The sequence below is a fragment of the Ammoniphilus soli genome (genome assembly GCF_040813775.1).
The window spans coordinates 285,599-343,269 of the sequence record NZ_JBEGDL010000004.1; the positions used below are offsets into that span (position 1 = coordinate 285,599).

At 46.0% G+C, this 57,671-nt stretch carries 49 protein-coding genes and 1 other RNA gene (2 of these 50 running past the window's edge); 5 read left to right on the top strand and 45 right to left on the bottom strand.

The annotated features are described in order from the left end of the window. The 9 genes from hprK to ftsE form a co-directional block, all read right to left on the bottom strand. Positions 1-444 carry the start of an HPr(Ser) kinase/phosphatase gene (hprK, locus tag ABLT31_RS11665; protein WP_367751684.1) on the bottom strand. Its footprint begins 489 nt before the window's first position, so the window shows 444 of its 933 coding nt (coding positions 1-444); the start codon lies at positions 442-444; the stop codon falls past the left edge of the window. 89 nt (positions 445-533) lie between these two features. Further along, positions 534-3,413: an excinuclease ABC subunit UvrA gene (gene uvrA, locus ABLT31_RS11670; protein WP_367751685.1), complete on the bottom strand. Its 2,880-nt coding sequence runs from the start codon at positions 3,411-3,413 to the stop codon at positions 534-536. 7 nt (positions 3,414-3,420) lie between these two features. Continuing rightward, positions 3,421-5,397, bottom strand: a complete 1,977-nt coding sequence (gene uvrB / locus ABLT31_RS11675; protein ID WP_367751686.1) for an excinuclease ABC subunit UvrB — start codon at positions 5,395-5,397, stop codon at positions 3,421-3,423. A gap of 73 nt (positions 5,398-5,470) precedes the next feature. Then, entirely contained in the window at positions 5,471-5,713 is a 243-nt protein-coding gene (locus tag ABLT31_RS11680) for a DUF2198 family protein (RefSeq protein ID WP_367751687.1), read from the bottom strand. 19 nt (positions 5,714-5,732) lie between these two features. Next, on the bottom strand, positions 5,733-7,034 hold the full coding sequence (locus ABLT31_RS11685) for a PDZ domain-containing protein (RefSeq protein WP_367751688.1): 1,302 nt from the start codon (positions 7,032-7,034) through the stop codon (positions 5,733-5,735). 46 nt (positions 7,035-7,080) lie between these two features. After that, on the bottom strand, positions 7,081-8,637 hold the full coding sequence (locus ABLT31_RS11690) for a S41 family peptidase (protein ID WP_462976486.1): 1,557 nt from the start codon (positions 8,635-8,637) through the stop codon (positions 7,081-7,083). 100 nt (positions 8,638-8,737) lie between these two features. Continuing rightward, positions 8,738-9,913: a murein hydrolase activator EnvC family protein gene (locus ABLT31_RS11695; protein WP_367751690.1), complete on the bottom strand. Its 1,176-nt coding sequence runs from the start codon at positions 9,911-9,913 to the stop codon at positions 8,738-8,740. 25 nt (positions 9,914-9,938) lie between these two features. Beyond that, positions 9,939-10,832 (bottom strand): permease-like cell division protein FtsX, encoded by an 894-nt coding sequence (ftsX, locus tag ABLT31_RS11700; protein ID WP_367751691.1) that lies wholly within the window; start codon positions 10,830-10,832, stop codon positions 9,939-9,941. After that, positions 10,822-11,508 carry a cell division ATP-binding protein FtsE gene (gene ftsE / locus ABLT31_RS11705; RefSeq protein ID WP_367751692.1) on the bottom strand — a complete coding sequence of 229 codons (687 nt, stop codon included), beginning with the start codon at positions 11,506-11,508 and terminating at the stop codon, positions 10,822-10,824. Before ftsE ends, ftsX begins: the two co-directional genes overlap by 11 nt. A 335-nt stretch (positions 11,509-11,843) precedes the next feature. Between ftsE and ABLT31_RS11710 the strand changes: the two genes are divergently transcribed. After that, the gene (locus ABLT31_RS11710) at positions 11,844-13,193 is read left to right on the top strand and encodes a VanW family protein (protein WP_367751693.1); all 1,350 of its coding nucleotides are present in this window, start codon (positions 11,844-11,846) and stop codon (positions 13,191-13,193) included. Positions 13,194-13,516: 323 nt separating this feature from the next. On the opposite strand, the gene ABLT31_RS11715 is transcribed toward ABLT31_RS11710, so the two are convergent. From ABLT31_RS11715 to argC, 13 genes are all read right to left on the bottom strand, one after another. Next, positions 13,517-13,690 (bottom strand): Spo0E family sporulation regulatory protein-aspartic acid phosphatase, encoded by a 174-nt coding sequence (locus tag ABLT31_RS11715; RefSeq protein WP_367751694.1) that lies wholly within the window; start codon positions 13,688-13,690, stop codon positions 13,517-13,519. 487 nt (positions 13,691-14,177) lie between these two features. Continuing rightward, positions 14,178-15,599, bottom strand: coding sequence for an argininosuccinate lyase (gene argH, locus ABLT31_RS11720; protein ID WP_367751695.1), 1,422 nt, complete (start codon positions 15,597-15,599; stop codon positions 14,178-14,180). Then, a complete protein-coding gene (locus tag ABLT31_RS11725) occupies positions 15,596-16,852 on the bottom strand; it encodes an argininosuccinate synthase (RefSeq protein WP_367751696.1) in 1,257 nt (418 codons plus the stop codon). The genes argH and ABLT31_RS11725 overlap by 4 nt, the downstream gene beginning before the upstream one ends. A 255-nt stretch (positions 16,853-17,107) precedes the next feature. Further along, positions 17,108-17,437, bottom strand: coding sequence for a cyclic-di-AMP receptor (locus ABLT31_RS11730; protein WP_367751697.1), 330 nt, complete (start codon positions 17,435-17,437; stop codon positions 17,108-17,110). Between the two features lie 600 nt (positions 17,438-18,037). After that, positions 18,038-18,425: RNase P RNA component class B (rnpB, locus tag ABLT31_RS11735), an RNA gene on the bottom strand. Positions 18,426-18,618: 193 nt separating this feature from the next. Next, positions 18,619-21,000: a Lon protease family protein gene (locus tag ABLT31_RS11740; RefSeq protein WP_367751698.1), complete on the bottom strand. Its 2,382-nt coding sequence runs from the start codon at positions 20,998-21,000 to the stop codon at positions 18,619-18,621. A 155-nt stretch (positions 21,001-21,155) separates the two neighbouring features. Next, a complete protein-coding gene (locus ABLT31_RS11745) occupies positions 21,156-21,818 on the bottom strand; it encodes a flagellar hook capping FlgD N-terminal domain-containing protein (RefSeq protein ID WP_367751699.1) in 663 nt (220 codons plus the stop codon). A 93-nt stretch (positions 21,819-21,911) separates the two neighbouring features. Then, positions 21,912-22,880, bottom strand: coding sequence for an ornithine carbamoyltransferase (gene argF, locus ABLT31_RS11750; protein WP_367751700.1), 969 nt, complete (start codon positions 22,878-22,880; stop codon positions 21,912-21,914). Next, the gene (gene carB, locus ABLT31_RS11755; protein ID WP_367751701.1) at positions 22,877-26,068 is read right to left on the bottom strand and encodes a carbamoyl-phosphate synthase (glutamine-hydrolyzing) large subunit; all 3,192 of its coding nucleotides are present in this window, start codon (positions 26,066-26,068) and stop codon (positions 22,877-22,879) included. The genes argF and carB overlap by 4 nt, the downstream gene beginning before the upstream one ends. After that, the gene (locus ABLT31_RS11760) at positions 26,061-27,125 is read right to left on the bottom strand and encodes a carbamoyl phosphate synthase small subunit (protein ID WP_367751702.1); all 1,065 of its coding nucleotides are present in this window, start codon (positions 27,123-27,125) and stop codon (positions 26,061-26,063) included. The genes carB and ABLT31_RS11760 overlap by 8 nt, the downstream gene beginning before the upstream one ends. Further along, on the bottom strand, positions 27,122-28,252 hold the full coding sequence (locus tag ABLT31_RS11765; protein ID WP_367751703.1) for an acetylornithine transaminase: 1,131 nt from the start codon (positions 28,250-28,252) through the stop codon (positions 27,122-27,124). The genes ABLT31_RS11760 and ABLT31_RS11765 overlap by 4 nt, the downstream gene beginning before the upstream one ends. Positions 28,253-28,255: 3 nt before the next feature. Continuing rightward, positions 28,256-29,002: an acetylglutamate kinase gene (gene argB, locus ABLT31_RS11770; protein ID WP_367751704.1), complete on the bottom strand. Its 747-nt coding sequence runs from the start codon at positions 29,000-29,002 to the stop codon at positions 28,256-28,258. Positions 29,003-29,027: 25 nt separating this feature from the next. Further along, the gene (gene argC / locus ABLT31_RS11775; protein WP_367751705.1) at positions 29,028-30,038 is read right to left on the bottom strand and encodes an N-acetyl-gamma-glutamyl-phosphate reductase; all 1,011 of its coding nucleotides are present in this window, start codon (positions 30,036-30,038) and stop codon (positions 29,028-29,030) included. A gap of 229 nt (positions 30,039-30,267) precedes the next feature. On the opposite strand from argC, the gene ABLT31_RS11780 reads away from it, so the two are divergent. Then, positions 30,268-30,633 carry a cytochrome-c oxidase gene (locus tag ABLT31_RS11780; RefSeq protein WP_367751706.1) on the top strand — a complete coding sequence of 122 codons (366 nt, stop codon included), beginning with the start codon at positions 30,268-30,270 and terminating at the stop codon, positions 30,631-30,633. 98 nt (positions 30,634-30,731) lie between these two features. On the opposite strand, the gene ABLT31_RS11785 is transcribed toward ABLT31_RS11780, so the two are convergent. Then, a complete protein-coding gene (locus tag ABLT31_RS11785) occupies positions 30,732-31,178 on the bottom strand; it encodes a nuclease-related domain-containing protein (RefSeq protein ID WP_367751707.1) in 447 nt (148 codons plus the stop codon). 199 nt (positions 31,179-31,377) lie between these two features. Here ABLT31_RS11785 and tkt point away from each other — a divergent pair, with 199 nt between their 5' ends. Then, positions 31,378-33,375: a transketolase gene (tkt, locus tag ABLT31_RS11790; RefSeq protein ID WP_367751708.1), complete on the top strand. Its 1,998-nt coding sequence runs from the start codon at positions 31,378-31,380 to the stop codon at positions 33,373-33,375. 66 nt (positions 33,376-33,441) lie between these two features. Here the strand turns inward: tkt and ABLT31_RS11795 are convergent, their stop codons facing one another. Continuing rightward, positions 33,442-34,287, bottom strand: coding sequence for a YitT family protein (locus ABLT31_RS11795; protein WP_367751709.1), 846 nt, complete (start codon positions 34,285-34,287; stop codon positions 33,442-33,444). A 133-nt stretch (positions 34,288-34,420) separates the two neighbouring features. Between ABLT31_RS11795 and ABLT31_RS11800 the strand changes: the two genes are divergently transcribed. Further along, a complete protein-coding gene (locus ABLT31_RS11800; protein ID WP_367751710.1) occupies positions 34,421-35,434 on the top strand; it encodes a copper amine oxidase N-terminal domain-containing protein in 1,014 nt (337 codons plus the stop codon). 2 nt (positions 35,435-35,436) lie between these two features. Here ABLT31_RS11800 and ABLT31_RS11805 read toward each other — a convergent pair whose 3' ends face one another. From ABLT31_RS11805 to cspD, 8 genes are all read right to left on the bottom strand, one after another. Continuing rightward, positions 35,437-36,078, bottom strand: coding sequence for a peptide chain release factor-like protein (locus tag ABLT31_RS11805; protein ID WP_367751711.1), 642 nt, complete (start codon positions 36,076-36,078; stop codon positions 35,437-35,439). A 48-nt stretch (positions 36,079-36,126) separates the two neighbouring features. Beyond that, positions 36,127-37,851 (bottom strand): BMQ_0737 family morphogenetic spore coat protein, encoded by a 1,725-nt coding sequence (locus tag ABLT31_RS11810; RefSeq protein ID WP_367751712.1) that lies wholly within the window; start codon positions 37,849-37,851, stop codon positions 36,127-36,129. 284 nt (positions 37,852-38,135) lie between these two features. Beyond that, complete coding sequence (pduL, locus tag ABLT31_RS11815; protein ID WP_367751713.1) at positions 38,136-38,738, bottom strand: phosphate propanoyltransferase; 603 nt, start codon at positions 38,736-38,738, stop codon at positions 38,136-38,138. After that, positions 38,728-39,951, bottom strand: a complete 1,224-nt coding sequence (locus tag ABLT31_RS11820; protein ID WP_367751714.1) for an acetate kinase — start codon at positions 39,949-39,951, stop codon at positions 38,728-38,730. Before ABLT31_RS11820 ends, pduL begins: the two co-directional genes overlap by 11 nt. Positions 39,952-40,301: 350 nt before the next feature. After that, positions 40,302-41,412, bottom strand: a protein-coding gene (prfB, locus tag ABLT31_RS11825) for a peptide chain release factor 2 (RefSeq protein WP_462976487.1) whose coding sequence is annotated in 2 segments (ribosomal slippage) — positions 40,302-41,333 and positions 41,335-41,412 — 1,110 coding nt in all. Because the reading frame shifts where the segments join, the coding sequence is not laid out codon by codon here. Continuing rightward, positions 41,412-43,919, bottom strand: coding sequence for a preprotein translocase subunit SecA (gene secA, locus ABLT31_RS11830; RefSeq protein ID WP_367751716.1), 2,508 nt, complete (start codon positions 43,917-43,919; stop codon positions 41,412-41,414). The genes prfB and secA overlap by 1 nt, the downstream gene beginning before the upstream one ends. Positions 43,920-44,115: 196 nt before the next feature. Beyond that, entirely contained in the window at positions 44,116-44,670 is a 555-nt protein-coding gene (gene hpf / locus ABLT31_RS11835) for a ribosome hibernation-promoting factor, HPF/YfiA family (protein ID WP_367751717.1), read from the bottom strand. 261 nt (positions 44,671-44,931) lie between these two features. Next, positions 44,932-45,129, bottom strand: a complete 198-nt coding sequence (gene cspD / locus ABLT31_RS11840; protein WP_134703675.1) for a cold-shock protein CspD — start codon at positions 45,127-45,129, stop codon at positions 44,932-44,934. 266 nt (positions 45,130-45,395) lie between these two features. Here cspD and ABLT31_RS11845 point away from each other — a divergent pair, with 266 nt between their 5' ends. Then, positions 45,396-46,898, top strand: coding sequence for an S-layer homology domain-containing protein (locus tag ABLT31_RS11845; RefSeq protein ID WP_367751718.1), 1,503 nt, complete (start codon positions 45,396-45,398; stop codon positions 46,896-46,898). A gap of 113 nt (positions 46,899-47,011) precedes the next feature. Here the strand turns inward: ABLT31_RS11845 and ABLT31_RS11850 are convergent, their stop codons facing one another. From ABLT31_RS11850 to ABLT31_RS11910, 13 genes are all read right to left on the bottom strand, one after another. Beyond that, positions 47,012-47,836, bottom strand: a complete 825-nt coding sequence (locus ABLT31_RS11850; RefSeq protein ID WP_367751719.1) for a flagellin N-terminal helical domain-containing protein — start codon at positions 47,834-47,836, stop codon at positions 47,012-47,014. A gap of 24 nt (positions 47,837-47,860) precedes the next feature. Further along, positions 47,861-48,334 (bottom strand): flagellar export chaperone FliS, encoded by a 474-nt coding sequence (locus tag ABLT31_RS11855; RefSeq protein ID WP_367751720.1) that lies wholly within the window; start codon positions 48,332-48,334, stop codon positions 47,861-47,863. Beyond that, complete coding sequence (locus tag ABLT31_RS11860) at positions 48,327-48,701, bottom strand: EscU/YscU/HrcU family type III secretion system export apparatus switch protein (RefSeq protein ID WP_367751721.1); 375 nt, start codon at positions 48,699-48,701, stop codon at positions 48,327-48,329. The genes ABLT31_RS11855 and ABLT31_RS11860 overlap by 8 nt, the downstream gene beginning before the upstream one ends. Then, positions 48,698-50,632 carry a hypothetical protein gene (locus ABLT31_RS11865; protein ID WP_367751722.1) on the bottom strand — a complete coding sequence of 645 codons (1,935 nt, stop codon included), beginning with the start codon at positions 50,630-50,632 and terminating at the stop codon, positions 48,698-48,700. Before ABLT31_RS11865 ends, ABLT31_RS11860 begins: the two co-directional genes overlap by 4 nt. 124 nt (positions 50,633-50,756) lie before the next feature. Beyond that, a complete protein-coding gene (locus ABLT31_RS11870) occupies positions 50,757-51,137 on the bottom strand; it encodes a flagellar protein FliT (protein WP_367751723.1) in 381 nt (126 codons plus the stop codon). 10 nt (positions 51,138-51,147) lie between these two features. Beyond that, positions 51,148-51,519 (bottom strand): flagellar export chaperone FliS, encoded by a 372-nt coding sequence (gene fliS / locus ABLT31_RS11875; protein WP_367751724.1) that lies wholly within the window; start codon positions 51,517-51,519, stop codon positions 51,148-51,150. 30 nt (positions 51,520-51,549) lie between these two features. Further along, positions 51,550-51,921, bottom strand: coding sequence for a flagellar protein FlaG (locus ABLT31_RS11880; RefSeq protein ID WP_367751725.1), 372 nt, complete (start codon positions 51,919-51,921; stop codon positions 51,550-51,552). Between the two features lie 28 nt (positions 51,922-51,949). Beyond that, positions 51,950-53,779, bottom strand: a complete 1,830-nt coding sequence (fliD, locus tag ABLT31_RS11885) for a flagellar filament capping protein FliD (protein WP_367751726.1) — start codon at positions 53,777-53,779, stop codon at positions 51,950-51,952. A gap of 495 nt (positions 53,780-54,274) precedes the next feature. Continuing rightward, positions 54,275-55,237 carry a GNAT family N-acetyltransferase gene (locus ABLT31_RS11890; RefSeq protein ID WP_367751727.1) on the bottom strand — a complete coding sequence of 321 codons (963 nt, stop codon included), beginning with the start codon at positions 55,235-55,237 and terminating at the stop codon, positions 54,275-54,277. A gap of 7 nt (positions 55,238-55,244) precedes the next feature. Beyond that, positions 55,245-55,652 carry a sugar 3,4-ketoisomerase gene (locus ABLT31_RS11895; RefSeq protein ID WP_367751728.1) on the bottom strand — a complete coding sequence of 136 codons (408 nt, stop codon included), beginning with the start codon at positions 55,650-55,652 and terminating at the stop codon, positions 55,245-55,247. A 23-nt stretch (positions 55,653-55,675) separates the two neighbouring features. Next, positions 55,676-56,767 (bottom strand): DegT/DnrJ/EryC1/StrS family aminotransferase, encoded by a 1,092-nt coding sequence (locus ABLT31_RS11900; protein WP_367751729.1) that lies wholly within the window; start codon positions 56,765-56,767, stop codon positions 55,676-55,678. 16 nt (positions 56,768-56,783) lie between these two features. Then, the gene (locus ABLT31_RS11905) at positions 56,784-57,614 is read right to left on the bottom strand and encodes a sulfotransferase (RefSeq protein WP_367751730.1); all 831 of its coding nucleotides are present in this window, start codon (positions 57,612-57,614) and stop codon (positions 56,784-56,786) included. A gap of 13 nt (positions 57,615-57,627) precedes the next feature. Beyond that, on the bottom strand, positions 57,628-57,671 hold the 3' end of the coding sequence (locus ABLT31_RS11910; protein WP_367751731.1) for a glycosyltransferase. Its footprint extends 1,582 nt past the window's final position; only the last 44 of its 1,626 coding nucleotides appear in the window; the start codon falls outside the window, past its right edge; its stop codon occupies positions 57,628-57,630.

Sequence of the window (57,671 nt, forward strand, 5' to 3'; positions counted from 1 at the left end):
GCCCACTCCGTAGACATCCACCAATACCCCGTGCATCGTCGTGACCGGAGCTAAACGGCCCTCCAAGTAGGTTGTCAGTTTACTAGAGAGCTTCGTAGTTGGAAGCGAGGAGTGAAGGACAGGAACTCCCGTTTCTTCGGAAGCCTCCAGCAGCTCCTGAGGAATCTCTAAGTCCCGTGCGACACAAATGCAAGGAGTGGTTGCCGCACAAATCTTCATTAGCCGCTCTTTTTTCTCTTCTGCCGACAGTCCCTGGATAAATCCCATCTCCGTACGGCCAATCAATTGAATACGTTCCGCGTTATCGAATGTATAATAGCCAGTAAGCTTAAGCCCTGGTCGATTGATATCGCTGGTTTGGATTTCTCTAAGCAGCCCTTCTTTTCCGCTAACCACTTTTAATTCAAACTGCTTGACAATGTCTTTGACTACAGTCCTTCTCATAGGTCCTCCCCCTTACGCGCTGTCGATGTATCAGAAAGCTATTCCTATTCTACCATCATTAGAAAAGCTAGTCCAAAAAAGGACTAGCTTTAAGGTGTTAAGGCCTTCTCTTCCAATTGCTTGATCAGCTCTTCTGTTCGCTTTCGATCTCTCTCCAGAATCGGCGCCAGATACTGTCCGGTATAAGACTCTTTCACCTTGCAGACCTGTTCTGGGGTTCCTGTGGCGACAATTTGTCCCCCTTTGTCTCCCCCTTCCGGTCCCAGGTCGATCAAATAATCGGCGGTTTTGATCACGTCCAGATTATGCTCAATCACGAGGACGGATTCCCCAGCCTCGACCAAGCGCTGCAACACCTTCAGCAAGCGGTCGATATCATGGATATGCAAGCCTGTGGTCGGCTCATCCAAAATATAAAACGTGCGCCCGGTGCTGCGGCGATGCAGCTCGGAAGCCAGCTTCACGCGCTGGGCTTCTCCCCCAGAAAGCGTGGTGGCCGGCTGCCCTAAGCGCATATAGCCTAATCCGACATCCAGCAACGTATGGAGCTTGCGGTGGATTTTCGGGATGTTCTTGAAAAACTCAACCGCATCCTCGATCGTCATATCCAATACTTCCGAGATATTCTTGCCCTTATATTTCACGTCCAGCGTCTCGCGGTTATATCGTTTTCCTTTGCAGATCTCGCAAGGAACATAGACATCCGGCAGAAAATGCATCTCGATTTTAATAATCCCGTCCCCGCGGCAGGCCTCACAGCGCCCGCCCTTCACGTTGAAGCTGAAGCGCCCTTTTTTGTAGCCGCGGACCTTCGCCTCATTGGTCTGGGCAAAGACATCGCGGATATCATCAAAGACTCCCGTATAGGTTGCCGGATTGGATCGCGGCGTCCGTCCAATCGGAGACTGGTCGATATCAATGACCTTGTCCAGCTGGTCGATCCCCTCGATCTTGCGGTGAGCTCCCGGCTTGGCTTTAGCCCGGTTCAAGTCCCTTGCCAACGCCTTATGCAAAATCTCGTTCACCAAGGTACTCTTGCCTGAACCGGAAACGCCGGTCACACAAGTAAAAATGCCGAGAGGAATCTTAACCGAAACGTTTTGCAGGTTATTTTCCTTGGCCCCTTTGATCTCCAGCCATTTGCCATTCGGCTTGCGGCGCTCGACCGGTACCCCGATAAACTTTTTCCCAGAAAGATACAATCCGGTCAAGGAGTTATCATCCTGCATGATCTCATCCGGGGTTCCTTGCGCCACCACGGTTCCGCCATGGACACCGGCGCCAGGACCGATATCGATGATATAGTCCGAGGCCATCATCGTGTCTTCGTCATGCTCGACGACGATTAAGGTGTTCCCCAAATCACGCATGTATTCTAGCGTTTTAATCAAGCGGGTGTTATCCCGCTGATGCAAGCCGATGCTCGGCTCGTCCAAAATGTAAAGAACGCCCATTAACGAGGAGCCGATTTGGGTGGCCAAGCGAATCCGCTGGGCCTCCCCGCCAGATAAAGTTCCTGCCGCCCGATTGAGAGTTAAATACTCTAATCCCACATCCCGCAAGAAACGGAGACGAGACTGGATTTCCTTGAGAATCAAGCGCGCAATGGCCAATTCCTTTTCGCTCAGCTCCAATGTTTCAAAGAATTGATAGGCTTCGATGACCGATTTGGAAGTGACAAACGAAATGTTTTCCCCGTTAATCCGCACACAAAGCACTTCGGGACGCAGCCGGTTTCCTTTACAGGAAGGACAGGCCTTCTGGCTCATGTAGTTTTCAATCATCTCGCGCACGTAATCCGAAGTCGACTCCGTATATCGGCGCTGAAGATTGTGCACGACCCCTTCAAAGAAAATCTCCGCATCCCGCTTCGTCCCGAACTCACTTTCATAGACAAAACGGAATTTCTCCGTCTTGCTGCCAAACAGCAAAATATCCACCTGTTCTTTGGACAGCTCTTCCACCGGAACATCCATATCGATATCAAAATGGCGGCACACCGAAGAGATTAGCTGTTCATAGTAATTGGAGGTCGAGCTGTTCCAAGGCTCGATGGCTCCATCAGCAATCGATTTCGTCCGATCCGGAATGACCATATCCGCGTCGACTTCCATTTTCATCCCTAAACCATCACAAGACGTACATGCGCCGTAAGGGCTGTTAAACGAAAACATCCGCGGCTCAAGCTCCGGCAGGCTAAACCCGCACTGCGGGCAAGCCAGGTTTTGGCTGAATAAGAGCTCTTCTTGATCGATGACATCGACAATGACTTTTCCATCGGCCAGCTTCAGCGCGGTTTCCAGGGAGTCCGCCACGCGGGAATGAATCCCTTCCTTGATGACGATCCGGTCAATGACCACTTCAATCGTGTGCTTCTTGTTTTTTTCCAGCTTGATTTCCTCAGACAGATCGCGAATCTCCCCATCAACCCGAACCCGCACATACCCCTGCTTGCGGATATCCTCCAGCACCTTCACATGCTCTCCCTTGCGCCCTTCAATCAAAGGCGCAAGGATTTGCATCTTGGTCCGCTCCGGAAACTCTAAAATGCGATCTACCATTTGCTCTACCGTCTGCGCGCTAATTTCAATGTTATGCTCGGGACAATAGGCTTTCCCGATCCTGGCAAACAAGAGACGCAGATAATCGTAGATTTCCGTCACCGTTCCCACGGTCGAACGCGGATTGCGGCTGGTCGTCTTCTGGTCAATCGAGATGGCGGGAGACAGACCTTCAATCGAATCGACATCCGGCTTCTCCATTTGCCCCAGGAACTGGCGCGCATAAGCCGATAACGATTCGACGTAACGGCGCTGACCCTCGGCATAAATCGTATCAAAAGCGAGCGACGATTTCCCCGAACCGGATAAACCGGTCAATACGACAAATTGGTCGCGGGGAATAGTCACATCGACGTTTTTTAAGTTATGGGCTCTCGCCCCTTTAATCACAATATTTTCAAGGCTCATCGCCAAATCATCCTTCCGCTTTCAGCTCAATCAACAGGTCGCGCAGCTCAGCCGCCCGCTCAAACTGCAAGTGTCTTGCTGCATCCTTCATTTCGGCTTCGAATTTCTCGATCAGGTTCTTGCGTTCCTTCTTCGTTAGCTTCTTGTATTCCTTTTGCGGCAAATAGTCTTCCGGCGTTTCCGCTACCTTGGTCGCTTCAATCACATCGCGGATCGCCTTCTGAATGGTTTGCGGCGTAATGCCATGCTCCTCGTTGTAGGCCTCTTGGATGCTTCTCCTGCGCTCGGTTTCGGCAATCGCTCGTTCCATCGACTGAGTCATGCGATCGGCATACATAATCACCCGGCCTTCCGCATTTCGAGCGGCACGGCCAATGGTCTGGACCAAGGAGCGCTCATCGCGAAGGAAGCCTTCTTTGTCCGCATCTAAGATCGCAACAAGGGAAACTTCCGGAATATCAAGTCCCTCGCGCAAAAGGTTGATCCCAATGAGGACGTCAAACGTACCCATGCGCAAATCCCGAATGATCTGCATCCGTTCAATCGTTTTAATATCCGAATGCAAATATTTGACTTTCAGTCCAACCTCTTTTAAATAACTGCTGAGATCCTCCGACATCTTTTTCGTCAGCGTCGTGACAAGCACCCGTTCGTTCTTGGCAATGCGTTCATTGATCTCCCCGATCAAATCATCGATTTGCCCTTTAATAGGACGCACCTCCACCTTGGGATCCAGCAGACCCGTCGGCCGGATGACCTGTTGAACGACTTCCGGACAGCGCTCCAGTTCGTATGGACCCGGGGTGGCCGAAACGAATACAATCTGTTCAATATGCTTCTCGAATTCATCAAACCGCATCGGGCGGTTGTCTGCAGCAGATGGCAGGCGGAACCCGTGGTTGATCAGCATTTCCTTGCGTGCACGGTCCCCGTTGTACATCCCGCGAACCTGAGGAAGCGTAATATGGGACTCATCTATCACGATTAACATATCATCGGGAAAATAATCAAAGAGCGTATAAGGAGTCGCTCCAGCCGGCAATCCGGTCAAATGACGGGAATAGTTTTCAATGCCTGAGCAAAAGCCCATCTCCTGCATCATTTCAATATCATAGCGGGTCCGCTGCTCCAGCCGCTGCGCCTCTAAAAGCTTCCCATTTTCACGGAAAAAGGCCAGCTGCTCCTCCAGCTCCTTTTCAATATTTTCAATCGCGATTAGCAGCTTTTCTTCCCTTGTGACATAGTGGGAGGCCGGGAAAATCGCTATATGGTCACGTTCACCGACAATTTCGCCGGTCACGACATCAATCTCGGTAATCCGCTCTATTTCATCCCCAAAGAATTCGACCCGAAGGGCCTGTTCACTGCGGGAGGCCGGGAAAATTTCCACGACATCGCCGCGCACTCGAAACGTCCCCCGGGTAAAGTTGATGTCATTGCGTTCATACTGGATATCCACCAGCTTATGGAGCACCTCATCGCGGCCTTTTTCCATCCCGGTACGCAAAGACAAAAGCAGTTCCTTATATTCGGTAGGCGATCCCAAACCGTAGATGCAAGAAACACTCGCTACGATAATGACATCCTTTCGTTCAAACAAGGAGCTTGTCGCCGAGTGGCGCAGCTTATCGATTTCATCGTTCACACTGGCATCTTTCTCAATATAGGTATCGGAATGAGGAATATAAGCTTCCGGCTGATAATAGTCATAGTAGCTCACGAAATATTCCACGGCATTTTCCGGGAAGAATTCCTTGAACTCGCTGCATAATTGAGCGGCCAAGGTTTTATTATGAGCAATCACAAGTGTCGGTTTATTGACCTGGGCGATCGTTTGGGCAATCGTAAAGGTCTTTCCGGTTCCCGTTGCCCCCAGCAGCGTTTGAAACTTTTTCCCGCCGTTCAGGCCTTCTACCAGCTTCAAGATCGCTTGGGGCTGATCCCCTTTCGGATCATACTCGGACACTAATTTGAATTGATCCATCTTTTGTCCCCTCCTTTTAACAAGCCCTATCTTAAACGCAAAGAGTCTTGCCCCTTGGCAAGACTTCATGCTGCTACTCCGTGAGTTTCTTATCTTTAAGCAATCTTCTGGCTAAAAGATATCCTGCAATCAATGAGACGGTTCCAATCGCCATAATCACCGCTCCGTGGCTATACGCTTCAAATACAGCCATCAGAATGCCGATGGTGGCAATCAGGCCCACAATCGTATTTAAGGAAAAGCGGGACAAGCCCGCCATCAGCGCAAATGGCAGAATGAAGGCCAGCAGCACCTTTCCAATCGTTAATCCTTCCATACCCCTCTTCCTTTCTCCCCTATGCACCCTTATCAATCTGCTGCCGAATCAGCTGAACCAGGCTGGTCGGCTTCATATCCACATAGAACGGAGATTGATCATCAGGTGCCATGATCAATCCCAGCTGATGATGATCCCCTTGGTAAAGCGCACGCTGCAAATATTTAATATGGCCTTCCACGTTTCTTACTTCCATTTTACAAAAGGCCGAATTCAGTTGCAATGCAGGATAGAAATCATCCGCCTGACGGATATCGACACCGTTGACTTTTAGGATGACATCTCCTGCCACTATCCCCATCTTTTCCGCTGGTGTCGCCGGCAATACCGCCAAGACCACAATTCCCTGCCCCAACTGGGTGAAAATGGGCTGCCGCTTCCCTTCCCGCCAATTTCCTAAGCGAATAATGGCTTCATAGCCCAATATCGCAAACAGGGCCGCCGCTAAACCTCCCCAAACGGTATATTTGGCTGACCAGGCTAAGGCAAGCAAAACAATGCTAAAGAAAAATAAACGTCTAGAAGACCTTCGGGCTTTTTGCTCGGGCAACTGGGCTAAAGCCACTTCGGTAAAACCCATAACGGCCGGAAAAAGCATCAGGCCAAATCCTGTTCCCGCACCTGCCAGAACCAAAGGCCACCAGACAGGGGCTGTCAAGCCTGCTTCAGGAGCCGCAGGAACGACGGCAACTAAAGGGAGCAACCAGAATTTCTGCATTTGGTAAGCCCCTAACAGCCGTCCGCGCTTCCCGTTGATAAACAAGGGCGAGCTTCCTCGCCCGCGATTGAGCTTAACTAAAAATGCCTCCACAAGATAAAGGATGGCTGCCATCCCTAAAATAGACGGAAGGTGGACCTCCTCCAAAAAGCCTCCTAACGGAGCCAGCCAGGAAATCCACTGGCCTAGCGGCCACTGCTGAGCAAGGAAGCCAAGAAGGCCATACCAGCCCGCGGAATACGCCAAGTTTAAATATTGCAGCTGAAAAAAAGCAAAGACCAGGCTTAATCCGACTATGATCCATAGATCCCACGGCCGAATGACAGCTCCTAAGGCAAACAGCAAGGCCGATGCCAAGAGGCCGCCCATGATGCCGTGAATGATAGAAAGAAACCATTGTTCCCAAGGATTATTGTAACGAACATGATAAAGCTTCCGTTCGAATTGAATCTGCCGATAATAATGCACCCAAAACAGGAGCAAAAACAGATATAGCAACGGATTCAAGAAAAAAGATGGAAGTGCCGTGAAGAATCCATCCACTTTAATGTCCTCCGATCTGATGAGCAAAATGAAAAAGGTAATGATAGTCTTATCTACCATTACCTTTTTCTACATTTTACTACAAACTTCCTGCTATCGGGGAGCTTTATTTTTTTGTCTCTTTATCCAAAACCTGGATCGCTGCCTGAAGCTGCAGGTCATGGGCCGGATCCTTCATTTTCTTCACAAGCTGCTCCTGAAGCTGGGTTGCCGTTTTTTCATCGACTTCCCCGGTAATCGGCAGGTTGTTCAGCTTTTGGAAGGCTTTGACGGCCGTCACGGTTTTTTGATCAAAGTAGCCATCGGTGCGTCCAGGCGGGAAGCCTAGTCCATCCAAGATCACTTGCAGATTATGGATCTGTTCCCCATTCTGGTCGAACTTCAACGCCCCTTCCTCCAGGCTGATCGGAGCGGCTGCATAGTATTTCGGCTGTTCGATCGCTACGGTAGGCTCTACACCTCTTTTATGGATCCAGTCTCCTGATGGGGTTAGCCATTTGGCAATCGTCATCTTGACCTGGCTCTTATCGCCAAGCTCCATCGAGTTTTGCACGGTTCCTTTTCCGAAAGAGGTTTCCCCAACGACCTTATATCCATTTTCCTTAAGTGCCCCCGCTAAAATTTCGGAGGCGCTGGCACTTCCTTTATCAATCAGAACGGTGATCGGATAAGGCTTTTTGTCAGTGAAATTGGAGGCCATGACCTCGCGCTGTCCCGAGGTATCCTCTACCTGCAGGATCACGCCCTTATTCGGAACCAGCAAATGGCCCATATCCACGACGACGTTCAGCAATCCGCCGGGGTTGCCGCGCAGGTCAATAATGAGTCCTTCCACTTGGTCTTTTTCCAGCTTATCCAGCTCTTCCTTAAAACGCGTTCCCGTATTTGTGGAGAACTGAGTCACTTCAATTTTTCCGAATTTCTTGCCATTCTTTTCGATCGTCTCGCTATAGACCGTTTCCAATGGAATGTCGTCACGAACGACGGTGACCGTTAAAGGATCCTTTAAGCCTGGCCGGATCACCTCTAGCTTGGCTTCCGTACCCTTTTCCCCCCGAATCTTCAGCACGGCTTGGTACAAATCAAGACCCTCTAGGCTTTCCCCGTTTACACTAACGACTTGGTCATTCGGACGGAGACCGGCCTTTTCTGCAGGTGAGCCTTTAAAAGGAGAAACAATCGTCACTTTTCCGCCTTCCATCGTCACTTCCGCTCCGATTCCTTGGAAGGAAGAATGAATGGACTCCGTAAACTGTTCAGCTGACTTCGGATCCATATAAACGGAATACGGGTCTTCCAGGGAATTGATCATCCCTGTAATCGCCCCATCCACCAGCTTTTGCGTATCCACTTCTTCTAAATAATTTTGCTGAATTAACCCGTACACTTCATAAATCTTCTTTAAGCTCTCCGCTTCGGTTGGAGCCGCTCGGTTCCCCATGTTGGGAACTGTCGGGGCGGGTGAAGTTAACCCAAACTTTCCTAAAAACGTGGATAAAGTTTGTCCGAGCAAACTTCTCTCCGAGTCCATCGCCACCATGGTAAATAGACTGGTAAACACCACGGTGAGGCCAAGCAGAGCTGCTAACGTGCCGCCCTTGATCCGCAATCCATCCACACCACCTTTTCCCGTGTCTTTCGGTCCCTTTTCTGGGGTACCCATCTCATAAGTTCGTCCCATTTAGTATATGATGGCACCAGACCGGATATGAACTTCAGCTTACTCTGATCTTACCTCATCCTTCTCCATTATGCTACTGGATTTAACGGAGGTAACCCATCGGGCTCACCGCCGTCCTTCCCTTATACACCCCAAAATGCAGATGTGGCCCCGTTGATCTTCCAGTAGAACCGACTTCCGCGATTTTCTGTCCTTTTTTCACGGATTGGCCTTCCTGCACCATCAGTCCGCCTTCTCGAATATGCCCGTAGAGCGTAGAAAGGTCTCCCCCATGATCAATGCTGATCATGTTTCCGTATCCGCGGACATAGCCGGAAATCAGGACCACCCCATCGGCCGCGGCCACAATGGTCGTTCCTTGAGGAGCACCGATATCTAAGCCATTATGACTCGTTGTCCTGCCGGTAAAGGGATCTGTTCGCGTTCCAAATTGCGAGGTAATGCTTGAACTATCCGGAACCGGCCAAGCAAAGCGCCCGCCCGTATACTTTTTTTGCTGCAGAAGCGTATTTTTCTCCGACAAGGCCGATTTCATCTGGCTCATCAGATCCAGCATCGCCGCTTCCTGCTCCGCCTTAATTTCTTCCAGCTCTTCTTCCTGCTGTTCCAGCTGAGCAATCGCAACGGTTCGTTCCTTTTGCTGATTTTTCAATTGAGCCTTGAGCTGGCTGGCTTCCGCGTATAAGCCCTCTAGCTTGTCAAGGATGTTATCTATTTCTTGCTTTTTGATTTCAATGGTCTCTTTATCTTTAATGTTAGCTTCTAAAATTTTCGTATCGGAATCTATGATCAGCCTGACGGCATCCAAACGATTCAGGAAGTCCCCAAAATCTTTCGCTCCCAACAGCACTTCCAGGTAGGATACATCGCCCATTTCATACATGATCTTCACTCTGGTTCTAAGCAATTCGTTTCGCTCGTCCACTCGCTCAATCGCTTCATCCAGCTGGACGGCGGCGTCTTGCGCTTTGAGCGTCGTATCCCCGATCTGCCGATCGAGCGATTGGATTCTCTCCTGGGTGGTATTCAGTTTGACCTCAATCGTAGCAAGGTCCTGCTTGACTTCGGTTTTTCTCGATTCAATCACATTAATCTGGTTGTCAATTGCTGAGATGCGGTTCTCCGTTGCTTTTTGCTGATTTTTGATTTGCGAGATCTTTTGATTAATTTTGTCCAACGAACTGGCTGCTTGTCCATAAAATGGATAAAACAGCATCAGGGATAACGCACTGGCAACGAGTAAAGGGGTTTTCCGCATAATCTCCTCCCACTGATTTTAAATCTTAAATCTTTAAGAATCGATGTATCGAAACGATACTCCCCCAAATGCCCAGAAAGGCACCTAACCCCATGAGCAGTCCAGCGACTTGCCAGGCTAGCGGGTCTAGAGGAAGCAGATCGATAAAATACAAGTTCAAATCTACTTTTACAAAATCTATTAAATACTTATAGCCAACGATAAGTAATAGAGTAGGAATGACCGCGCCCAATCCCCCCATCAGCAAGCCCTCGATAAAAAACGGCCAGCGGATAAAAGCATTCGTTGCCCCTACCAGCTTCATGATTTCAATTTCTTTTCGTCGGGCGACAATCGTTAATTTGATGGTGTTGGCGATCAAAAACATGGCCGTAAAGGCTAAGGCGACGATAAAGGCAACCCCTACGTTCCGGATCACCGTCGTAATGCTGAACAGCTTTTCAATCGTTCCCTCGCCGTACTTGACGCTCTCCACATGCGGGAAACTCTTTACTTGTCCGGCTATCATGCCCGTGTCACGAGGATTCTTTGTCTTTACCACATATTCATCAGACAAAGGATTTTCTTTATCTAACCCTTCAAACCAATAGGCTTTTTCCCCAAAGCTTTCCTTAAACTTTTCCAAGCCCTCTTCTTTCGTGACGAACGTGACGCTTTCTACCTGGGGCATGGCTTTGATCTTCTCACCCACGCTCTGTGCTTGATCTTCTTCTATGTCCGCCTTGAGGATGACTCGCATCTCTACTTGCTGTTCCACCACGTCTGCGATGTGATTGACGTTCATGGCAAGCAATAAGAAGACGCCGAGAATAAATAGGGTAATGGCTACAGAACTCATCGAGGCAAACGACATCCAGCCATTGCGGCCGACATTGCGGAAGCCCTCACGGATATGACGGAAAATCGTTCTAATCTTCATAGCCGTAATCCCCTCTCAACTCGTCGCGGGCAATCCGCCCCGCCTCAATCGCAATAACCCGCTTGCGCAGCGTATTGACAATCTCGCGGTTGTGGGTGGCCATCACAATAGTAGTTCCGCGCAGGTTCACCTCTTCAAAGATGCGCATAATCTCCCACGATGTTTCCGGGTCGAGATTCCCTGTCGGTTCATCGGCAATCATCGTTCCGGGTTGATTGACGAGCGCCCGTGCAATCGACACGCGCTGCTGCTCTCCCCCTGACAACTCCGAAGGGTAAGCCCGAAGCTTATTTTTCAATTTCACCAGCTCCAGTACTTCCTGCACGCGATGACGGATTTGCTTTTTCGGAGCTTCTACCACCTCCATCGCAAACGCGACATTTTCATAGACGGTAAGGTTTGGCAGCAATTTATAATCTTGAAACACAACCCCGATGCTGCGGCGCAGCCTGGGAATGTGCCGCTCCTTCATGCGATCCACCTGATATCCATTCAAAATGATCTTTCCCTGTGACGGCTTTTCTTCACGATACATCAGTTTAATAAACGTCGATTTACCCGCACCGCTTGGGCCGACGACATATACAAACTCACCTTTGTTGATTTTTATATTGATCCCTTTTAGGGCTTCTGTTCCGTTCGGGTACGTCTTGGTTACGTCTATCATCTCTATCATTCTCGTTTTCACCTCTTAGAAGAAAAACTACATATTTTCCTCGTCCTGTCCTCATGCATGATTTGACGAAGGGATCCGTTTTGGCAAAGCCAGCAAGCAACCCCCTCTCTTGGCTTGACTATTACGAAAAAGAACTTCGACATTTTGTTAATGGTGTCAGCAGGTTTCCCTTATATTTCCGAGGAAATGACATTTTTCGCTAAAGAAAAACCCAAATTCCATTATACCATTGGTGTTTAAAAAATTCCTGCGCATATTTTATTAAATTGCACATAAAGATTTTCATAGTGTAGACAGTGGATGAAAGAGAGGAGAGTAAGACAAAAGTGCGAACAATGCATAAGGGTTTACTAGCTTTAGTTTGTTTACTGGGACTATCTGCCGGCTTTTTCGGCTGGGTCTATTGGTATGGCAACCGTCCTGACATTCCGCATGGCACCTATCTTAATGACTGGCATGTCGGGGGAATGCTTCCTAGCCAACTAGAGGAAGAATGGAAACAAAAAGCGGAGACCATTGGGAATAAAGAAGTGACATTCCATCTTCCCGAATCCCTAAAGGATCAAGCGAATCGGTCGATCAAGTTGAAGGAGGTCGCTGATCTTCAGGAAGATCAAGTCCTGGAGCAACTCCTTTCGTATCAGCAGGAGCCGAACATTTGGAAGAGGGCCTGGAATCGCTGGAAGGCACGAAGTGGAGCAGAATACGAGCTGAGTGTCCAATGGAAGGAAGAGGAGCTATCGAAGATCTTCGCCGAAAGATGGCCGGAGCTGTTCAAGCCCCAGCCCCAAGATGCAAAACGAATCATCACGCCCGAAGATGAAGTGAAGATTGAAGAGGACCAGTCGGTCTACCATCCTGATTTAGCTGCATTAAACCAGCGAGTCAAACAGATTCCACCTGAAGATATCTGGTCTCAGCCTGGAATTACGGTTGACCTTCCTATGAAGGAAATCAAAGCCTCTGTCACAACGGAGCAGTTGGCTGAGCAAGGCATTACAGGAAAAGTATCTGAATTTACCACCTCCTACTCCACCCAAACGGCTGGCCGTACGCACAACGTTGAAGCCACCGCAGCCGTTCTTCATGAAACCCTTCTCCGCCCAGACGAAATATTCAGCTACCGCAAAATCGTCCAAGAAACCGAGAAAAAGTTTGGCTATAAACCAGCCCCTGTCATTATGGAAGGAGAATTGCGTCCGGGAATCGGGGGTGGCGTATGCCAAGTCTCGACAACCTTGTATAACGCTGTCCTCTTGTCAGACGTAAAAATCGTAGAAAGAAGAAATCACTCCCTTCCTATCGGTTATGCCCCATTGGGCCAAGATGCCACCTACACCGATTCGGGCATTGATTTCCGTTTTCAAAACACAACCGGCAAACACCTGTTGATCCGCACCGAAAGCAAGAATGGAAAACTAACCGTAAAGCTATTCGGTACCCCTTCTGAAGGCAAAGAGATTAAAATCCAAACGGAAAAAGTAGCCGTCATCCCGCCTAAAACCGAAACCAGAAAGGATGTCTCCCTTAGCCCAGGGGCATCGAAGGTCATCAAGGAAGGAAAGCCCGGCTATCAGGTTATCGTTTATAAACTGGTAAAGGAAGAAGGAAAAGCGGAGCAGAAAATACTCGTATCCAAAGATACGTACCGTGCGCAGCCGCGGGTTGTTGCTGTAGGGAATTGATAGGTAAGGGGAACCTGGTGTGAGGGCACCAGGTTTTTTATTTAGTAGGAGAGGGGGATCCATCGGGAGACTGGATGGCCCTGCAAGGATCCACAAGTGGATCCTTTGCTGAACAGGCAAAGCACACTTTAATGGTTTAATGGTGATCTATTGAGGAAACGTATTTGAGTATGCCGGTAGAGTAAGATTTTTGAAAAATACTCCCAAAGTGACTCCGTTTGATCACGAATTTGATCCTCGTGCTCACGTCCTAGAATCAATATAGTTATCTCTTTATTCCAACCAAAAAAGGAGTTAGCTTAAAATCGCTAACTCCTTATTATCTATGATGTCTTTTTTAATTTAAGTTGTTCGTAATCGTTTAGCTTCTGATCTAGCAGCTGGCTAACTTCAACGAGCCTAGGATTCGAAAAATTACCTACATCTCTGCTCATTTCGTTTAAGCGGCGGCGTAGAAAATAGATCTCTTCCAACAAAGCATCCATACATAATTTCATTGTGGATGATGTAGACTCCATAAAAACCATGGACACTCCCCCCTAACCTGCATGATTAAAGAATCTGCTGAATTTCTCCCCTGATATTAAGCCCAGACTTAACTTTTTCCGTGCGTCTTAGTGCTTAATTCCTACTAAGTATATTCTACATTTGCATTTTAATTCCTGCCAAAATTTCTAAAAAATTTACATTAATAATTTTACTTGCAACATTCATATTTCACTGCACGGTGCCGGGTTAATAAGAAAATGAAAAGAACCGTTTTTTATTCGGCTCTTTCTTATCCTATTCACGTGAGAGGAATTTTTGAACCTTTTTTAAGTGGGGCAATGATCACTTTTTTAACCTGTAAAAATGAGTTCACCCTACTGTCATATCGATCTAACAACTGGTCCTTTCTACCTAATATATCACAATCTGAAATAGAAAAAGAATGGGCATAAATAGGAAAAGTCCAAGGCTATATAGCACTTGGACTTCTCAATATTAAAGTTCAATTTCGATTTTTTGTTTATGTTCCTGAACCCATTGCACGGTTGGAAGCTTGCTTTGTTCCATGTAGGCAATTTGCTTCTCCACCTGGTTCTTTGCTGTTCCGCCCAACACATCACGGGCATTGACAACTTGAACCACGTCGATGGCTTGGTAAATATCATCTTCAAACAAAGGAGAGAACTCCTTGTATTCTTCTAGAGATAAGTCCAGCAAATACTTGTCTTCTTGGATGCAGTAAAGGACGGCTTTTCCAACGACTTCATGAGCCTGGCGGAAAGGAAGCCCTTTATTTACCAAGTAATCAGCTAAATCTGTTGCATTGGAGAAATCCTGCGTAACCGCTTTGCGCATGTTTTCTTTGCGAACCTTCATGGTAGCGATCATTGGAATAAATAAGGACAACGCACCATGTAGAGTCTTCACGGTATCGAACATACCTTCTTTATCTTCTTGCATGTCTTTATTGTAAGCTAGAGGAAGTGACTTCAGAACGGTCAGCATTCCTACTAGGTTGCCATAGACGCGTCCGGTTTTTCCCCGTACGAGCTCAGCTACATCTGGGTTTTTCTTTTGCGGCATAATGCTGCTTCCCGTACAGAAAGCATCATCCAATTCCACAAAAGCAAACTCGTTGCTGGACCACATCACCAATTCCTCACACAAGCGGGAAAGGTGAGTCATCAACAAAGATGCATTCCCAAGGAACTCCACAATAAAGTCCCGGTCACTTACCGCGTCTAAGCTGTTCATGTAAATCGCATCAAACTTCAACAGCTGTGCTGTATACTCCCGGTCAATCGGGAAAGTCGTTCCAGCCAAGGCACCTGCACCTAAAGGCAGCATGTTGATTCGCTTCCAGCTATCCATCAATCGCTCAGCGTCACGCTGCAGCATGGACACGTAAGCCATCAAATGATGGGCAAATAGAATCGGCTGAGCACGCTGCAAATGGGTATACCCTGGAAGAATCGTATCCAAGTTTTCCTTAGCTTGTCCGATCAGGGAATCCTGAAGCTTCGAAACCAATTCAACAAGCTCAATTACTTGCTCACGAAGATACAAGTGCATGTCGGTTGCCACTTGGTCGTTTCGGCTGCGGCCGGTATGCAGCTTCCCGCCTACCGGACCGACTTCCTCTAACAGCATTTTCTCGATATTCATGTGAATATCTTCATTTTCAATCGTAAATTCGACTTCGCCGTTCTCAATTCTGGCCGCGACCTTTTTCAAGCCGGCTTTAATCGTCTCGACATCCTCAAGAGGGAGGATGCCGCACTTGCCCAGCATGGTCACATGAGCCAAGCTTCCAGCAATGTCTTCTTTCCAAAGCTGCTGGTCGAACGTAATCGAAGCTGTATATTCTTCTACTAATTTATCTGTAGCTTTTGTAAATCTTCCGCCCCAAAGCTTCATTGCTTTACCGCTTCCTTTTTATCGATGATGACTGCCTTCGGCTTATCGCTTTCTAGGTGCGCTCGGTTTACTTGAGAGTATACTTTAGTCGGCATTCCGTAAAGCTGGATGAAACCTAGAGCTGCCTTGTGGTCGAAAGTATCTTCTTCTCCATAAGTCGCTAATTCCATATCGTATAGGGAATGCTCGGACTTACGTCCAACCACGATCGCATGTCCTTTGAATAGCTTCACGCGAACCGTTCCCGTTACAAACTTTTGTGTTTCTTCAACGAACGCTTGCAATGCATCCATGATTGGCGAGAACCAAAGTCCTTCGTAAATCATTTGAGCCACTTTAAGCTCGATAACTGGCTTGAATTGAGCAACCTCACGCGGTTGAGTCAAGAACTCCAATTCACGGTGAGCAAGGATCAAAGTCATTGCACCTGGAGCTTCATACACTTCACGAGACTTGATACCAACCAAACGGTTTTCTACGTGATCGATCCGTCCCACGCCGTGCTTTCCAGCGATATCGTTCAATTTCAAGATCAATTCGCTCAACAGCATTTTTTCTCCGTTAAGGGCAACAGGCTTACCTTGAACAAATTCGATTTCGATTTCTTCCGGAGTATCTGGAGCATCTTCCAATCCAACGGTCAAATCATAAGCTCCTGCTGGCGGCTCAGCCCAAGGATCCTCTAGCACGCCGCACTCGCAAGCGCGTCCCCAAAGGTTTTGGTCGATACTGAATGGGTTGTCCAGGTTGACTGGAATAGGAATCCCGTTCTTTTCAGCATAAGCGATTTCTTCGTCACGAGTCATTCCCCACTCACGAACGGGAGCTACGATCTTTAAGTTCGGATCAAGAGCCGTGAAGGTTACGTCAAAACGAACTTGGTCATTTCCTTTCCCTGTGCAGCCATGAGCAACCGCTACTGCTCCCTCTTCCTTTGCAATGTCCACCAAAACCTTGGCGATCAATGGACGAGAAAGGGCAGATACAACAGGATATTTTCCTTCATACATGGCATTAGCTTTCAACGCAGGAAGCACGAATTCTTCCGCAAACAATTCTTTAGCATCTACTACGTAAGACTTAATCGCTCCAACTTGAATCGCCTTGTCCCGAACAAACTCAAGGTCTTTTCCTTCCCCAACATCCAAGCCGACAGCAATAACATCATAATTATAAGTATCCTGAAGCCATTTAATCGCAACAGAAGTATCTAAACCACCGGAATAAGCAAGAACAATTTTTTCTTTACTCATAACATCTATCCCCTTTTACCTATATATAAAGTGAATGAATATGCGTTCTTATTAATAAAAATTCAATTCCTTGTCTCTGTGTAACATTATGCATCATATGTAATAAAAATTCAACCATTTTTTTTCATGAAATTGGAGCGCACCAACCCTTGCCAAACACACCTAGTATACCCGTAAATCCCCCTACAAAAAAGCCTTAAATATCCCAAAAACAATAAAGAGGAATTCAGGTCATGCCTGAACTCCTCTGTTCATCTACTCCAAATGTTCAAATCTTTCTACATTTAATACAAATACCGTAGCTCCACCTACCGTCACATTGACGGGAGGGGATGTCATATTGAGCCCCGTAATACTCGGTGGGTATAATGTCATGGGGATATCTCGCTTTTTGCATTGTCGTTTAATGATTCCCAGTACGGTTTCTATGCTTCCTTCGTCTACACCGATCATCACCGTAGTGTTCCCTTGCCGGAGAAAGCCGCCCGTACTTGATAATTTGGTTACCCCGAAACCATTCTTTGTCAGTTCTTTCGAAAGGTTCACCCAGTCCCGGTCTTGAATAACCGCTAAAATCATCTTCATCTGTATCCCACCACCTTTTTCACTTATGCTTAGTCCTTTTGTCCATTATACTACTCAAAACTGAATTTTTAAATTATTATATGTACATTTGTATAAAATTGTTTGTATAATTTTATAACATCGTTCATATGATGAAGTTTGGGATCCTTAATGAAGGATGGTTTTGGGTCACGATAGTGGGAGATCCTCCAACTACTTGAAAAAAATAGTGCGGAAGATGCAAAAACAGTTGGAAAAAGTCCCGCTAAAACCGAAATCTAATCATTATAAACGATTATTTAGCAGGATAATGGGCGTATTTCCACTTACACGGGCTCCGTCTAGGCCAAAATTGACTTTTAATTGACGAAAATCCAACTAATCCAGCTTCCCCTTCCAGCCGACCACTTGATAACGGTTAGCCAAAGCACTAACCATCAATCCAAACAAAAAAGCATGAACCTCTCGGTTCATGCTTTTCCTACTGTCATAATTTATAACTTCGTTATTTAATTGTGACAGCACGAGGAAAACTTGGAGCTTGTCGCTAGACAAGTTTTCTGGCTATGTATGAGTGGCGGAATGGCTCCGCCCTATAAATAGATTCCGGCGCGTAAGAAATGCTGTAAGCCAGGTTCTGTGCTTCTGTACTCGTATCGGCAGCCAGCCTGGTACTAGAAGTCATAGTCATTTAACTATCGGTCGGTGCGACCGATCCGCCCTTTTGGTTCATTTCCCGCAGGGCGGTGCCCCTACCATAATTTGGGTTGCTCACTCGTGGGGTTTACCGCGTTCCACTTCTTCCGTTTCCGGAAGAACTCCGTCACTGTGGCACTTTCAGGGTATTCACACCATAGCCCTATGGCCTTAGGATATTTTCCCCGCCGTCAGCCGGTCTACCGGCTGCCCTACCTTGCGATAGGCACGAACACTCCGGGCAATCTCAGCTCCGGGTGAGCCTGGACTTTCCTCTACCTGATTCGGTATCAGGCAGCGACTATCCGCATTCCTTACAGGATATCTATATTGTACGCTTAAACGAAGGCAACTTCAAGTTGAATATCATGACAACATGTAATTTATCATGGATCGGAACCTGCAATCAATGGAAAGTTCAGGTTCAAATTCCTCAACAGTTAGCTTGTTTTCGTGTCCCTAATATATCTCATGAGCACTATCCAAATCAATAGCAAATTTCTCCATTATTGCTTCTCATCTTTAGCAGGATCGAGTGCTTTTAAGCTTTCATACATGCGGTCCAAGCGTTCTTCTACTCGCTTGAAAATGGATTCCGGCGTTTCTCCAGTCAAGATTTCCAAACCTTCTTCCACCGTCTTGACGGACCAGATGTGGAAATTCCCTTCCTCCACCGCTTTTACGACGTCATCCTTTAGTCCAAGGTTTTTGACATTTTGATGAGGAATCATGACTCCCTGTTCCCCGGTCAATCCTTTTTCGGCACAAACATAGAAGAAGCCTTCAATCTTCTCGTTTACGCCTCCAATAGGCTGGATCTCCCCTTTCTGGTTCACTGACCCGGTCACGGCAATGCCTTGGCGGATGGGGATGCCTGACAACGACGACAGTAAAGCATACAGCTCGGTACTCGATGCGCTGTCCCCGTCGATCATGCTATAGCTTTGTTCAAAGGAAATGCTGGCCGAAACCGGAAACGGTCGGGTTTGGGCAAACTTTCCGTTGAGATAGCCGCTTAAAATCAACAATCCTTTATCATGAAAGTTCCCGCTTAAAGAAGCTTCCCGCTCAATGCTTAGGATCCCTTTACGGCCTAAATAGGTTTGAACGGTAATGCGATGCGGCTGTCCAAACGCATAGTCCCCCGTTTGCAGCACGGCCAAGCCATTGATCTGCCCCACCTCGGCCCCTTCGGTATGGACCATGAGGGTTCCATCCGCAATCATTTCCCTGATTTTTTCAGAGATGCGATTGGTGCGGTACTCTTGTTCGTCCAATGCTTGACGGACATGAGCCGCTCCGACCACCGGCTGCCCCTCCTGTTCAGCCCAGAAGCTCGCTTCGACCAACACTTTGGCTAAGGTATGAAATTTGGTGGACAGCTTTCGCTGATCCCCGGCGATACGGGAGCTGTAGTTGATGATATGGGCTAGCGCTTCCCGATGGAACGGCAGCAGCGAAGCTTTTTCCGCATACCGCTTCACAAAGCCGGCAAACTCCTGAATATGTTCCGGAGAACGCTCCATGTCCGTATCAAACTCGACCTTTACTTTAAAAATCTTCTGGAAATCCTCATCCCATTGGGCGAGCAAATGATACAGATGCGGATTTCCGACCAAAATGACCTTTACATCCAAAGGAATCGGCTCGGGCTTAATGCCGGCAGAGGAAATTAAGGCCCGTTCCTCCAGCATGTTTTCCATGCGAAGCTCTCTGGTCTTCAAGGCCCGCTTCAGCATCAGCCACGACAACGGATTGGACAAGAGCTCCATCGCCTGCACCAGAAGGTAGCCGCCATTGCTTAAATGCAGCGCTCCCGGCTTAATCATGGTAAAGTCCGTTGCCATGGAACCAAATGCACTTTTATACTCGACTTTTCCGAACAGATTGTAATAGCTCGGATTGGTTTCGAAAACGACCGGGGCTCCCTGTGCTTTGCTTTGGTCTACGAGGATGTTGACCTTATAGCGGTTCAGCTTTTCCTTCGCGTCCCCTTCCAAAAACGGAAACAAGGCCATCTTTTCCGACTTTTCACTGCCTTGGAACAAATGATAGTGTTCAGCTACATCTTTTTGCATCCCTTCCAGGTAATCCAAAACCTTCGGATGATCCGCATAAGATTCTCGAAGCTGCTGAAATAGTTCGTTGGTTTCTTCGCGGGTGGTTTCCTTCTTCAGCTCGTTAAAATCCTCTTCCATCTGCCGTTCAATCAGTTGGATGCGGCGCGCGACCTCTGCGACCTCCGCTTCGATTTCCTTGCCTTTTTGATTAATCTCTTCCCGCATCGACTCGGGCATGGCCTTAAACTCCTCCGGACTTAACGGACGGCCAAAGCGAAGAGGAACCGTAGCCATGCCTTGGGCGGTTTTTTCGATGCCAAAGTTATGGTCTTTCACATATTGCTCCAGCTGCTTCCAGATTTTCTCCATCTGGTCGTTGAAGGATTTATGTACTTCCTTGCGCTTTTTTTCAAACTGTTCGCTGGCGAAGGCTGACCGGATGGTCCGCTCCAGCTCTTTCACCAAATGTTCGATGGCCTGCTTAAACTCACTCGCTTTTCCTGCCGGGAAAGAAAGGGCTAAGGGATGATCCGGGTGCTCAAAATCGTAAACATAACACCAGTCTTGGGGGACGGGCCCCATGCTTGCCACCTCTTGCACTTTCGCTTGAGCATAGGTGCTTTTCCCCGAACCAGAAGGTCCGACAATAAACAAGTTATAGCCTGGCTGCTTTACCTTTAGGCCAAACTCAATGGCCCTCTCCGCTCTTTCTTGGCCAAAGATGACGTCGGTTAACGCCTCAATCTCCTCCGTCGTCTCAAACGGAAAATCCTCTGGCTTGTAAACCCCTTTCAGCTTTTCTGCGGGGACTTTCCACTGGTCACTCATCGTATTCCTCCTTAAAAGAAAAGGCCAGAAAACTGGGCTGATACTAAACGATCATTCTGCGTCAACCAATTTTCCTCGTGCTGTCCAAATAATGTAACGAAGTTATAAATTACAGGACACAAAGAAGCATATCTTTGTACCTGATTGATTCCGTTCTAATCATCGGTCGGCTCGGCAACAGGTTTTTCTTCCGCCAGACTCTGGTGGACGCCTGTCACTTTGTCTAAGGTAAATTTATCGTTTCCGACTGTGATTTCAAGAAGTCCATTTTTGAGCGTGACCGATTGAACGGCTCCGCTTTTCTCCAGCTCACCTAGCTTATAGTCTATCTTTTTCCCGACGAGGGAAAAATAAGCCATCGTATCTTGCAAAAGGTGCTTTTGGTCATGTCCTGCAAAATTCATTTCCTTGATTTCATTCGGATATACGATTCCATCATCGACCTTCAGGAAAATCTTGTCCCCCTGCAGGGATACGCCCTCGACCATCGCCTGCTTGACCACGACAGATCTCTGATTGGTGAGCACATCGACGTTCACCTTTTCATAGGTGATTTCTTTCCCTACCAGATGGGTGTAGTCCATCACATTGAGCTTTTTGTCCGCGACCGCTTCTCTAATTTGATTGACTCCCTCAAGAATCCCAAATGTCGCCGTATTTAAAATTTGGTTGAGATCATTGGATGGCTGCGTGGGGTCTTGATTTTTCAGCTGTTCAATGAGCAGCTTGAAAAAATCGGCTTGTCCCAGCTCTTTTTTGAGCGTACGGCCCTTGCTGTAATAATCTTGGAAGTTCGTTTCGCTAATGACCTTGGACATGTTCAACCACCCTGTTCCTAAGAAAAATGATACCTCCATTATACAGCAAAAAAACTTGGCTCGTCGCCAAGTTTTTTCACTAATGGAACATCTTTAGCCCATGATCGCGGCCATGATCGCTTTTTGCGCATGAAGGCGATTTTCTGCTTCATCAAAAATAACCGAGTGCTTTCCGTCGATCACGCCTGCTGTTACTTCTTCGCCCCGGTGAGCCGGCAAGCAGTGCATGAAGATATAGTCACGATCCGCATGCTTGACAAGCTCTTCGTTGACTTGGAAAGGAGCAAATACTTTTTCCCGTACGGCTTGCTCTTCTTCTTGCCCCATGCTCGCCCAAACATCCGTATAGATAATATCGGCATTCTTTACTGCTTCTACTGGATTGTCAGTAATGGTTACTTGACTGCCGCTGACCGCTGCAAATCCTTTTGCCGTCTCCACCACATCTGCCGCTGGCATATAGTCTTGTGGAGAAGCGATCGCGACGTTCATTCCCAGCTTCGCGCATCCGTTCAATAAAGAGTGAGCCATATTGTTTCCATCTCCGACGTATGTGAGCTTCAAGCCTTTAAGCGAACCTTTTTGCTCGATGATGGTTTGGAAGTCAGCCATGATCTGGCATGGATGGAATTTATCCGTTAAGCCGTTGATTACTGGAATCGAAGCATATTTCGCCAGCTGTTCGACTTTCTCATGCTCGAACGTCCGGATCATGATCCCGTCCAAGTAGCGCGCCAATACCTGTGCTGTATCCGCGATCGGTTCTCCTCTTCCGATCTGCATATCCCGGCTGCTGAAAAACATCCCTTGCCCGCCAAGCTGATACATTCCAACTTCAAAAGAGACCCGTGTTCTCGTGGATGCTTTTTCAAAGATCATTCCGAGTGTTTTGCCTTTCAAAGGCTGATAAGGAATGCCTTCTTTTTGCAATTGCTTAAGTTCTGCGGCCAGGTCTAGCAAATAGGTGAGTTCCTCTGCGCTAAAGTCGGCGAGACATAAAAAGTCTCTTCCTTTCAAATTCACCTGATTGGCTAGCTGCGCTACTTTGGCTTGTGCGTTCATATGTTGACTCGCTCCTTCTGTCTCAAATAGTTTCCGAGATCCAGCGGTTCGGTTGACGTCCCCGCTTTCACTTTGAGATAAGAAGAAAAGGTATCGAGTGAAGTGAAGCAAGGGATATTCAGTTGAACCGCCAATTGTCTCAATTCAAATCCTAATCGGCCTTGCCTGTTCCCCACGGTTGGGGTGTTCACTAACGCTTTAACCTCTTGAGTCGTACAAATTTCCCGCACTCGCTTGGCATCCTCGACGATCTCCGTCACGTTCAGTCCATGGGACTGCAGGTAGGCGGACGTTCCTGGCGTTGCCATAAGGGTTAACCCTTTTAATTCATGGAGGAAAGGAACAAACTCTTCTTTCATCGCATCCGATAAAGAAAGGATGACCAAGTCTCCCTTAGCTAGCGGAGGGCAAATGCCTTCTTTCCAGTGCAGCGCCTTTCCGATCGCTTCTTGCAAATCGGTAGAAAGCCCAATGCTTTCTCCCGTTGACTTCATTTCTGGCCCTAAAGCCGGATCCACACCGCGCAGCTTAATGGTAGAGAAGACGGGGCCTTTGACGGCATAGAAAGGAATGTCTTCTAAAAGTCCCGTTTGCGGGAGCTTTTCTCCCAGCTGGGCTTTCACCGCTAACTCGACCATCGGTACGCCCGTCACTTTGCTGACGATCGGAACCGTACGGGAAGCGCGCGGATTGACCTCAAGCACATAGATTTGTTGATCGGTGATGACCAACTGAATATTGATTAAGCCTTTTGCCTTCATCTCCGCAGCGATTTGATGGGTATAGGCAGTAATGATTTGTTTTTGCTCTGGGCTAACGGATGGAGCTGGGAAAATCGCCATGCTGTCACCGGAATGAACCCCTGCACGCTCAATGTGCTGGAAGATTCCAGGAATCAGGACGTTTTCTCCATCGCAGATGGCGTCGACTTCCACTTCCATACCTGAAACATATTTATCGACTAACAGCGGGAAGCTAAAGGTTGTTTCAGCGAAGTAAGCTTCTAACTCATCCGGCTGATTCAACACTACCATGCCGCGTCCGCCAATCACATAAGAAGGACGGACAAGAACCGGATAGCCCAACGTTTCAGCTGCTTGGTAGGCTTCCTCTTGCGTTTGCACGCTGATCCCTGGGATATGAGGGATGTTCAGCTTTTTCAGCATTTGATAGAACAAGTCTCGATCCTCTACCAAATCAATGGCTTCTACGGAAGTCCCGTAAATGGTCACTCCCATTTTCTCTAACGGTCCTGCTAGATTAACGGCCGTCTGTCCACCGAACTGGACCATAACCCCATTGACGTTTTCCTTTTCAATCACGTTCAGCACGTCGGATAAAGCCAAAGGCTCAAAATACAGCTGGTCTGCCGTGTTGAAATCGGTACTGACGGTTTCAGGGTTGTTGTTGATGACCACCGCTTCCGCTCCCAGCCTGCGGATCGCTTTGGCTGCATGAACCGAGCAGTAATCAAATTCAATTCCCTGGCCAATCCGGATCGGACCAGAACCAAGGACCAACACTTTTTTCTCCGGCTTCGTAACGCTTACTTCGTCGCGACCTTGCCAAGTAGAATAATAGTAAGGCGTTGCCGCTACAAACTCGGCCGCACACGTATCGACCAGCTTATAGCTTGGAGACATCCCCCATTGCTTCCAGCGTCCGCGAACCTCGGATAGTTCTACTCCTGCAAGCTCGGCAATGGTTTCATCCGCAAAGCCCTTGAGCTTCGCTTCTTTTAACAACTCTTCCGGAACGCTGTCCCAGCTATAGGAAGCAATTTCGTTCTCGATTCGCACGATATTTTCGATCGCCTGTAAAAAGAACGGATCGATTTGGGTAATCTGGTGAATTTCCTGTAGGGTCATGCTGCGGCGGAAGGCCTCGGCCACTAAGAAAATTCGCAGGTCTGTCGCTTGATCCAAGCCCAGCTTAAGCTCCTCATCGCTCAAAGTAAGGTTCAGCTTCAAATGATGTACCCCGGTTTCGAGGGAGCGAATGCCCTTCAATAAAGAAGCCTCTAGGTTTCGGTCAATGGACATGACTTCCCCGGTCGCCTTCATCTGCGTTCCTAGCAGACGATCAGCGTGCGGGAATTTATCAAAAGGCCAACGCGGAACCTTGGTTACGATATAATCGATCGCTGGCTCAAAGCTCGCATACGTATAACCTGTAATCGGATTAATGACTTCGTCCAAATGATAGCCAATAGCAAGCTTTGCCGAGATTCTGGCAATCGGGTAGCCTGTCGCTTTTGAAGCTAGCGCACTGGAACGGCTCACCCGCGGGTTCACTTCAATCAGTACATAGCGCTCGCTGTGAGGGTCTAGCGCCATCTGGATGTTACATCCCCCAACAACACCAAGAGCGCGAATGACCTTCGTGGAAACCGAACGAAGCATCTGATATTGACGATCCGTTAACGTTTGAGATGGAGCCACTACGATACTGTCGCCTGTATGGACTCCAACCGGATCGATATTTTCCATGTTACATACGATGATGCACGTGTCATTGCTGTCTCGCATCACTTCGTACTCGATTTCTTTCCAGCCTTTGACGCTTTGTTCGATTAAGATTTGGCGAATCGGGCTGGCTGCCAGTCCGCGCTTCGCCACATTGCGAAGCTCTTCTTCATCGCCGGCAATCCCTCCGCCAAAGCCGCCTAACGTATAAGCCGGACGGACAATGACCGGGTAGCCGATTTCTTCCGCAAAGCTTATCGCTTCTTCCACGGTGTTCACGGTTTTGCTTTCCGGAACGGGTTCGCCGATTTCAAGCATCAATTGTTTAAAATCTTCCCGGTCTTCCCCTTTTTTAATCGTATCCAACGGGGTTCCCAACAGCTTCACTTGATATTTCTCGATAATCCCTGCGTCCGCTAATTCCACCGCCAAATTCAGTCCGGTCTGTCCGCCCAGTGTCGGCAGGATCCCATCCGGCTTTTCCTTCGCAATAATGGCCTCTAGCGACGGAACCGTCAACGGCTCCATATAAATCTTGTCAGCGACTTCTTCATCCGTCATGATTGTCGCCGGGTTGTTGTTCACGAGGATAACCTCGATCCCTTCCTCCCTTAAAGCAAGACAAGCTTGCGCTCCTGCATAATCAAACTCGGCCGCTTGGCCGATGACGATCGGACCTGAGCCGATCACGAGAATTTTCTTGATGTCTTCAAACTTAGGCATATGTCTTTTCTCCTATAGATTGGCATTGCTCAATAAATTGATCGAAGATAAAGTCCGAATCACTCGGTCCCGGGTGTGCTTCCGGATGGAATTGCACGGTCGAGATCGGAAGTGTGCGATGTGCCAAGCCTTCTACCGATTTGTCATTCACGTTAATATATGAAATGTTTAACACGTTTTTATTGACAGACTCTTCTTTCACCATGTAGCCATGGTTTTGAGAGGTAATGTATACTTTGCCGGTTTGCAAATTTTTCACCGGATGGTTCGATCCGCGGTGTCCATACGGCAATCTTCCCGTGTCGCAACCGTAGATCAGCGCGGTCACCTGATGCCCTAAACAAATACCCAGCGTAGGGTAGGCTTCGATCATTTTCTTCAGCTCCGGAAGATGAGCCGTCATTTCCTTCGGATCCCCAGGTCCATTGGATAAAAGGATACCGTCCGGCTGGATCGCGGCGATTTCGTTGAAGCTTACGCTGTAAGGAACGACGGTTACCGCACAGCCTCTGGCGAGTAAGCAATCCAAAATCGATTTTTTATAACCAAAATCGATAAGAGCCACATGAGCGCCGCTGCCTGGATAATATACCGCCTGTTTTGTGGACACTTTCGCTACCTGACCGGTAATCGGTGTGGTATCCGGCTGATCTTGCAGTTCCATTGTAATCTTGGCAAAAACCAATCCTTGCTCGCGAATGATTTGGGTCACCGTGCGCGTATCCACGCCCGTGATGCCTCCCAAGCCAAACTTCTCCGCCATTTCTGCAAGGCCATTCTGGGAAAGGTAATGGCTTGGCTGCTGGCACAGCTCTCCCACCACGAGGCCTTTGCATGCCGGGCGAAGGGCTTCGTGATCGATGTCGTTGATCCCATAATTTCCGATCAATGGGTAGGTAAACGTCACGATTTGCCCGGAGTAAGACGGATCGGTCAGCACCTCTTGGTATCCGCTCATTCCGGTGTTAAAAACCAATTCCCCCTGGCAAGCATCCAAGTTCCCAAATAATGTTCCCTCAAATACATCCCCCGTGCTTAAAACGAGGTATCCTTTCATATCTCAACCGCTCCTTTGTATGCCTGAACCGCTTCTTGTATTTTTTCTACGGCCCATTCCATTTCATGTTGTGTAATTGTAAACGGCGGCAGAATGCGAAGCACCTTCGGTCCTGCAACAAGGGCGAGGATGCCTTCTTCTCTGAGCTGTGCAACTAACGGTCCGACTTCAAACTCAAATTCCACACCAATCATCAGGCCTTTTCCCCGGCCGCCTAATTTCTCCATAAAGTAAGCTCCCTTTTCCTCGATCTCAGGGAGATACTGTTCGACTGCTTCCAGCGTCCCCAGCCCGGCAGCCATCGCCAGCGGGTTTCCGCCAAAGGTGGTTCCATGCGTTCCTGGCCCAAAGGTTTCGGCTAAGAATTCTTTAGCCATCATCGCTCCAACTGGAAAACCGCTGCCTAGCCCTTTAGCCATCGTGATAATATCCGGTTCAATACCATAGTGCTGGTGGGCAAACCACTTTCCCGTCCGGCCAATCCCGGTTTGAACTTCGTCCGCAATCAAAAGCAAGCTATGCTCTTGGCAAAGCTTCGTAATGCCTTCGACCCAAGACGGATCCGCCGGATGAACGCCGCCTTCCCCTTGGATCATTTCCAGCATGATGGCACAGGTTTTATCACTGATCGCTGCCTTTAGAGCCTCTAGATCGTTATAAGGAACCGTCTTGAAACCTTCAGGAAGAGGATCGAATCCGATCTTCACTTTGTCTTGACCCGTCGCCGTTAACGTCGCCAGCGTACGTCCATGGAAGGAGTTTTCAAAAGTGATCACTTCGTATTTGCCTTTTTCGTTTCCATACTTACGAGCCAACTTAATCGCTGCTTCGTTCGCTTCCGCTCCACTGTTGCAGAAAAACACGCGATCGGCACAGCTAATCGAAGTCAGCTTCTCCGCCAGCTCCTCCTGTTGAGGGATCTGGAATAAATTCGAGCAGTGCCAAAGCGTATCCAGCTGCTCGGCTACTTTCGCTTTTACCTGAGGTGGAATATTGCCTAGGGAGGTCACCGCAATCCCGGAAACGAGATCCAAGTACTTCTTGCCCTTGTCATCGAAAAGGTAGTTGCCTTCCCCTTTGACAATACTAATTGGCCATCTCGCATAGTTCGAAAATAAATGACTCACCCTTTACTCCACCTTTCCGGTAATTTTCGTTCCTACTGGTTCTCCTTGGACTGCTCGACTCAAGTTGCTCGGATCAATAATGATCACTTGATCAGCTGCTTTTAAGGCATCCATCGCTGCCTTCACCTTCGGGATCATCCCGCCGGTAATCACTTCGCTTTGAATTAGCTCATTCACTTTCTCTACCGTCAGTTCCGGAATCACTTCTCCGTTTTCCATCACGCCCGGAACATCGGTCACCACGATCAATTGTGAAACCTGCAAAGCCGATGCCACCGCACCTGCTGCCGTGTCGGCATTGATGTTATACGATTGCCCTTGCGGATCGAGTCCAAGAGGAGCAATGACCGGGATATAGCCCATATCGCTGATTTGCTTGACGATTTCCGGCTTGACCTGCTCAATTTGCCCTACATAACCTAGCGGCCCTGGCATTTGCGAAGCTTGGATCAATTGCCCGTCCATTCCGCTTACGCCAAATCCATAGCCTTGCAGGTTTTTGACGATCTGCTTATTCGTCTGGCCGATGAGCACCATCTCTACCACTTGCAGCGTCGCTTCATCGGTCACGCGAAGTCCGTTTATAAATTTCGGTTCGATATTCAAAGATTTCAATGTATTGGAGATCGCAGGACCGCCCCCATGGACGATCACCGGATCGAAGCCGTCTTTTTTTAGTTGAATCAATTCTTCGTAGAAGGACGCCGAAAGATTATCCAGCGTGCTTCCTCCACACTTCAGTACGAACATGGTTCTCTCTCCTTCTTTTCTCCGCTTATGGGAAGACCGGGCTCAACGTTAATCCTGTCGTTTCATCCAACCCAGCCATGATGTTCATGTTTTGCACCGCTTGGCCAGAGGCCCCTTTTACCACGTTGTCGATGACAGACAAGATCACTAAACGGTTCGTCCGAGGATCAACGTGAATCGCGATATCGCAATAGTTCGAGCCATACACTTCTTTCGTTCTTGGATGGCTTCCCTGCGGGCGAATGCGGACAAAAGGCTTTCCTTCATACGTGCTCTGGTAAAGCTCTTGGAAGTCGACTTCCTTGGTAATTGTCGCATACATGGTGCACAGGATTCCTCTGGTCATAGGAACCAAATGAGGCGTGAACGAAATTATCGGATTTTGTTGGTGAATTCGGTTTAAGGTTTGTTCAATCTCAGGCGTGTGCTGGTGCTTCGCTACTTTATAAGCTGCGAGGCTCTCGTTGACTTCTCCATAGTGAGTGGCAAGGGAAGCCGCCCTTCCGGCACCGGATACACCGGATTTGGCATCAATAATGATGGATTTTGGATCGATATACGGCATCGCTGGCGCCAATCCCAAAGCGGAAGCCGTTGGATAGCATCCTGGGTTGGCAATCAGCTGCGCTTGGGCGATTTCTTCCTTAAACCATTCGGGCAATCCGTATACCGCCTGCTTCAAGTAGCTTTCATCAGCGGTCTTTTTTCCATACCAAGTTTCATAAGCATCGGCAGGTAAACGAAAATCTCCGGATAGATCAATCACTTTTCTCCCCGCTTCAAGCAAGGAAGGAACCAGCTTGCTGCTGATCCCGGATGGGGTAGCGATGAATACCCATTCTGCTGTTGCGTTGATATCTATTTCTTCTAGTGGATAGTGTGCAATATTCGTCAGATGAGGAAAGACTTCCGTCATTTCCTTTCCTGCTTGTGAACTAGCAAATAATGAAGTGACATTGGCTTGCGGGTGGTTATGCAAAAGGCGGATCAATTCGATCCCGCTGTACCCTGTAGCCCCGATAATAGATATATTCATATGGATTCTCTCTCCCTATAGCCGTTAATATTTATGAATCATTATACAGGTGTTATTATTTTTATACAATACATTTTATATTATTTTCATTCATCCGATTTCTAGGAATGTCTACCAATCCAAAACATAGAAATGAGATAAGGGGCTTTCGGGGAATTCGTTTGCTTGCACTCGGGCTCCAAGCGAATGGAACTGACCCCTAAGGTCCGCAAACAAAGGAGGTGAAAAGATGAATACATGGTTTTTTAGGTTGGCGGCGATCTATTTTCTGATTGGCGTATTGGCAGGAATGTGCATGTCGATGACAGGCAATTTCAATCTGGTTGGATTTCATGCACACGTCAATCTGCTCGGCTGGGTGTCCATGGCTTTATTCGGTATTATTTATCACTTATTTCCAGCAACGGCTCAATCCGCTTTGTTTAAATGGCACTTCTGGCTGCATAATATCAGTCTCCCCATTATGATGGTCGCTCTCTACCTCGTATTAACCGGCGTAACAGCCGCTGAACCTGCAATCGGAGTGAGTGCAACAGCTCTTGTCATTGGGGTACTATTGTTTGTGATTAATGTGTGGAGAAATGCAAAAGTCTAAAGTTGAGGGGCTGGCCTATTGCAGGTCAGCCCTGAAGTATGTTCGGTTGGTGGTTGTGCCTTGATAAGGAAGATTCATGGACAGAAGAAGCCGCTTGGCTAAGTCGATAGATGAGATCCCGAGAAAATCACGACATTGTCGGTTTTATGCTTGTGCCGCTTGGCTTGCATGATGGGATCCGGAAACCCCTCTTCTTCCTGCTTCTTATTGGTGCGAATCAGCTGGCGCGAATGCTGATCAAAAAATAAGGTTCCATAGATGTTTTTCGATTCAATAATGAGAGCGAAATGTGGGGAAAGGATAAGTGTGTCCAATTGGCAGGTTTGCTTAGCTTGGATGAGGCGGAGATCTTGAAAGAGGGAATAGTCTTTTTCCGGAAGAAAGCTCAGATGATAGTCCAGATTTTGTTCTCCACGGTAGCCAGTCCATCTTTTTTCTAAATTCCTCAAGATTTCTTCACGTTTTGGATGGTTAAGCGGAAGTCTACGCAGCAAAGCCTCTTCCATGAGGATAATGAGGGGGATCGTACGGGGTTTTTTAATCATAATGGGCTCCTTTTCATTGTTATTACGTTTTTACATCGGTACCTATTTTCCTGCTCCATCTGGCATTTTTTTCGAGGGGTCTGGCAAAAAAATGACACAGTCTGGCAAAATTTCCTTCTCCTTTGTCAAATCGCTGATAATTCCAAACTAATTATGGTAATATAGGAATATCGTGCTTTGAAAAGAGGAGGAAACCTACATGTCTATCGATCAATTAGCAATTAATGCGATACGTGCCCTCTCCATCGATATGGTGGAACAGGCCAATTCCGGACACCCGGGAATGCCGATGGGTGCCGCACCCATGGCGTATGAGCTATGGACCAAGCATATGAACCACAACCCAGCCAATCCGGAGTGGGCGAACCGCGACCGTTTTGTGCTTTCTGCGGGACACGGATCTGCACTTCTATACAGTTTGCTTCATCTGACCGGCTATAACCTGCCGATCGAAGAATTGAAAAACTTCCGCCAATGGGGCAGCAAAACGCCAGGTCACCCGGAATACGGACATACACCAGGCGTTGAAGCCACCACCGGTCCGCTCGGACAAGGGGTTGCTATGGCTGTGGGGATGGCCATGGCTGAGGCTCACTTAGCGGCTACATATAATAAAGAAGGATTTAACTTAGTGGATCATTATACATACACGATCTGCGGCGACGGAGATTTGATGGAAGGGGTATCGGCTGAAGCAGCTTCCATGGCAGGTCATATGGGTCTCGGCAAGCTGATCGTCCTCTACGATTCCAACGATATCTCCCTCGATGGAGAGCTCAGCTTTGCCTTTACCGAAAGCGTAGCGAAACGCTATGAATCCTATGGCTGGCAGTACCTTCGCGTCGAAGACGGTAACGACATCGAGGCGATTGGACGAGCCATCGAAGAGGCAAAGAAAGACGTCAATCGCCCTGCTATGATCGAAGTTCGCACCGTCATCGGCTACGGAAGCCCGAACAAGGCAGGAAAATCTGCTGCTCACGGATCTCCATTAGGAAAAGACGAAGTGACATTAACCAAGCAATCCTACGGCTGGGAGCATGAAGCGTTTGACGTTCCAGAAGATGCCCGCGCTCACTTTGCCCAGATCAAGCAAGAATTGCAAAAGAAAGAAGATCAATGGAATCAGCTTTTTGCTAGCTACAAGCAAGCTCACCCTGAATTAGCGCAACAATTTGAGCAAGCCATGAAAGGCGAGCTGCCTGCAGGCTGGGATGCGGACCTTCCCGTATTCGGAACGGATGCGCCAAAAATGGCTACTCGCGAATCTTCCGGTGCCGCTCTGAATGCCATCGCGAAAAACTTGCCGACTTTATTCGGAGGATCTGCGGACCTCGCTTCTTCCAACAACACCACCTTGAAAGGCTTCGATGTCTTCGAGCAAAAGAATTACGCGGGACGCAACGTGTGGTTTGGTGTTCGGGAATTCGCAATGGCTGCCGCATTGAACGGTCTGTCCTTGCATGGCGGTGTCCGTCCGTATGGCGCGACGTTCTTCGTCTTCTCTGACTATTTGCGTCCAGCCGTCCGTTTGTCTGCATTAATGAAGCAACCGGTAATTTACGTTCTAACCCACGACAGTATCGCAGTAGGTGAAGACGGACCTACTCACGAACCTGTGGAGCATCTTCCTTCCCTGCGCGTCATGCCAAACCTGTTGGTGATGCGTCCGGCGGATGCCAATGAAACAATCCAAGCGTATCGCTATGCGATCGAGCAAAAGGAAAACCCTGTGGCGATGGTCTTAACCCGCCAGAAGCTTCCTGTGCTTGAAGGAAGCGCAGAAAAAGCTCGCGAAGGCGTGGCGAAAGGCGCTTATGTCATCGCTGATCCTGCTGATGGTGCCAAGCCGCAAGTTCAATTGCTTGCTACGGGTTCAGAAGTCAGCTTAGCAGTAGAAGCCCAAAAAGCCCTCGCAGCCAAAGGTATCGCAGCTCGTGTCGTCAGCATGCCAAGCTGGGAGCTGTTTGAAAAGCAATCCAAAGAATACAAAGACTCTGTCATCCTTCCTGATGTCAAAGCTCGAGTGGGTATTGAAATGGCCACTCCGCTAGGTTGGGAAAAATACGTTGGAGACCACGGAACCGTCATCGGCATCAATGAGTTCGGTGCCTCTGCTCCTGGAGACCGCATCTTGAAGGAATACGGATTCAGTGTGGAAAATGTAGTGGCGCAAGCGGAGAAGGTTTTAGGGTAAGAGAAAAAGGAGGGTGGACGTATTGTCCGGCCCTCCTTTTTTATTAAGGGAAAAACTTTCCCTTATCTACCGCTTAAACCCTTCCCCCAACACCTCATTCGCATCCGTTACGATCACAAACGCACCCGGATCGGTTTCCTGCACTAACTTCTTCAGCCCGTTCAGTTCATTTTGGGAAACCACGCACATTAATACAGGCCTCTCCTTCTCTGTAAACCCCCCGTATCCGGGTAGTCTTGTCACTCCCCGGTCCAGTTCATAAAGAATCGCCTTCTGGATCTTGTCGAGATTCTCGGAGATAATGAAAGCCATCTTCGATACGCCCAACCCCACCTGGACCACGTCAATCGTCTTCCCTGTGATATAAAGAGATATAAGCGCGTAGAGAGCCAATTCCGGTCCGTAAACGATAGCCGCCGAGATCACAACCATGCCGTCAATCAGCGCCACTGCAATCCCTAGGGAAAGCCCCGTATACTTATGAACGATCTGCGCTACTAAATCCGTGCCCCCTGTGGAGGCATTTCCGCGAAAGACCAATCCTAATCCCAAGCCTACCCCTACCCCGCCGTATAAGGCGGCCAGGAGCGGCTCGTCCGTAATTGTTGGCCACCCTTCCGTCAAAAAGACGAAAAAAGGCAAAATGATCGTTCCAGAGATCGCCTTCACGCCAAACTGTTTACCCAATAACACAAAGCCCAAAGCAATGAGTAAGCCATTGAGCCCCCACTGGGTAAAAGCCGGCCGCCAGCCAAACAAATCCTTTGTGATAATGCTTATCCCACTGACGCCACCCGAGGCAATATTAAACGCATTGAGAAACAAATTAAAGGCCACAGCCACGATAAAAGAGCCTGCAATCAGAAAGACATACTCCCTTGCTAACGTCATCCAAGGAGATTTAAGTTCCATACATATAATCCTATCTTGTAAATTTTTTTATTAAATCCTATTTTATCCGAACCCTCCCCCCATAAACCGCATCCCCCCCTCGTAATATTAAATAGCAAAGACAATTTTCTACATAGGAAAAGGAGAATTCGACATGAATAAACATATGAAACAAGCAACCATGGGGATTTTGGCTGCCAGCTTACTCTTCTCCCACGGAGCTTTTGCTCAAGGGAATCAGGATAAGGGGAAAAACGATAAAGCAACGGTAGAGGCTACTGCTACAGCAGACGCAACTGTAGCCGCTGACGTGGATACCGAAACTACGGAAGATGAAACCACCAATGAAGAGTTCGCAGCAAAGCTAGAGCGCATCAAAACAAAACTTGATCAATTTGCCGCTCAAGATGTTCCCGATCAAGCTCTTGAAGGAAAAGTAGGTTCTATCCAAAACCGTGCTGCCGCTCTTAGCGCTCAACTAGGTGAACTAGCTGAACTTCAGGTGGAAGTACAGGCTTTAGAAGGGGAAGAAGCGGAAGAAGCTGTCAACTCCCTAGCAGCTGTCTATGCTGAGCTTGGCAAGTTAGAAGAAGCTTTAAAGGTTCAACAGGACTATGCAAAAAAATTGCATAAGGAATCTGATGAAAAAATCCTTAAGCAATATAAAGAAATCGGTAAGCTTCTAAAGCAAATGGGCAAGATTGGCGTCAAGGCGCTTGTCAATGGCGAACAACCCGTTATGGATGTAGAACCAACTATCGAAAATGGACGTACCCTCGTTCCTTTCCGTTCCCTAGCTGAAGCTCTAGGAGCCGAAGTAGAATGGAACGCAGAAGACCGTACCGTGACTGTAACCAAAGATGGGGCAACCGTCGTTCTTACCATTGATAGCATGATTGCTACCGTAGACGGAAAGGAATATAAGCTAGACGTTCCTGCTAAGATCAAGAATGGAAGAACCGTGATTCCTTTACGCTTCTTGAGCGAAGGATTGAAAGCAAAAGTATTATGGGAGCAAGAAACTCAAACCGTAGTGGTGATCGGGGATGAGGAAACAGAAGCAACTACTGAAACTACAACTAAAGCTGAAGCTGAGGCTTCCACTGAAACAACTGCAGATACTAATACTGACTCTGATACAGACGCAGACACTAACACAAACGAATAATATCAAAAAAGGAAGCTCCCGCGAGCTTCCTTTTTTGATCCATTCATCTGCTTTCTCAAAAAGGCATTAATAAACGGACTAATCTCTCCATCCATTACAGCCTCCACGTTCCCGGTTTCTTCTCCCGTGCGGTGTTCTTTCACCATGCTGTAGGGATGGAAGACATAGGAGCGGATTTGGCTGCCCCAGCAGATTTCCTTTTGCTCTCCGCGGATCTTCGCTAGCTCCGCTTCCTGCTCTTCGATCTTTTTCTCATACAAGCGACCTTTTAGAATTTTCATCGCTTTTTCCCGATTTTTAATCTGCGATCGCTCCGACTGACACGTCACCACGACTCCTGTAGGGATATGCGTAATGCGCACGGCCGAGTCGGTGGTGTTGATATGCTGAACCCCTGCTCCACTAGCACGGTAGGTATCAATCTTAAGATCTTCGGTACGGATATCCACATCCATATCATCCTCGAGCTCAGGTACTACAGAACATGAAACGAAGGAGGTATGGCGGCGGCCGGAAGAGTCAAAAGTAGAGATGCGCACCAAGCGGTGCACTCCCTTCTCCGACTTCAAATAACCATAGGCATTATAGCCCTTGATCAATAAAGTCACGCTTTTGACCCCAGCCTCACTTCTGAGCCGCTTCATTATCAAAAAAGGGGCGCCCTCTTCGAATGGGAACGCCCCTTAGCTTTTTTATCGGACAGGAAAAATGGTCGGGCATTGCACTGGGAAGAGATTGCTTGGAAGAGGAGGGCAACTAGCCTCAACCGGTGCAAATTGACAATCAACCGCACGACGGGGCTGACAGAAGCGAGCGAATAATTCGAGCTTGACTTCTGCCTCTACCTGGATTTCTTTGCATACATTTACCGTCAAGAAAATTCCGGGTTCCATGAATGCGCCGGCACCAGCTTGACGGAAGGAAGCATTACAGAGAACATCAAGAATCCGGCACTGTATATTCAGTCCTCTTTGCCAACATAGGGCCACTTCTTCGTCAAATTGGACAAATACATTCTCGCTGCATATAATTTCATTTCCTGCATTCACATCGTGCAAATCCACTCTTACACAAACCGTAAACAGGAACGGGATGGCTTGCAGCATGACATTGGTTCCATCCGGAGCGATGCATCGAACTTCAGTCGCCGCTTCCACATCAAAGTCGCAGCGGGCTCCGGGGCACACGATAGGCGTCGGGGTCGGTTGAGGCTTTGGCAATAAGGGGAACACAGGGAGGAATTGATCAGGATTCGTGCTGCACTGGGCTACCAGCCGATGGCCCAATGCCAATCTTTCTTCGATGATTGGCCGGCAAGCCTCCGAGAATTGTATTTTATTTTGGTACCGGTTTGTCAGATAAACCCAATCGAAAACTTTCTGTACGCGGATGCATTCGGCCTGGAGCGGTTCAGGAGTGGGGGATGGATTAGGTTCCGGGGGCAGGCAAGGATTTACAAGAAGCCAAGGATCAAATAAAACCTCCCCTAACAAATTTTCATCAATGATGGAATCCCCGGTCCCAGGTCCCTCACCAGAAGGCCCACTAGGATCTCCCCACCAGTTGTTGGTAGCGTCCAGCACACCAATATAACTGTTTTCCTGCATATAGAGACCGATATCATTCCCTTGAATACAGTTTTGATGAATTGTTATGTTTGTATTTGGTGACTGGGAGAAAATGATATTAATGTTAATCCCGCGATTGTTATCATAAATGATGTTCTCCAGGATGGAAATATTGTTCGTGCCGCCCGAAATAAAAATGGCGCTTGCCGGGATACCGATCAGCTGATTCCCCCTAATCGTAACATCTTCTGATTCTATGACTGCAATAGAACTGTCGTTAATATCATTGTTTTCAATGAGGATGTTTGATGCGTTTTGTGCAAAATTAACCGAAGCGACATTCGGATCGTGGCCCCGGAACAGATTATCGCGGATGACGACATTGCTTGCGCCCTGCTGATCAGAATAAATTCCTGCAAAATCAACGTTGCGGGCGAAAAAGTTAAACTGCACCTCCGATGCAATGGTGCCGTCGGAAAGCAAATGAATTCCCATTCGATTGTCCTGAATGATGTTATTGTAGATTCCGTAACCGGAGAAAGTTGGACTCGTTTGAATACCTGAGCCTCCCGTATTGCCCTCGATTGTAAATCCGTCAATCACCACATTATCCGCATTGACAATGAATATTCCATTTCCGCCTCCAGCTACAAACGTGACAATAGATTCATCTGCCCCCGTTCGGGTCCGAGCATCCACACCTTGCTGAGCGCCCAATAGTGTAAGGGACTTGTCAATGATTACCTGCTGGTTGTACGTGCCGGCCTCCACGATTATCGTGTCACCGGGACTTGCAGCATTTACAGCTGCTTGAATGGAATCCCCTGGAGAAACTGTGAAAGTTGCCAAACTTGTGAGCCTCCTATCGAATAGTATACGATTTATCCATATTTCCCTAAAAATATACTACTAAGTTATGTCTTACATTGGCGGTTGATCTAAAACATAAGCCTATTTTCAGGGGACTCTACTTAAAATAGAAAATCCCATCTGCCAGACTTTCCATCTATAATCGAATGAGCAGATTTTGGAAGGTGAAGGTGAGAGTAAAAGAAAAAAGGAGCGTTTCAATCAAGCTGAGACACCCCCTCCTAAGTTCACTATTTATCCTCTGTTTTTCCATGCAGGAAAAGCTAGGCAAGCTGAAGCTCCCGTAATTTTAGAGGAAGCAGCTCTACTCTGTCCCCATTTCGCAGTCCGGCAGCGTTAGCTTCATCGATATCCAGATGCATTTCCAGATGAAATTTCTCACTTACTCTGATCACCACTTGATCAAAGATTAAAGCTCGTTCTCCCGAAGTTTTTACCCATACTACCTCTCGGTCCTTTACTCCAAAGATCCTTGCATCTTTCGGTGACATATGAATATGGCGTTTGGCGATAATAACACCCTGGTTTAGTTTAATGCTACCCTTAGGGCCTATAATTTCAATCCCTGGTGTCCCTATTAGATCGCCCGACATGCGAATAGGTGCTGAAATGCCGAGCAGGATGGAGTCTGTCTTGGAAATTTCAAGCTGTGTAGCCTTGCGGACAGGTCCTAAAACGCGAACTTTTGATATTTGCCCCTTTGGTCCGATGATCGTTACCGTTTCCTCGGCAGCAAACTCACCGGGCTGGGACAAATCCTTCAAGTTTGTCAATTCATAGTTCTCACCAAAGAGAGCAAATAGATCTTGTTGACTTAAATGAATGTGCCGATTTGAAATGCCAATAGGAATGATCTTAGACGACATAAACCAAGTCCGCCTCCTTTAATCCAGATATACTCATCGTGTCTCTTGCAATCATGACTTCTTCATCTGTAGGAATAATGAAAGCTTTTACCGGTGAATGCGCAAACGTTATTTCTCGTTCTTCTCCGCGCACTTGATTTTGCGCAGGATCAAAATAGACTCCCATCCACTCAAAATTTTCCAGGATTAGGGAGCGAATCAGCTGACTGTTCTCGCCGATTCCTGCAGTGAAGATAATCGCGTCTACTCCATTCATTTGAACGGCATAGCTTCCGATGTATTTACGAATTCTTTCCACAAAAACATCGATAGCCAGCTTCGCGCGGTCATTTCCTTTCTGCGCAGCCTCTTCGATATCTCTTAAATCACTGGATACGCCAGATAGGGCGAGCAATCCGCTTTTTTTATTGAGAATATCAAGGACCGCTTTCTCCGACTGACCGAGCTTTTCCATTAAGAAAGGAAGAATAGCCGGATCGATATCGCCGCATCGCGTACCCATCGTTATTCCTGCCAATGGTGTAAATCCCATCGACGTGTCCATCGATTTACCTTCCTGGACAGCTGAAATACTTGACCCGTTTCCTAAGTGACAGCTAATCAGCCGCAATTCTTCTAGCGGGCGCCCCATGATTTCAGCTGCACGCTTCGTGACAAAGCGGTGAGAGGTGCCGTGGAATCCATATTTGCGAATTCCGAACTTTTCATAGTATTCATAAGGTAAACTATAAAGATAGGTTTTCTTTGGTAAGCTTTGGTGAAACGCCGTATCAAATACAGCCACATGCGGGACGGAAGGCAATAGCTTCTGAAACACCTGGATCCCTGTTATATTGGCTGGATTGTGCAGAGGCGCCAGTTCAATACAAGCATTCAGTTGCCTTAATACCTCATCCGTGATTAATACAGAATTAGAAAATTGCTCTCCGCCATGAACCACCCGATGACCGACTGCCTGTATTTCCCCTAATGATTGAATGGCACCATGCTGCGCATGCCGTACCATCTTAAGAAGCTGATTGACTGCCGCCTCATGATCGGCAATCCCTTCTGTCACTTCAACTTTTACATCCTTCCTTTTATACGTATGGATGGAATCGCCCATGCCAATACGTTCAATAACTCCTTTTGCCACCACATGTTCTGAAGGCATATCAATTAATTGGTATTTTAAAGATGAACTTCCACTGTTTACAGATAATATTATAGGCATGATGACAACCCTCTTTTTCGATTCATTTCGACAATGTTCTGCAAATCCGATTGTACTCGATTGTATTATTTTTTTGAAGGCTTTGAAAAACAGTTTATATTTTCTTTTAATATAACGTTTCCATCGAAGCCAAAAACCTTCACTTTACGATATGAACAACTCGTAACACAACCTTAACAACTTGAAAAACAGGATAACCCTCAGGAATCGAACAGCTCACTTAGAAAACTTCGATGACGTCAAGCTTTAGTTGTGCGAACTAGTTTTAAACAAAACAGGGTGGCAACATATTAGATATCTAATATGTTGCCACCCTGTTATTTTAAATGGTTTTCCATTAGGTTTTTTGTCTATCCATTCATCTGCTTTCTCAAAAAGGCATTGATAAACGGACTAATCTCTCCATCCATTACAGCCTGCACGTTCCCGGTTTCCTCTCCCGTACGATGGTCTTTCACCATGCTGTAGGGATGGAAGACATAGGAGCGGATCTGGCTGCCCCAGCCGATTTCCTTTTGCTCTCCGCGGATCTTCGCTAGCTCCGCTTCCTGCTCCTCGATCTTTTTCTCATATAAGCGCCCTTTTAGGATTTTCATCGCCCGTTCCCGATTCTTAATCTGCGAGCGCTCCGACTGACACGTTACCACGACGCCGGTTGGGATATGCGTAATACGAACAGCAGAGTCCGTAGTATTAATATGCTGACCCCCTGCTCCACTAGCACGGTAGGTATCAATCTTCAGATCTTCGGTACGGATATCCACATCCATATCATCCTCGAGCTCAGGTACTACAGAACATGAAACGAAGGAGGTGTGACGGCGGCCGGACGAGTCAAAAGGAGAGATGCGCACCAAGCGGTGCACCCCCTTCTCCGACTTCAGGTAGCCATAGGCATTATAGCCCTTGATCAATAAGGTTACGCTTTTGACCCCAGCTTCATCCCCTGGAAGGTAATCCAAGGTTTCCACCTTATACCCCTGACGCTCGGACCAGCGGGTATACATGCGTAACAGCATTTCCGCCCAGTCTTGCGACTCCGTACCGCCTGCCCCTGGATGCAGTTCCAGGATCGCGCTGTTTTTGTCATGCGGCCCGCTGAGCAATAATTGAAGCTCAAAATCATTTACATCCTTGATCAGCAACTTGACCCCATCCACTAAATCAGGCAGCAAAGATTCATCCTTTTCCTCAATCATCAGCTCTAGCATCACCTGAAGGTCCTCGTGTGCACTGTTCAGCTCCGTTACCTTCGTAACGGACTCCTTCAGCGCATTGACTTCGTTGATGACCTTCTGAGCCGCTTCATTATCATCCCAAAAGGTCGGATTAGCCATTTTTTCTTCCAACTCGGCAATCCGCTCGGTCTTATAATCCAGGTCAAAGAGACCCCCTAATATCACTCAGCTTTTTAGCTAGGATGGATAGCTCGTTTCGTACTTCAGATACTTCCACTTCCATCACTCCCCATGGCAGTTCTTGTATTTCTTCCCGCTTCCGCAGAAGCAGGGATCGTTGCGGCCGATCTTATCTTCTTCGCTGCGTACTACCGTCTTCGGCTTCTCATCCTTTGGATTGACCGCCTGGCCCTTAATCACTTCCTGGCGCTCCAGGTTGTTCGTCGTAACTTGGGCTTTGATGATATATGTCGACACTTCCTCCTCAATGCGAGCAATCATGTCATTGAACATTTCAAAGCCTTCAAACTGATACTCGCGAAGCGGATCGGTCTGAGCGTACGCCCGCAGGTGAATCCCTTGGCGAAGCTGATCCATCGCATCGATATGATCCAGCCACTTGCTGTCTACGGAACGAAGAAGAACCACTTTCTCAAATTCACGCATGTTTTCAGGCCCCATGAGAGCTTCCCGCTCCTCATAGATACGATCGATAACTTCCTTGAACTTCTCGGTAATTTCTTCCACTTCCATACCCTTAATATCTTTAACCGTCATTGCCCCTTCGGTCAAGAACGTAGCATGAGCCTGCTCAAGAAGCCCTTCCAGATTCCATTCCTCAGGAACCTCGCTGGCTGGGCAAAACATTTCGACAAGTCGGTTCATGTGAGAGTAGATCATCTTCACCACAATTTCACGAAGATCGTTGCTCTCTAACACTTCCCGGCGCTGCTTGTAAATCACCGAACGCTGCTGGTTCATCACATCGTCATATTGAAGGACGACGCGGCGCACATCAAAGTTACTGCCTTCCACGCGTTTCTGGGCAGATTCGATGGCGCGAGAAACCATGCGGCTTTCAATCGGCACATCCTCTTCCATACCCAAGCGATCCATCATATTCATGATATTCTCAGAACCGAAACGGCGCATCAACTCATCTTCCAAAGAAAGATAGAACTGAGAAGAGCCCGGATCCCCTTGACGCCCTGCGCGACCGCGAAGCTGGTTATCGATGCGGCGGCTTTCGTGGCGCTCCGTGCCCAGAATATGAAGTCCCCCTAATTCATGCACACCAGGTCCCAATTTAATATCCGTCCCCCGTCCGGCCATGTTGGTCGCGATCGTGACCGCGCCTTTTTGCCCGGCACGAGCAACGATATCCGCTTCCTTCTCGTGATGCTTCGCATTCAAGACGGTATGGGGAACTCCCTTTTTCTTCAGCATGGCAGAAAGCAATTCGGATTTATCAATGGTGGTCGTCCCTACCAGAATCGGCTGCCCTGTCTTGTGGCGCTTCACAATCTCATCCACCGCATTGCGATACTTGGCGGCTTCCGATTTATAGATCATATCCGGCATATCGATCCGCTGAACCGGCCGGTTCGTAGGAATGATGACAACGTCCATCCCATAGATTTTCTTAAATTCTTCTTCTTCCGTCTTCGCTGTTCCCGTCATACCGGACAGCTTCTCGTACATCCGGAAGTAGTTTTGCAGCGTAATGGTAGCTAGGGTCATGCTTTCGTTTTGAACCTTCAAGCCTTCCTTCGCCTCGATCGCTTGGTGCAAGCCATCGCTGTAGCGACGCCCCTGCATCATCCGCCCAGTAAATTCATCGACGATGATGATTTCACCCTCTTGCACGACGTAATCGGCGTCTCGTTTCATAATATATTCCGCACGCAAAGCGTTTTGGATATGGTGGTTCAACAGCATGTGTTGAGCATCATATAGGTTATCAATATTAAACGCCTTCTCGATCCGGGAAACCCCTTCATCCGTCAACGTGATCCCGCGTGTCTTTTCATCTATAGCAAAATGCTCTTCATCCTTTAACATCTTCACAAAACGAGCGGCCACATAATACAAATCCGTAGACTTCTGCGCTTGTCCTGAAATGATCAGCGGCGTTCTCGCCTCATCTATCAAGTTGGAGTCTACCTCATCGACGATCGCATGATACAAGTCACGCTGAACCATATGCTCCTTATAAAGCACCATATTGTCGCGCAAATAGTCGAAACCAAACTCATTATTGGTTCCATAGGTAATATCGCAATTGTAGGCTTCTCGCTTTTCGTCGGGACTCATGCCTGAGCGGTTAAGCCCTACAGTCAGTCCTAGAAAATTATGAAGTTGGCCCATCTCCGCTGCATCACGAGCAGCAAGATATTCATTCACCGTAATCACGTGGACACCACGTCCCGTTAGGGCATTCAAATAAGTAGGCAGCGTTGATACGAGGGTTTTTCCCTCGCCCGTCTTCATCTCGGCAATACGCCCGTCATGAAGCACCATTCCCCCGATCAGCTGCACATCATAATGGCGCATGCCTAGCACGCGTTTGGACGCTTCACGAACGACCGCAAACGCTTCGGGAAGAATATCATCTAAGGACTCCCCGTTCTGCAGGCGACCTTTAAATTCCTCAGTTTTGGCTTTTAACTGCTCATCTGTTAATTGCTGTATCTCAGGCTCTAAGCCATTAATCACTTCTACGCGCTTAAAGAGCTTCTTAATTTCACGCTCATCCGAAGAGCCAAAAAGCTTCTTCACCATTCCTAGCATAGGGAGATATCTCCTTCCAAATAAAAAACTTATCCTAACAATTAATTGTACTGTAAATGCAGTTGCAAGACAAGAAATGTTCCGTGGTATTATTCTCTATATACGTAGTGAGGCGTAAGAAAGTTGCGGGAATCTTTTCCAGTTAAAGGATATGATAAAAAGATCTCCCTCAAAGGAAGGAGATCTTTTTTACCATTTATTCTAATTCCGGCTCAATCAAACCGTAACGTCCATCTTTTCGCTTATATACAACGCTTAGTCCCTCGTTGTCAGTGTTGGCGAAGACGAAGAAATTGTGGCCTAACATATCCATTTGAAGAACAGCTTCTTCCGCATCCATGGGCTTCATCGCGAAACGCTTGTTGCGGACGATCTCAATCTTGCTTTCTTCCTCTTCCTCTGCAGCTCCGTTCACCGGCTCTGCAAACAAAGTCTTCAAGCTGCCTTCCTGGCGGAACTTGCGGTTCACTTTTGTCTTGTGCTTGCGGATTTGTCTTTCTAACTTCTCCACAACCAAGTCAGTAGCCGCATACATATCGGTATGTGTATCTTCTGCACGAAGGATGACTCCTGGCATTGGAATCGTTACCTCAATCGTATGTTCGCCGCGTAAAACCCTTAGAGTTACATGAGCTTCAGTGGATGGAGAAATATCATCAAAATATTTCTCTAAGCGACCTACCTTTTTCTCTACATATTCTCTTAAGGCTGGTGTTACTTCAATGTTCTCTCCACGTATGTTGTATCTCATAAATGCAACTCCTCCTTTCGTGTACTTACTAACTTCTCCATCTTACATCAAAATCCTTCCACATTTCGCCAGAAATTAATCAACTTTGATGAAATATTTGTGAACAGATCCTGCCAATTTTTATGTATGGGTAAACAGAGAAAAAGCTTCAATCAAAACAGTCCGGCTGAATGCAATCCATGTTTTGATGAAGCTTTTTCAAGGTCGATCTATTAAGGTAAAAAGTCCCTGGAATCATCCAAGGACTTTATGTGTTTGGCGTTATAGTTTTACAACGTTAGCAGCTTGTGGTCCACGAGCGCCTTCAACGATGTCGAACTCAACGGATTGGCCTTCTTCAAGAGTCTTGAAGCCATCTCCTGTGATTGCGGAGAAATGTACGAATACGTCATCTCCACCGTCTCTCTCGATAAATCCAAAACCTTTTTCTGCATTGAACCATTTAACTTTTCCTTGCATGTGCTCTTACTTCCCTTCAAATGTAAACTTAATGGGCACTTCAAACCGTCCCGTAATTAGTATGTCCAATTTGAGTGTAATCCATTAGAGCAATAATATCATGGGGTTGGTGGCATTGTCAATTATTAGAATCGGAACAAAAAGTACGAAACTTTTTTACTACAAATTACAACAAAATTAGATAAAAAGTATTAAGGTTTATCCCAGAATTGCCGATATATAGAAACATAGATATTTTAATTATCATCTAAGGAGGAGAGTAACAGATGTGGAAAAAATTACTGGCTGTCACTCTCAGTACAGCTCTTATCTTACCCGGTTTTGGTGGGGTCAGTGCTGCTGAGGGAGTAAGTCTAAGCAGTAAAAGTGGGGTTTCCTTATCGGTAAGTGCTAATGAAATGGACTTTGGAACTAATGTCATTAATGTAGTTTCTAACAAATTTGACTTGGAATTTGATCTCGACGATCCATCCAATGGAGAAATCATCCGCGTTTCTTACATTGATCATGAAGGGAATACACAGGATCTGGGTGATTCATCAGGAAGTTACACAATTGAGGATTATCTCGTTGATAAGCCTGGTAAAAGTAAAATTGCTATTGAAGTTGAAGTTAATGTGGACGATCAAGAAAATACGAAAATAGATAAGTTCAACCTGGAAGTCAATTATTTGAATAACCCCATTATTGGTGCTAGATATCAAACGGATTTTGTAGGCGGCAAGAAGGTTGAAGCTTTTTCCGGAAATGTATATGTGCAGTTTCCTAAAAATGCTTATATTACTACATCGGACTCCACAATGGCCCCTAATCAAACACTTGTATTTGAAGTAGAAGAAGGGGAAAAAGAACTCAATGCCAATGGAAGTCTGAATGACGGAAAAACCTTCCTCAGTCCAAATTACATAGTAACCAGTGATGGTGACGCTACTTCAGACGCTATGCTATCTGCTCCTGGATATATCACGTTATCTTATGGCTATCAGGACGTTCTACGAAAAATCGGGAATGTAAGCAGCGACGTATCCCTTTATAATGTTTCCGTTGTTCAATATAAAGACAGCAAATGGACGCCAATTGGCGGAATCGTTGATACAAAAAAGCAAACCATCACAGCCCCTATTTCTGAATTTGGGAATTACTCGGTGGTCTCCAATTCTAAAACGTATAGCGATTTAAGCGATTGGGCCCGGCCAGCTCTAATGGCCCTTGCGTATAAAGGAATAATAACAGCAAATGGCACTGGTTCAAAATTAAGAGATGATTTGGAAGACCCAATTAATCGGTTCGATTATACAGTCATGTTGGCTAAATCCATGAACTGGGCTCCATTACCTTACAATGGACATTTTTCAGACGTGACAGTTACTTCATCAACGTATAAGGAATCTGGATATCTAATGGCGGCTATCACAAACGGGTTGGTTCAAGGTTCAGTTGATGCTGTTACCGAAGAACTAAAATTAAATGCTGGTGATAACTTATCACGCGAGGAAGCTGCTGTATTTGCTACTAGGGCGCTAAATTTAAAAATAGCCACTTATTCAGAGAAAGATGCAGCAAAAACTGATAAGGATCTAGCGAAGTATTATAATGATTATTCCGACATATCCGCATGGGCTAAACCCTATGTACTCGCCGTGTCGAAAGCAAAGATTATGAATGGTGACAGCACTAAACAGTTTAACCCTGAAGATCCTCTTACTTTCGAAGAGGCAGGAGCATTGATTTATAAGATTATGCTTGAAAACAAACAGTTTGGGAAGTAATTGACATTCTATTAGGCTTGACGGTGATTGACTGCTGTCGGGCTTTTTTCTTTGAATAAACAATAGCCCCTTCTAAAAGCTATTGCTTCTAGAGGGGGCTATCATACCTAAACTTAAGATTTCAACAACTGCAAGACCCCTTGAGGCAGCTGATTCGCCTGCGACAGCATCGCCTGCGCAGATTGGTTAATGATATTCAGCTTAGTAAACTCCGTCATTTCCATGGCCATATTGGCATCGCGTATGCGAGACTCAGCAGCTGTCAAGTTCTCGGTTGATCCACCAATCATTCCTAGATGCTTTTCTAATCGATTCTGGAATGCTCCCAGCTTTGTTCTTTCATTGGAAACGGAAGCTATAGCGGCATCGATGGACTGGAGTGCTGAAGTTGCGTTTTGGTGAGAGCTCAGGTTCAGGGCGTTGACTCCTAGAGTTGCTGATCTTAAATCGGGTAGAGGGAGGTCCACTGTTTGTCCTCCGTTGGCTCCGATTTGAAAAGTAAAGACGCCGCTTCTGCCGCCGGTTTGATCCAATAGATTTTGAGTATTATAATGAGTCGATGTAGCCAACTGATCGATTTGCTGAACCAATTCATTCACTTCAAGCTGTGTTGCGTTTCGATCATCAGCTGTATAAGTATCGTTTGCAGCCTGCACGGCCAATTCTCTCATCCGTTGCAGGATATCATGTAGTTCGTTCATTCCACCTTCAGCTGTTTGGATAAGTGAAATTCCATCCAGCGTATTTCTTTCCGCTTGCTGTAGCCCTTTAATTTGCCCCCTCATCTTTTCCGAAACGGCCAAGCCTGCCGCATCATCAGCTGCTCGATTGATGCGGAGACCGGTAGATAGCTTTTCCATGGTTTTGCTCATTTGAGACTGGTTCGTATTATATTTGGAATAAGCAATGAGGGCCTGAATATTATGATTGATTTGCATGCTTTAGACACATCCTCTCGTTTTTTACTTATGCTTTTCTATTTCATAGTCTAGCTTTTCCTGTTCTAGTTCTCTTCGTTGATACGGATTCATTCGACTGGAAGCTAAATTCACAGGTTGACAAGCTTTCTCTTCCTTTTCCATCGCCTGCGTCCAGCCTTCATCCAATTGGGAAACGATATTCCGTATCTCCAATATAATCTGACTGTCCTTCTTCAAATTCGCTTGGAGGATACGATCTGACACATAGTGATATATCAGCTCTAATTGATCCGCTATAATACCGCCTTCGTATTTAATGCCAAACCCCAATCGTTCTACAATGTCTTGGCTTAGCTGAAGGTGATAGTTGGCATCATCCAATCTTTTCTCTTGAATCTTCTGTATCGATAGTTCCAGCTGCTGGAGTAACTTCTTATATAGAAGGGAGGTAATCAAGACAGGACGTCCCACAATATCTTGGTATTCGAGCTGTTCAAAATCAACGGTTTTACTCAAAGTGTTCCCTCGCTTTCTCTCTTCTCCATTCCAATGGCGCAATAGGCTGTTTAGATGGTTTCTCCTCTTCCATTTCCCCTACATTCGCTCGACGCACCATGAGGAGCACTTCTGCGACCACATGATAGAGCTGCGGTGGAATTTGGTTGCCTAAATCGAGCTGAATCAAACTGCCCAACAGCATATCATCCTGTTGCAGAGGAATGTCATGCTTTTTGGCCTGCTGAATGATTTTTTGAGCGATTTCCCCACTGCCTTGAGCCACCACAACCGGGGCCCGGTCCCGATCTTTATCATACCGGATCACAGCAGCATGCTGAGGAGGTTGGTTCTTTTTTGGGATTTGATTTACCTGTTTATAGATCATACTGTAAAATCCAAGCCTTTCTGCGAAGAGTATGGAGGATATTTCGGCAAAGCTTGTGATTCCCGTTTAGATAGTCCTTCTTGGTGGGCCCCCTTATTCACGGGCGCGAACTGTACATCTTGAATTCGATAGCCCAACTCCTTCAGCTTATCCCGCATTTGCGGGATATACGGGGAGAAAGCCTCTTCGATCCCCGACTGATCATTTTGTATTTTTAAGGTGACCTCACGGTTCGTTACACGAACCGAAATGCCGGTTTTACCAAATCTCGGGGTATCAAGATAAAAGAAAAGCTGACAGTTTTCCCAATCCACCTTCTCCCCTTTGGAACGGGAGTGGATCTCCAGCTTGACGGACTGCATTCCTTGCTCCCAAGGGACCGGTAGTTGAAGAAAAAACGTTTGGCTATTTGAACCTTGTTCCGGTTTTGATAACAGCTGCTGCCCCGTCAAATGGGACAGCGCCTGATCGGCTGCCTGACGAACCCGTGGTGAGGAATCCAGCTCTGCCTGCTGGAAAAGCATCGACTTAATATTTCTGGGTTCTTGCTCGAGTTCTAAAACAGCTTCCGCTTGAGACAGCGAAAACTCTCCTGCTTCTTTTCGAATAAGAAAATCTACCGTATCCCGTTCATGGTTCAACCCCATGTGACGAATGGCTTCCTGCACCCCTCGCCCTGTCAACGTTTCACTTTGGAAATCTTGGATATAAGAGGCCAATGGATTCCTCATGGATCCCTCTTGGGTGAACTTGGTTATGGCTTGTTCCATTTTGATATAAGAAGGCTGCCAATGAAGCTTTTCCAAATCCGATTTAATTTTCTGGAACGTCTTTAAGGCTTCTGCCTGATTTCCCTCATCAAGGAGACCTTTCACCCGTTGAAGCTCGCCGCTTAACTTTAAAACATCCGATTCAAACTCCATATCCGCAAAAAGGGCAAATTCATTTTTCTGCACGAGCTTATTGATCATCTCGATAGTTGGTTCAATCACTCTTTGCACATAAGATTCCGCTTGAGGAAACTTATTTTGAATAAACAAGGACATCCGTTCCACATTTTTTATCACTTGCTGCTTAATTTCTCTAAATTCTTCTCCTACTTGCCTTAAATGCTGGGGAATATGCTCCCAAATCCGGGTAAAGTGAGCAGAAAGCACATCTACCTGAGGCATCATGTTCGCTTCTTGCTGAAGAGCCGTTAGGAGTTGCTGGGCTTTATCCTTTACCGAAAGGATAAGAGAACGGGAACCTAAATCAGCAAGATTTAGTTCATTTAATTTTGCATTAACCTCACCAGCATGCTCTAACCTGTCTTCGGCCCGGTCCATCGCCTGAACGAGTTCCTGAGCCATCTTTTCTAGATTCGGGTTCCACGATCTATTTTCCAGACCTTCTTTAACCGTTGGAATGATCGATGTGATCAAGGGACGATCGATATGAGATAGATCCTTTAATGATGACACAATGGCTGTGAGGGAATGAAGAAGCTTCTGCACGGATGCGTCTCCTTTTGATGCCAGTTGTGCATTCGGATCAACCTCAGGCAGGACTTTCTTTAACAGTTGATCAATATTCGGCCCATGAATCGCCTGATAAACAGCATCAAAGCTTTTCGCTGTAATAGGGATCTGTTTTTGGATCAGCATGTGAAGTACATTTATTTTTTGCGCCATAGACCCTTCCGCCTGTTGAAGGATTTGGCTCAAGTTTTGGATCAACTCTCGGGTCATTGCATCCCCTTGCTTCAACATGTCTCCGAGCAGCTGCCGAATTTCTGGTGGAAGCTTGACACCCGATTCAGCCAGCAGTCGTTCTATAACCTTATCTTCCGCTTCTCTATAATTGGGGCTTAACACCGCTTTCCGGGACGTTTCTAATCCTTTCCCTATCCCATGGAGCGGTTCTCCAGCACGGATCTCCGAGATATTCATCTGGTATTCCTCCGATCAATTCTATAGGATATATATCGGAAATAACTTCCCACTTTTGCAGTTTTTCGAGATGAAAATTCATAGGAGAAAGAAAAAAACCTCGAAAAACAAAGTATCCGAGGCTTCAGTCAAACTTTACTTTTTTATCGAAGAAGGCTCCATCATAGGAATACCCTTGGGCTTGATAGACTTGATTGACTTTTTTTGCCGCATTCATTCGATTTCTTTCTGCTTTCAATTGCTCTAAGCTCATTTGCATGAGTTCCTTGACCCTGGCTTCGTGTCGAATCATTTCTGCAAGGAGGGGCAAAAGCTCCTGCCTCGCCCTTTCCATGTCAGCGGGGCTAAAAGCAGCATCCAGAGTATCAATCTGTTCAATGATGCTTGCTCTTTTTCCAAGGAATACTTCTAATCTTTCATATTCTCCAGATTGAACAATCTTCTCTAAATGAAGCGTTTGATCCAGGTACAATTCTAGTAATCTCTTTTTTTCGTGTATATACACGGGATTCACCCTATCTCTTAGCCATTTTCATCGCTTGGGCCCATGTCACGGCAAATTCTTCACAATAGCCTGTTACTTCTTCCAAAATGGCTTTATCTTTTTTAATATTGGCTTCGATTAAACGTCGAATCATATAATCGTACATGGCAGCTAAATCTTTTGAAAGAGGTATATCCATATTTAAAGTGATGAGTAACTCGCGAATAATCGCTTGGGCTCTCTGATTATAGTTGTTGGCTTCTTCAACATTTTCCTTATCGATGGCAGCCTTTGCTCCGTTAATAAATCGAATGGCACCTTTATAAAGCATCAGTGTTAACTCTGCCGGCGATGCCGTATTGACTTGGTTCTGCTGATATTGTTGTTGTGCTAACGCGCTCATTTCATCGTTCCCCTTACCTTTTTACTTTCTTTAACGCTTCTCATCAACAAAGAGTCCTGCAATTTCCCACATTTTTGCTACCATATCAAGTACTTTTTCCGGAGGCAGCTCTCGGATCACTTCATTCGTTTCCGAGTTCATGACTTTGACCATAATTTGCTTCGTTTTCTCATGGATCGAGAATTGCAGATTCGTTTGCATTCCTTTTAAGGCTTTATTGGCTTTTTCAATGGCTTCAATGACGGATTTTTCGTCTATGTCCTTGCCTTTCTTTGTCTTTATCGCTTCTTCTGAAACCACGGGCTTTACTCGTTCTTCCGTTCGTGTATCCTTCTCTGCTGAGCTGGGGCTCTTTTGAACCGAAGAGGACAGGCGAGCGTCCTGGGATCCCAAAATATTCATCTTAGGCCTCCTCTCTCGAGAGCCTCAACTATTGCATTCCCATACCAAACTGGGTTAATAGCCAAGAACTCTGGGAATTCATATTATTTAATGCTTTTTCCATTGCTGCAAACTGTTTGTAGTAACGATCTTCTTTCGTCATTAGTTTTTGTTCCCAGCTGAATATTTGTGTCGTCAGGCGGCTGATATCCTTTCCGATAAGACTGCTATCTACACTTACGGAGGAATTAGCAAATCCCGCCTTTTTATTAACTCTATCGATTGTTGTATTCAAGCTATCATAAAGCCTTTGGGCAATCCCATTTTGATTGGCGGATCCACCTTTGGCCGTAAAAAGGGAAACGACTTGATCCAGATTATTGGAGATAGCCTCTCGAAGCTTTCCTTCGTCGATCACCAATTTCCCGTTATCTCGATAGTTAGCAGAGGTGGTAATCCCTATCTCGGATAAAATCTTAAAACCGTTCAATCCTTCGACCGGTTGGGACAATAACTGCCTCATACTATCCCTTGCAGATGACAATATAGAGTCATTTCTAAGAAGACCGCTTTTCGCCTTTTCTTCCCAGAGCTCAATCTCCTTTTCTTTCATTTCATGTTTCTGCTCGTCGGTTAGGGGCGTAAAATCTCTATATTTTTTTTCGGTTAATTTCGTACTTACATCCGCCACAATTTCATTGTATTTATCGACGAAGCCTTTAATCTTATTAAAGATCTCATCGGTATCATGACGTGACGATACGTTGATTGGCGACGTCGTAGTCTGCAGGAGGGTATACGTTATCCCATCCATCGTAAAGGTATTGGAATTCCTTTGGGTTGTTAGGCCATTAATCGTAAACTCCGCATCCGTCCCTGCGTAACTTGTGCCCGTAATCCCAATCTTTTGAAGAAACAGGTTGTCATCGCCGCTAAAATTAATTTGCGAGTTGCTTCCCGTTGCTTTCGTCCGAAAGGAGAATTTCCCGCTTTGCTCATCAAAGCTCATCGTGACGCCAGCAGCAGAGCTATTGACTTGATTCATCAAGGAATCGATGGTATCGGTTTTATTCGCAGTAAACGTGATATTATTGATAGCGAAGGATACTTGATCACCCGTCATCGAAAACGTATCGGCTCCAAGCCGATTTTGCAGCTCTTCGATCGTTGTAGTTTTACCTATTTTAAAGCTTTGATTGTTGGTGAATCCCAAATCCTGTAGCAGGGTACTCGATCCGGAAGTCTTAACCAGTAGTTGGGGTTCAAATCCAGTGGTTCCAGAAGGGATAAAATTTAGTTTTTCATTGGTAGCATCGAACGCTACGTTTACCTTACCTGCACCGAACACCCGGTCGATCTTCTGTTGAAGCTGACCTATTAAGGTTCCATCATTCCCGATCGTATAAGCCGATCCATCTTCCGGGATGTCCAATGTTATCGTTTTGGCGACACCACCCAGTTCCATAACAAAGCTATTGTTTGTAGTTGTCACGGATAAAGGACTGGTTAAAGCCGTACCTTCTAATTTAACGATATTATTTACGGAGTTGCTCGTTACAGATCCATAGGATGCCAGCCTATCGATTCGGTCCACCACAACCGTACCGGCTTGAACCGTGCCCCCCACTTCAACCTTTAGTGCTTGTTCGTTGGAAGAAGAGAGGATCATCTTATTATTAAAGTTACCGGAAAAACGTAAGTCTTGCATCATCGTACGAAGTTCTAAAAATTTGCTATTGATCGACCGAAAAGCATCTTGCTGCCACCCCAGCGTTACTTTTTTGGCTTGCAGACGATCAACGGGCGCGCGTTCAGCTTTCATCAAATCTCTTATCAGCGTATCTGTGTCCATTCCGGAGACAAGACCTGTAATTCGCATGCGAACACCTCCTGAAAGAAGTTCTATTACTGTTATCGGATGGAATGATGAGGTTTGTTAGTTTTCTCCCATTCAAGGAAACAAGAAAAAGGTGAGAAAGTCTACATTCACTCACCTTTTGCTTTGATACGATAGCTCCCCATCCTCAACCATGTATGTTTAGTCTCCAGCATATCGAATCCATGAATCCATTTGCGTTTTTGTGTCTAATAGCTCCTGTATTGTTGCTTATTCACTCAGATGGAATTGAACCAAAGATTTTTTTCTGCAATCTATCACTTATAGACTCTCTCCCAGTCAATCAGTAATGTTGATCATATCAGAAATAAATATTAAACGGTTATAAATTTTGAAAAAGGGGATTTGAACTAGAGGATTAGAAACCTATTAAGGTTCTTCGGAAAGCTTAATCCGAAATATGAAATTTTAAATTACGATCACACATGATGCAACTATAAAAGCATAGATCAAGTAACAAATTGAAGAATCATCTTTCTAAAATAGATCTATATTTAACTCGTAGTGTTCATAAACCACTCCACCTGCTCCAAAGCTGGCTTTAAAGCGGTGTAACCCTTCGTTCAGGAACCTACCTTGATTTTCCGTGCTAATTCCAAAATCGAAATAACGATAGCCTTTTTTTATACTCTTGTGAATGCAATCATCAAAAACAAGATCCAGCGCAGAGTACTCGTAGCCTTTCTTATTAGCTGCAATATATTGAACATGAACCGTTGGGAGTGTAAAAAATAGAATAGCTCCGGCAATGACCTCACTCTTTTTTTTAGCAACAACACATTCGATATTATCAGGAAACATTTCAGACAATTGACTGATTTCCTGGATAGAATGAGTCGGTTTGTTTTGATATTTATTAAATAAATTTTCGACAAGTATATCCCAAAATTTGTTTAGATTTTTTTTCCCGTACTCTATATTAATTTCACTTCTTATAGCCTTTTTTAAAGAGTGTACTCTAGATTTTCTTAATGCTGGACGATATTCAAAATCAATTGTTGCCGCCAAATCCCTTCTATAGAGATGAGCATTCAGACGAAAAAGGGCATATAAATCATCCGAAGAAGGAATCCTGTGGTAAATGTATGGTATTGGTTTATATCTTAGTTTTGATAATTCTTGTTCCTTATAAAATCGACATATGTTCTCTAAAACATTTTGTATATCAGCCCCCTTCAGTTCTCCCTTATGGATAATACCTCCATACGTTAGTCCAGGGTGGCTCGAAACGCATCCTAAATTTAAAGGATCCAATGCTGCTGGAAATACACCAATGATTTTATTTTGGTTATTTTCAACGACCAAGGACTTATCTTTAAATCGGCTACCATGATATGAAAGAAAGCGACGACTATGTAGAAAAGTTCCATTAATGGATGTAGCAACAATTTTATCCCAATTACTTTGGTCTTCATTATTGTATTCCCTAACAAATAGCACCTATTTTTTAGTCCTCCCCACCCTGTATGATTTTTATAAAATCGTCATAACTCCTTATATAATCATTCTCATCATAATACTGATTTGCTATTACTAACAAAACACAATCTGGTGTAAAATCATACATTTCTCTCCAAACCATTGAACCAATATATAGTCCCTTTGTTGGGGTATCTAAACTGATACAGGTTTGATTCTTACCATCATCACACCAAATCCTGCAACCTCCGCTCACAGCTATCAAAACTTGATCTAAATTTCTATGGGCATGACACCCCCGTCTTACATCTTCCATTGTTCCAAAAATGTAGTAAACCCTCTTTATATCAAACGAAATATTGCGATTACTTTCTAAAGCTATAAGAGATCCCCTATAATCCCCTTTAATGACAAATTCATGTAATTTTACCTTCATTTACTATCACCTATTATACAAATTTAGTATCTATTCACAACCGATATAATCTCGTTTACCATTTGTTCTGTTAAAGTTGGACTCATTGGCAAACTTAGTATTTCTCGATGAATCTGGTCTGTAATAGGAAAATGATAGGCATTCCATCCTTTATATGCCTCTTGCTGATATGGGGGGATTGGGTAATGTACCATAGTATGTATGCCGCTATTCAATAAGAACTCCTGAAGTTTGTTTCTTTGCGTAGTTCTGATTGGGAAGAGGTGCCAAACATGTGATTCCGCTTCGTCATGGACAACCTTTGGAAGTATTATCTTAGAATTTTCTATATGTCTTATATAATTTTGAGCTACTTCCCTTCGACGTTGATTATCCTCATCAAGATGCTTCAATTTAATTCGCAATACGGCTGCCTGAACCTCGTCTAACCTACTATTCGTTCCTTTATGAATATGCTTATATTTTTCAATTGAGCCATAGTTACGAAGGGACTTTAATTTGAGCGCCAATTCATCGTTATTGGTTGTTATAGCTCCCCCGTCTCCCAATGCACCCAAGTTTTTGCTAGGATAAAAACTAAAGCCAGCCGCATCCCCTAAATTCCCTACTCGCTGCCCCTTATACATGGCTCCATGGGCTTGAGCAGCATCTTCTATAATTTTCAAGTTGTATTTGTGACTTATTTTTTTTATTTCTTCAAATTCAACTGTTTGACCATATAGATGAACAACCATTATTGCTTTAGTATTCGAGGTTATTTTATTTTCAATTTTTTGTGGATCTATATTATAAGAATCTATATTTGGTTCAACTAGTACTGGTTTTAAACCACTATTTGTAATCGCCAAAATAGAAGCTATGTAAGTGTTTGCCGGCACGATGATTTCATTTCCCGGTTTAAAATCAAAGGCTTTTAGAATCAACCATAAAGCATCAAGACCATTAGCTACACTAATACAATGTTTAACACCACAAAACATTGCAAATTCTTTTTCAAACTCTTCAACTTCTTCACCAAGTACATACCATCCACTATCAAGTACTTTTGTTATCGCATTTAGAATTTCCGTTCGGTATCTGTGATTAATGCTCTTTAGATCCAAAAATGAAATCATTTAGACACTCCTTCTTTTATTTAACTAATATTGGAGATTCCATATTTGAAAATATCCTCTCCAATTTACTTATTTCGTACTTATTAAAATAAGTTTTCCACAGATCAACTAACTCAAAGTTTTTCCCAATAATATTATAGTCCTCCTGCATATACGGTTCGAAATCAAAAGAATCCAAACCAAAGTAACCGGTCACTTCATTAAAAGAAGAATTGGGGTTCTCCATTATTCTTTCATAATAAATTGTCTTTTTTGTTGAGCGACGCATAACGGAAGTTCGAACTGCAATAATTACTCCCATCTTTTCCAAATCATCCTTTGCGTCGTAAACACATGCCCGGAGATTTGCAGAAATCTTGTCGTCCTTCTTGACATACTCACATATTGCTTGATATGCATCTTCCCCATACCACTCTTGATAGAAATTATTCCTCATTAATGAGCAAACAGTTGCAAAAAAACTCCGTTCTATTGAAAAAATTTCAACTTGTGGAAATTTATTTAGAAACCAATCGATTTTAAAATGTAAGTTTGTTGTCTTAATCACATGTAATTTGCCCGGTACGATTTTTTGAGTTGTACTATGTTTTTTGAACCAATCTGAGGCTATAAAATTTTTATCAATATAACCATTTAACATGTGACCCATAAATTTCTCCACTCCATAACACATGTGATTTGGTTCCCAATAATCCCATTGTGTAGTCCGTAGAATCGTAGCATTAAAAGGCTGAAATATTGCTTCAATCTGTGGATGTTTAGCAAGAACCTTTGCAATCATAGAAGTTCCAGAACGGTCAAATCCATTGATAATTAAAAACCTTACTCCCCCTAGATCATTGCTCATTTGAATCTCCCCTTTAATACGTTGATTTCATTTCATCTTTTAATTCCTTTATACACC

What these genes read in the sequence shown, in the direction of transcription:
- ABLT31_RS11715 (WP_367751694.1), bottom strand. Translation starts at nt 13,690, where the DNA reads ATGAAATTATGTATGGATGCTTTGTTGGAAGAGATCTATTTTCTACGC.
- fliD (WP_367751726.1), bottom strand. Translation starts at nt 53,779, where the DNA reads ATGCGAATTACAGGTCTTGTCTCCGGAATGGACACAGATACGCTGATA.
- secA (WP_367751716.1), bottom strand. Translation starts at nt 43,919, where the DNA reads ATGCTAGGAATGGTGAAGAAGCTTTTTGGCTCTTCGGATGAGCGTGAA.
- uvrB (WP_367751686.1), bottom strand. Translation starts at nt 5,397, where the DNA reads ATGGATCAATTCAAATTAGTGTCCGAGTATGATCCGAAAGGGGATCAG.
- ABLT31_RS11880 (WP_367751725.1), bottom strand. Translation starts at nt 51,921, where the DNA reads ATGAATATTTTGGGATCCCAGGACGCTCGCCTGTCCTCTTCGGTTCAA.
- ABLT31_RS11850 (WP_367751719.1), bottom strand. Translation starts at nt 47,836, where the DNA reads ATGCAAATCAATCATAATATTCAGGCCCTCATTGCTTATTCCAAATAT.
- ABLT31_RS11680 (WP_367751687.1), bottom strand. Translation starts at nt 5,713, where the DNA reads ATGGAAGGATTAACGATTGGAAAGGTGCTGCTGGCCTTCATTCTGCCA.
- ABLT31_RS11725 (WP_367751696.1), bottom strand. Translation starts at nt 16,852, where the DNA reads ATGAGTAAAGAAAAAATTGTTCTTGCTTATTCCGGTGGTTTAGATACT.
- ftsE (WP_367751692.1), bottom strand. Translation starts at nt 11,508, where the DNA reads ATGATAGAGATGATAGACGTAACCAAGACGTACCCGAACGGAACAGAA.
- ABLT31_RS11805 (WP_367751711.1), bottom strand. Translation starts at nt 36,078, where the DNA reads ATGAAGCGGCTCAGAAGTGAGGCTGGGGTCAAAAGCGTGACTTTATTG.
- tkt (WP_367751708.1), top strand. Translation starts at nt 31,378, where the DNA reads ATGTCTATCGATCAATTAGCAATTAATGCGATACGTGCCCTCTCCATC.
- ABLT31_RS11860 (WP_367751721.1), bottom strand. Translation starts at nt 48,701, where the DNA reads ATGATCTATAAACAGGTAAATCAAATCCCAAAAAAGAACCAACCTCCT.
- argB (WP_367751704.1), bottom strand. Translation starts at nt 29,002, where the DNA reads ATGTTCGTACTGAAGTGTGGAGGAAGCACGCTGGATAATCTTTCGGCG.
- ftsX (WP_367751691.1), bottom strand. Translation starts at nt 10,832, where the DNA reads ATGAAGATTAGAACGATTTTCCGTCATATCCGTGAGGGCTTCCGCAAT.
- ABLT31_RS11695 (WP_367751690.1), bottom strand. Translation starts at nt 9,913, where the DNA reads ATGCGGAAAACCCCTTTACTCGTTGCCAGTGCGTTATCCCTGATGCTG.
- ABLT31_RS11800 (WP_367751710.1), top strand. Translation starts at nt 34,421, where the DNA reads ATGAATAAACATATGAAACAAGCAACCATGGGGATTTTGGCTGCCAGC.
- ABLT31_RS11845 (WP_367751718.1), top strand. Translation starts at nt 45,396, where the DNA reads ATGTGGAAAAAATTACTGGCTGTCACTCTCAGTACAGCTCTTATCTTA.
- argF (WP_367751700.1), bottom strand. Translation starts at nt 22,880, where the DNA reads ATGAACGCACAAGCCAAAGTAGCGCAGCTAGCCAATCAGGTGAATTTG.
- ABLT31_RS11690 (WP_462976486.1), bottom strand. Translation starts at nt 8,637, where the DNA reads ATGGGTACCCCAGAAAAGGGACCGAAAGACACGGGAAAAGGTGGTGTG.
- ABLT31_RS11730 (WP_367751697.1), bottom strand. Translation starts at nt 17,437, where the DNA reads ATGAAGATGATTTTAGCGGTTATTCAAGACCGGGACTGGGTGAACCTT.
- ABLT31_RS11780 (WP_367751706.1), top strand. Translation starts at nt 30,268, where the DNA reads ATGAATACATGGTTTTTTAGGTTGGCGGCGATCTATTTTCTGATTGGC.
- fliS (WP_367751724.1), bottom strand. Translation starts at nt 51,519, where the DNA reads ATGAGCGCGTTAGCACAACAACAATATCAGCAGAACCAAGTCAATACG.
- pduL (WP_367751713.1), bottom strand. Translation starts at nt 38,738, where the DNA reads ATGTCGTCTAAGATCATTCCTATTGGCATTTCAAATCGGCACATTCAT.
- carB (WP_367751701.1), bottom strand. Translation starts at nt 26,068, where the DNA reads ATGCCTAAGTTTGAAGACATCAAGAAAATTCTCGTGATCGGCTCAGGT.
- ABLT31_RS11865 (WP_367751722.1), bottom strand. Translation starts at nt 50,632, where the DNA reads ATGAATATCTCGGAGATCCGTGCTGGAGAACCGCTCCATGGGATAGGG.
- argH (WP_367751695.1), bottom strand. Translation starts at nt 15,599, where the DNA reads ATGAAGCTTTGGGGCGGAAGATTTACAAAAGCTACAGATAAATTAGTA.
- ABLT31_RS11745 (WP_367751699.1), bottom strand. Translation starts at nt 21,818, where the DNA reads ATGTCCAAGGTCATTAGCGAAACGAACTTCCAAGATTATTACAGCAAG.
- ABLT31_RS11740 (WP_367751698.1), bottom strand. Translation starts at nt 21,000, where the DNA reads ATGAGTGACCAGTGGAAAGTCCCCGCAGAAAAGCTGAAAGGGGTTTAC.
- ABLT31_RS11710 (WP_367751693.1), top strand. Translation starts at nt 11,844, where the DNA reads ATGCATAAGGGTTTACTAGCTTTAGTTTGTTTACTGGGACTATCTGCC.
- ABLT31_RS11685 (WP_367751688.1), bottom strand. Translation starts at nt 7,034, where the DNA reads ATGGTAGATAAGACTATCATTACCTTTTTCATTTTGCTCATCAGATCG.
- hpf (WP_367751717.1), bottom strand. Translation starts at nt 44,670, where the DNA reads ATGAGATACAACATACGTGGAGAGAACATTGAAGTAACACCAGCCTTA.
- ABLT31_RS11905 (WP_367751730.1), bottom strand. Translation starts at nt 57,614, where the DNA reads ATGAGCAATGATCTAGGGGGAGTAAGGTTTTTAATTATCAATGGATTT.
- ABLT31_RS11795 (WP_367751709.1), bottom strand. Translation starts at nt 34,287, where the DNA reads ATGGAACTTAAATCTCCTTGGATGACGTTAGCAAGGGAGTATGTCTTT.
- ABLT31_RS11760 (WP_367751702.1), bottom strand. Translation starts at nt 27,125, where the DNA reads ATGAAAGGATACCTCGTTTTAAGCACGGGGGATGTATTTGAGGGAACA.
- ABLT31_RS11900 (WP_367751729.1), bottom strand. Translation starts at nt 56,767, where the DNA reads ATGATTTCATTTTTGGATCTAAAGAGCATTAATCACAGATACCGAACG.
- cspD (WP_134703675.1), bottom strand. Translation starts at nt 45,129, where the DNA reads ATGCAAGGAAAAGTTAAATGGTTCAATGCAGAAAAAGGTTTTGGATTT.
- argC (WP_367751705.1), bottom strand. Translation starts at nt 30,038, where the DNA reads ATGAATATATCTATTATCGGGGCTACAGGGTACAGCGGGATCGAATTG.
- ABLT31_RS11895 (WP_367751728.1), bottom strand. Translation starts at nt 55,652, where the DNA reads ATGAAGGTAAAATTACATGAATTTGTCATTAAAGGGGATTATAGGGGA.
- uvrA (WP_367751685.1), bottom strand. Translation starts at nt 3,413, where the DNA reads ATGAGCCTTGAAAATATTGTGATTAAAGGGGCGAGAGCCCATAACTTA.
- ABLT31_RS11820 (WP_367751714.1), bottom strand. Translation starts at nt 39,951, where the DNA reads ATGCCTATAATATTATCTGTAAACAGTGGAAGTTCATCTTTAAAATAC.
- ABLT31_RS11785 (WP_367751707.1), bottom strand. Translation starts at nt 31,178, where the DNA reads ATGATTAAAAAACCCCGTACGATCCCCCTCATTATCCTCATGGAAGAG.